The organism is Bacillus salipaludis (assembly GCF_004358205.1).
In genome coordinates, this window is record NZ_SMYO01000005.1 from 173,015 (window position 1) to 230,685 (window position 57,671).

The following is a 57,671-nucleotide window of genomic DNA, read 5'->3' on the forward strand; positions in this document are numbered from 1 at the left end:
AAATAATAAAAATCAATAAAATGATGCGCAGAAACCAAACCATTGGTAATGCCTCCCAGAGAGAGTTTTCTTTCTATACGATAGCGTGGCAAAAAAGTTTCATTCGTTTTTGAGTTTGATATAATTCTCTAAGGGAGTGATCAAAAAGATGCAGCTTGAAAAATTGTTTGAAATGCAGAAAGCATTAGATTCTCATATTCAAGAAAAACATGGTTTGATGGCGGAAGATTTAGTAAATAGAAAGATTCTTGCATTGCTTGTTGAAATTGGGGAATTGGCAAATGAGACCCGCTGCTTTAAGTTCTGGAGCGTAAAACCTTCTTCTACAAAGGAGGTTATTTTAGAGGAATTTGTTGATGGTATTCATTTTATATTATCTCTTGGGATTGAATGCGACTTTCATGACCGTGAATTAGTAATGAGACGCACAGAAGCCTCGATGAACCTAACAGAACAATTTCTTGCGATTTACGAATTAGTTGGTAATTTTCAAAAGAATAGAGGTTTTAATGAGTATCAAGCATTATGGGAAGGGTACTTGCAATTGGCTTCACTTTTGGGATTATCTTCTGAGGAAATCGAACAGGCATATTTTGCAAAAAACGAAGTAAATTATCAAAGACAAGAAAATAATTATTAGAAGGAAAATTTGTTAATTTGTTAATCGATTTTGTATAATGAAAGTTGGTACATAAGAGGATGTTTTAGAAGTGTTAAGCTAGACATTCTCAAACAATCCAATCAAAAGGGGGCAGAAAAATGGCTAAACTAGATGAAACTTTAACAATGTTAAAAGATTTAACTGATGCCAAAGGGATTCCCGGTAATGAACGCGAAGTTCGCGAAGTCATGAAAAAATACATAGCTCCATATGCTGATGAAGTTATAACAGACGGACTTGGCAGTTTGATTGCCAAAAAGGTCGGTAAAGAAGGCGGTCCGAAGATTATGGTGGCCGGTCATCTTGATGAAGTCGGCTTTATGATTACCCAAATCGATGATAAAGGCTTTCTTCGCTTCCAAACTGTCGGCGGTTGGTGGGGGCAGGTCATGCTCGCTCAGCGCGTGACGATTGTTACGAAAAAAGGTGAAGTAACCGGTGTAATCGGTTCAAAGCCGCCGCATATTTTATCTGCTGAAGCGCGGAAAAAACCAGTTGAAATTAAAGATATGTTCATTGATATTGGTGCCTCAAGCCGTGAAGAGGCAATGGGCTGGGGCGTTTGTCCGGGGGATATGGTCGTTCCATATTTTGAATTTACGGTAATGAACAATGAAAAAATGCTGTTGGCTAAAGCTTGGGACAATCGAATCGGCTGCGCGATTGCAATTGATGTTCTAAAACAATTGCAGGGTGTGGACCATCCGAATGAGGTTTATGGTGTGGGCACCATTCAAGAAGAAGTTGGTTTACGTGGAGCGCGGACATCAGCTGCAAAAATTGAGCCGGATATCGGTTTTGGTGTTGATGTAGGAATTGCCGGCGATACTCCTGGAATTTCTGAGCAGGAAGCCATGAGCAAGATGGGGAAAGGACCGCAAATCATTTTATATGATGCATCGCTTGTTTCTCATAAGGGCTTACGTGATTTTATCACAGATGTTGCAGATGAATTAAATATTCCGTACCAGTATGATGCGATTCCAGGCGGTGGAACGGATGCAGGTTCGATTCATTTGACGCATAAGGGTGTTCCGACTTTAGCGATTACTATCGCTACGCGTTATATACACTCTCACGCGGCCATGCTTCATCGTGATGATTTTGAAAATGCGGTTAAATTAATTGTGGAAGTCATTAAGCGATTAGACCGCGAAACGGTTGATAAGATTACATTTGAATAAAGATATTTTCCCCCGGGGGCAGCGCCTCGGGGGATTTATTTTATAGTCTCTATTAAAATTAGTTGTTGATTTCCGCTCCAGGCACAAGGGGTTCGTGGGCGGTTGGGGGAGCCTCCTCGTCGCTTCGCTCCTGCGGGGTCTCCCCTGTCCCGTACTCCCACAGGACACTGAATTGCTTCCTTGAATCCGCCCAAGCACGAAGAAAATGCGTTAGCATTTTCGAGGAGTCTTCGTGCCTTCCGCTCCAATCAACGCTGTTCAAAAATCAACATTGTCCTTTAACACAGCCATTTTATAAAAAAACTGCCGATCTCAAAATCGGCAGCTAACTTCATCCATTATTGTTTTAAACCATTTTCAAGTGAAGACAGCATCTCTTTTTTCTCATCCTCGGAGGAATTTTTCCAAATTACTTCAAATAATACCCCAAGACCTGGGAGCATTTTTTCTTCGCCATTTTGGATGGCATCCACAATTGTATCCTCTAACTCAGCCTGTGAGTTCCCAGATACATTATGAATAATAGCATTTCTTAAGTTTAGGTTCATCCATACACACTCCTTTTTAGCCTTCGATTCTTTATTATCATTTCTAATTTTGGTTTAATTATGTATAATGAGGAAATTAAAAAGCATGTAAAAGGAGATTTACTGTTGAAACACATTCAATCTGTCCAAAATCCACTGGTGAAACAATGGAAAAAGCTGCAAACCAAAAAAGAACGTGATAAAACAGGATTGTTCATCGTAGAAGGATTTCACTTAGTAGAAGAGGCCCTAAAACAAAGAGAACAGGTTCTAGAAATTATTATTTCAGACAAAGCGGAGCTGCCGCCGCGCTGGGATACCGGATCAGTATCCATCACACTAGTAACAGAAGAAATTTCGAATACATTATCCGACACAGAAGCCCCGCAGGGAATTTATGCAATTTGCCGTCAAGAAGGCAGCGAAACTGCACTAAATAATGCGAAAACATTTCTATTCATTGATGCAGTTCAAGACCCGGGAAACTTGGGAACGATGATCCGTACAGCAGATGCTGCTGGAATTGAGGCTGTTATCGTCGGACACGGCAGCGTGGATATTTTTAACGCAAAAGTCCTAAGGTCCGCACAGGGCAGCCATTTTCATCTCCCAATTGTAAGGGGAGACCTAAATGAATGGATCCAAATACTGAAGGGAAAAAACATCCCGGTTTATGGTACTGCACTTGAAAATGCTTCTGTTTATACAGAAACTAAAACATCTGAATCCTTTGCTCTTGTCGTCGGTAATGAGGGAGCTGGCGTCAGTAAAGAGATCCTGTCCAATACAACCGCCAATCTCTATATCCCGATTTACGGCAAGAGCGAATCCTTAAATGTAGCCGTCGCAACTGGCATCCTTCTTTATTATTTGAAAAAATAGGCTTGATTAGGGTTTGAAACCGCAAGAAAATTATTATATAATAATGAACAATATTGATATTCTCAAAAACAATGACGGAGAAAAGTATCTTGTACAGAACCTTTTAGGGAGAAAGTGCCGTGACTGAAAGCACTTTTACGCGTTCACACAAGAGAAGTTCACCTCCAGAGTTGGCATCGGGACCATTTTCGAGCGAAAATGTAAAGATGCATCGGCGAAAAGCCGTTATCCGAATGAAGCGAACGCTAATGTTTTATACATACAGTGTTTACAAGGGTGGTACCGCGAACAAAACCTCGTCCCTTTTTGGGATGGGGTTTTTTTATTTTGTTGAATTCGACAGAATCCGACAGGTGCCTGTCGCCACCCGAAATTTGTCGAAATTAAAAGGAGGAAATTCTGATGCAAGAACGTTTAAAGGAGTTGCAGGAGGAAGCAATCGGAAAGATTGAGCAGTCTTCTAGTTTGAAGGAATTGAATGATATTCGTGTTGCGTATTTAGGGAAGAAGGGGCCGATTACGGAGGTGCTTCGCGGGATGGGTAAGCTTTCAGCGGAAGAGCGTCCGATTATGGGGGCACTTGCGAATGAGGTGCGTGAAGCCATTTCTGTAAAGCTTGAGGCAAAGCAAAAGGATTTAGAGGAAGCAGCGGTAATGGAGAAATTGGCATCGGAAACGATTGATGTTACGCTGCCTGGTCGTCCGGTCAAAGTGGGGAACCATCATCCATTAACAAGAATTATCGAAGAAATTGAAGATTTATTTATCGGTATGGGCTACCAGGTGGCAGAGGGTCCGGAGGTTGAGCAGGATTACTATAACTTTGAAGCGTTAAACCTGCCAAAAGGACATCCGGCTCGCGATATGCAGGACTCTTTTTATATCACAGAAGAAATCCTGCTTCGTACGCATACATCACCGGTTCAAGCAAGGACAATGGAAAAGAATGAAGGTAAAGGTCCGATTAAAATTATCTGTCCGGGTAAAGTGTACCGACGCGATAATGATGATGCGACACACTCCCATCAATTTATGCAGATTGAAGGACTTGTGGTTGGCGAAAACATCCGTATGAGTGATCTGAAAGGGACATTAGAGGTTTTTGCAAAGAAAATGTTTGGTGAAGACCGCGAAATCCGCCTTCGTCCTAGTTTTTTCCCATTTACAGAGCCATCTGTTGAAATGGATATTTCCTGTAAAATTTGTGGTGGTCATGGCTGCAGCGTATGTAAGCGAACAGGCTGGATTGAAATTTTAGGTGCCGGGATGGTTCATCCAAACGTATTGGAAATGGCCGGATATGATTCGAAAAAATACACAGGCTTCGCATTTGGAATGGGTCCAGAGCGGATTGCCATGTTAAAATACGGGATTGATGATATTCGTCATTTCTACACAAATGACGTTCGTTTCTTAAAGCAATTTTCAACGCATGAATAATAACAGGCCATCGGTCACTTAAGTAAATCAATAAGGAGGAGTAACGACATGTTCGTTTCATATAAATGGCTCCAGGATTATGTAGATTTATCCGGAGTAACGGCAGAAGAATTAGCTGAAAAAATTACAAAGAGCGGGATTGAAGTTGAGGGCGTTGAGGTTCTTAACGAAGGAATTAAGGGTGTCGTAGTTGGGTATGTTCAAGAACGTGAACAGCATCCAAATGCAGATAAACTTAGCAAATGTCTTGTTGATATTGGTGAAGAAGCACCCGTTCAAATTATTTGCGGCGCACCAAATGTCGCCCAAGGACAAAAGGTTGCAGTGGCCACGGTTGGTGCAGTGCTTCCAGGCAATTTTAAAATTAAAAAAGCAAAGCTTCGCGGCGAAGAATCAAATGGGATGATTTGCTCGTTAACGGAGCTTGGCATGGAAGGAAAAATTGTACCAAAAGAATATTCTGAGGGAATCTTTGTTTTTCCTGATGATGCTGAAGTCGGGACTGATGCGCTGGCATTATTAAACAGAGATGACCAAGTTCTTGAGCTTGGGTTGACACCTAATCGATCCGACTGCTTAAGCATGCTTGGTGTTGCCTATGAAGTGGCAGCAATCCTCGGGCGCGATGTAAAGCTTCCGGAAACAGTTCTTCAATCAACTAGTGAAAAAGCATCTGATTATGTAAAAGTGGTTGTTGAAGCAAAAGAGGATAATCCGCTATATGTTGCGAAAATGATTAAAAATGTAAAAATAGGCCCATCCCCATTGTGGATGCAAACACGCTTAATGTCAGCAGGAATTCGTCCACACAATAACGTCGTCGATATTACAAACTATATTTTATTAGAATACGGTCAGCCGCTTCATGCGTTTGACTACGACCGCTTAGGTTCTAAAGAAATCCTTGTCCGCCGAGCGAAAGATGGGGAAAAGATTGTAACACTTGATGATGCAGAACGCACCTTGACCTCTGACCATCTTGTCATCACAAATGGTTCAGAACCTGTAGCCATTGCCGGAGTAATGGGTGGTGCTAACTCTGAAGTAATTTCAGACACCACTACGGTTCTATTAGAAGCGGCTTATTTTAGTGGGGCAGCTGTCAGAAAAGCTTCAAAAGACCATGGATTACGAAGCGAAGCAAGTGCGCGTTTTGAAAAAGGGGTTGACCCGAATCGTGTTCGTGCTGCAGGAGACCGGGCAGCTTACCTAATGGTGAAATATGCCGGAGGTGAAGTGTTAGAAGGTACTGCAGAAGTGGATACCCTTACAGTTGAGCCTGCTATTGTATCAATTACACTTGAAAAAATTAACCGTGTCCTTGGAACAAATCTAACTGCAGCCGATGTTAAAGATATTTTTGACCGTCTGCAATTCGGTGTGACGATTGAAAATGATTTCGTTACGGTTTCGGCTCCGACCCGCCGTGGTGATATTAAAATTGAAGAAGACTTAATTGAAGAAGTAGCGCGTCTATATGGCTATGACAATATTCCAAAAACATTACCAATCGGTTCTTCCACTCCTGGAAAACTATCTGATTATCAGAAAAAACGCCGTATTGTCCGCCAATATTTAGAAGGTGTGGGACTTTATCAAGCGGTTACGTATTCCTTAACTAGTGAAGAAAAAGCGGCGCAATTCGCTCTTAATCAAGGTGAGTTCATCCGCTTGGCGATGCCGATGAGTGAAGAACGGAGCATTCTCCGCTTAAGTATTATGCCACAGCTGTTAGAGGTATTAAAATACAATAGTGCCCGTCAAAACGACAGCTTGGGGGTTTATGAAACGGGTGCTGTTTTCTTAGCTAATGGGACTGAAGTCCTTCCAACAGAGGAAGAACATGTAGCGGCTGCGATTACCGGCTTATGGCATAGCCATTCATGGCAAGGTGAGAAAAAGCCTGTTGATTTCTTTGTTTTAAAAGGGATTTTAGAAGGAATGTTTGCGAAACTAGGACTGCTTGATCAGGTGAATTTTGTCCAAGCGAGAGTAGATAGCATGCATCCGGGCCGTACAGCGGAAGTACAGCTGAATGACCAAAAAGTGGGCTTTATCGGGCAGGTACATCCAAAGGTGCAAAAAGAGCTTGACTTAAAAGACACTTATGTGTTCGAGCTTTCGTTGAAAGATATTCTTGGTGAGGAAACCGCTGCACTTCAATATGAAGCAATTCCTCGTTTCCCATCGATTACAAGAGATATAGCCCTTGTAGCCAATAAAGAAACAGTTTCCAACACCTTGAAGGAAATTATTTTAACAACAGGTGCTCCTTTAATTAAAGAAGCCCATGTGTTTGATTTATACGAAGGGGAGCATATGGAAGAAGGCAAAAAATCCATTGCGTTCTCATTAAAATATGCTGATCCAGAGCGGACTTTAACAGACGAAGAAGTCACAAAGGTTCATAATAAAGTGCTTGATGCATTAAAAGAAAAATCTGGGGCAGTATTACGAGGCTAGATAAAAGAGGGGCTGAATATCAATTCAGCCCCTCTTTTTCTTTACAAGATTCATCGCTTTTTCAGTGTTGGCAAAATGCAGTTTCACATACGCAGGCAAAACATCCTGCCCTTTTTTCAAAATCAGCTTGGCTGCCGCTTCATCTACCTGTGACCCTGCACCCTTAGGAATCGTAAAGCCTGCTGCAGCACTGAGTTTATCGATATACTGAACGAAGGCATAGCGCGCAAGGATGGAGGCAGCAGCAACTGCTAAATGGATCCCTTCTGCTTTCGTACTAAAATAAACATTCTCACGGGCAATCGCTTTCTGTCCCTTAAGATGTTGAAAATAAGTACTCTCCTGCACAAATTGGTCAATCAAAATGGCCTCCGGTTTTGCAGGAGAGATTTTTTCTAACACATGCAAAATCGCTTGATTATGTAGGATCGCCTTCATTTTCCCCTGTGACATTCCCGATTGCTGCAGCCTATTATACTTTTCATTTTTTAAAGTTAGCAGGCTGTAAGGAACAACATCCTTAATTACTTTAGCAATTGCAATAATTTTTTCATCATTTAAATCTTTTGAATCTCTGACACCCAATTCTTTTAATAGAGGGATATCCTCTTTTTTAACAAAAGCAGCGACGACTGTAATCGGGCCGAAAAAGTCCCCGGTACCGACTTCATCCGAACCAATGGCGGACATAAGTCCTATTCCCGTTGGCACATTGCCCTTAGCTGAACCAGTTTTCGCCGCAGTATTGCTTTTTCGAATAGGCGCAGAAGCTTTGGGAGTAGAATTCCCCCATTTGCTTGCCTCTCCTTCACAATTATTGCCTTGAAAAAGCACTTTGCCTGACTTATAGGCCGTAATCATACAAGCTGGGGTTTTGGCAGCAAAAATACTGCCAGGAGGCGTTTTATCGGTCAGAAAGGAATTATAATAGTTTTTCATTTTTGTGATTTCAGTTAGATCGCAATTTAAAACAACATTCCCCAAAATTTGCACCACATTTCTATAAAATTAGATTTGATTATGTGAAATTCCCAAGAGTTTTCCACATTTCTGTATGGTTTAACTTTTCCACGTATACCCGTTCGTGGTATGATAGAGAGTAGGATTCCTTTGAATGGAGGCATTTACGTTGTCAAACTCACAAAAATCAAGAACAACCGTTGATATTTACGGACAGCAATATGTCATTGTCGGAGATGAAAGTTCAAGCCATATCAGGCTTGTCGCCTCATTAGTTGACGATAAAATGCGGGAAATCAGCTCCAGGAATCCGTCGCTCGATGTAAGTAAATTAGCCGTACTAACAGCGGTAAATGCCGTTAATGATTATATTAAAATCAAAGATCAATTGGAGCGGCTGAAAGCTGAATTAATTAAGGAAAAGGACTGAAAAGTCAATGCTGGATTTAGCCATTATTATTTTATTAATTATCGGATTTTTTACAGGTCTTAGAAGGGGATTTATCCTTCAGCTTGTACATTTAACAGGTTTTATTATTGCATATATTGTGGCAAATTTATACTATGATGATTTGGCTTCAAGGTTAACATTGTGGATTCCTTATCCCAAATTAGGGGAAGACACTACCTTAAAGCTGTTAACGGGCAGCAGCAATATGGAAGTAGCCTTTTATCGGGCGATTGCCTTTGCCATCATCTTTTTTGCTGTAAAGGTACTGTGTCAAATCATTGGTTCCATGCTTGATTTTATTGCCCATTTGCCGGTCCTTAGATTTTTAAATGTTTGGGCAGGGGGATTCCTTGGATTTGCCGAAGTCTATTTACTTATTTTTATTTTATTATATATTGCAGCGCTTATTCCATTGGAAGTTTTACAGAATCCATTAGATCATTCTGTATTGGCCGGGATGATAGTAAAGCATACCCCAATCCTTTCGCAGCAAATTAAGAGTCTATGGATTGAATATTCAACTGCTTTAACTTCTCTGTAGCAGAGAAGTTTTTCTATTGATAAGGAAATGCTATTCTTTAAGGTGGGTGGAATTCATGGAAGTAAATAAAAAAGAAGTCATTCGTTTATTAGAAATCATTGCGGTCTATATGGAACTGAAAGGGGAAAATCCGTTTAAGGTTTCCGCTTTTCGAAAAGCCGCCAATGCTTTGGAGGCAGACGAACGCAGTTTATCAGAGATTGAAAACTTTACGGCGATTTCCGGTATTGGGAAAGGAACGGCCGCTGTCATTGATGAATACATAAAAGACGGTACATCCACTGTATTGGATGAGCTAAAAGAGGAAGTTCCAGCTGGATTAATTCCGTTATTGCAAATCCCTGGACTCGGAGGCAAGAAAATTTCAAAGCTATATCAGGAGCTGGGAATTGAGGATGTCAATGATTTAGAGGAAGCCTGTAAATCTGGCAAAGTGCAGGGGCTTGCTGGCTTTGGCAAGAAAACAGAAGAGAAAATTTTAGCGGCTATCGCGGGCTTAGGCAATCGGCCGGAGAGGCTGCCACTGGCCTATATGCTTCCAATTGCGGAGCAGATTGAGGCAATCTTGGCAAACACCCCGGATATTGAGCGCTTTTCAAGGGCAGGAAGTATCCGCAGAATGAGGGAAACGATTAAAGATTTGGATTTTATTATTGGGACGAACCATCCTGAAAGTGTAAAAGACTCCTTGCTGAAACTTCCAAAAATTAAAGAAGTCATTGGAGCTGGAGACACAAAGGTTTCCGTTGTATTTGGACTAGATTATGATGTTTCAGCTGATTTCCGACTGGTAAAACCGGAGGAATTTATTACGACCTTACATCACTTTACCGGTTCAAAGGACCACAATGTCCGCATGCGCCAGCTGGCTAAGGAACGCGGTGAGAAAATTAGTGAATATGGTGTTGAAAATCTTGAAACAGGTAAAATTTTGACTTTTTCCTCCGAGAAAGAATTTTTCAAACATTTCGATCTCCCGTTTATCCCGCCGGAAATCAGGGAAGATGGCAAAGAAGTCGGAGAATTCACAGCAAATGAGGAACTAATCGAGCTGAAGGATATAAAAGGGGATCTCCATATGCACTCAACATGGAGTGATGGGGCCCATACGATCGAAGAAATGGTCGAAGCCTGCCGTGCCAGAGGCTATAAATATATGGCAATTACCGATCATTCCCAGTATCTCAAGGTGGCCAATGGTCTTACTAGAGAGCGGCTTTTAAAACAAAGGGAAGAAATAAAAAAATTAAATGAAAAATATGATGATATTCTCATTCTATCTGGGGTGGAAATGGATATTCTTCCGGATGGAACATTAGACTATGAAGATGATTTACTCGCTGAGATGGATTTTGTGATTGCCTCAATCCATTCCGCTTTTTCCCAACCACGGGAGAAAATTATGGAACGGCTTAAAACAGCTTTAAATAATTCCAATGTCGATTTAATTGCCCATCCAACCGGCCGAAAAATCGGACGCCGTGCCGGCTACGATGTCGATTTGGACCTGCTCATTGAGCTCGCAAAAGAAACCAATACGGCCTTAGAATTAAATGCAAACCCAAACAGGCTTGATTTAGCGGCAGAATATTTAAGAAAAGCACAGGCAGCGGGTGTAAAGATTCTGATTAATACGGATGCACATAGAATGGATACATTAGCCCATATGGAAATTGGCGTTTCAGCTGCCAAAAAGGGTTGGATTAAAAAATCCACGGTGATAAATGCACTGGAAACGAATGATTTACTGGAATTTTTGCATAATCGATCATAAGAAATAAGGAGGTCTCTTTCCATGCAAGAAAGAACCTTAAAGGTATTAGAATTCATTAAAGTGAAGGAACAGTTGCTTGACCATGCTGCTTCCTCACTTGGTAGAGATAAAATAAAAAACCTTGTTCCCTCAACAGATTTTTCCGAAGTCGTGAAACTCCAAGCAGAAACGGATGAAGCGACAGCTGTACTAAGGTTAAAAGGAAATGTGCCTCTCTCAGGGGTTCACGATATACGGGCACATATTAAACGTTCGGTCATTGGCGGTGTCTTGAGCACGCATGAGTTGGTTCAAACTGCCAGCACGATCTATACAAGCCGGCAAATGAAACGTTTTATTGAGGAGATTGCGGATGAAAAATTGGATCTACCTATTTTAGCAGACCAAGCCGGACAAATTATTCCGCTGACAAACCTTGAACATTCAATTAAATATGCCATTGATGAAAGTGGAGAAGTGTTAGATGGGGCCAGTGAGCTATTGCGTTCGTTGCGGTCCCAAATGCGCTCCAATGAGGCAAGGATCCGCGAAAAGCTTGAAAGCATGATTCGTTCTTCAAGTGCGCAAAAAATGCTGTCTGATGCGATTGTGACGATTCGTAATGACCGATACGTTATCCCGGTAAAACAGGAATATCGCGGACACTACGGCGGAATCATCCATGACCAAAGTTCCTCCGGACAAACATTATTTATTGAACCACAGGCAATTGTTCAATTGAATAATCAGCTCCAGGATATTCGGGTAAAAGAGCAGCTTGAAATTGAACGGATATTAACGGAGTTATCAGCAAATGTGGCTGAGCATGAGTCCGAACTAAAGGTAATTGTTGAAGTTCTTGGTGATTTGGATTTTATTTTTGCAAAAGCACGATATGGCCGGCAAATTAAAGCGTCAATGCCAATCATGAATAATGAAGGAAGAATTCGTTTATTTAAGGCAAGACATCCATTAATCCCGATTGAGGAAGTGGTCGCTAACGATATTTTCCTTGGAACAGACTATTCAACGATTGTGATTACTGGACCAAACACGGGCGGGAAAACAGTGACATTAAAAACATTAGGTTTATGTTCGTTAATGGCTCAAGCTGGGTTGCAGGTGCCAGCATTAGATGGTTCGGAGCTCGCTGTTTTTCATGCCGTGTATGCTGACATTGGCGATGAACAGTCAATTGAACAAAGCTTAAGTACCTTTTCCTCCCATATGGTCAATATTGTCGATATCTTAAACAAAGTGGATTATAAAAGTCTGGTTTTATTTGATGAACTTGGCGCCGGTACTGACCCGCAAGAGGGTGCGGCATTAGCCATCTCAATTTTAGATGAGGTGCATAAAAGGGGAGCGCGGGTGATTGCCACGACCCATTACCCTGAATTAAAGGCCTATGGCTATAACAGGGAAGGGGTCTTAAATGCGAGTGTCGAATTTGATGTAGAAACACTTAGCCCAACGTACAAGCTGCTATTAGGGGTACCAGGGCGAAGCAATGCTTTTGAGATTTCCAAGCGACTAGGATTGAACGACCGGGTAATCGAGGCTGCCCGCTCCCATGTCAGTGAGGATACCAATCAAATCGATAAAATGATTGCTTCCTTAGAGGAAAGTAAGCGCCAGGCTGAAAGAGAACAGGAAGAAGCCCGTGATTACTTAAAGCAGGCAGAAAAGCTTCATAAGGACCTGCAAAAACAAATGATAGAGTTCTACGAGAATAAGGACAGCTTGCTCGAAAAAGCGGCCGAAAAGGCTAAGGATATTGTTGATGAGGCAAAAGGAGAGGCTGAAAAAATTATTCGTGACCTTCGGAAAATGCGCATGGATAAGCATGCCGAGATTAAGGAACATGAGTTAATTGATGCGAAAAGACGCCTTGAAGAAGCAGCACCTGAAATCAAGAAATCAGCAAATTCAACAGCGAAGAAAACGAAAAAACATACATTTGCATCTGGTGATGAAGTAAAGGTTTTAACTTTTGATCAAAAAGGCTTTTTAATCGAAAAAACTTCATCAGGTGAATGGCAGGTTCAAATTGGGATTCTCAAAATGAAGGTGAAAGAAAAAGACTTGGAATATTTGAGCACCCCAAAACAAGTAGATACAAAACCTATGGCCATTGTAAGAGGAAGAGATTCTCAAGTAAAACTTGAACTGGATCTTCGCGGGGAAAGATATGAGGATGCCTTGTTAAAGGTGGAAAAATATATCGATGATGCATTATTATCAGGGTATCCACGTGTTTCGATTATCCATGGAAAGGGTACGGGGGTTTTAAGGCAAGGGGTTCAAGAATATTTACGAAATCACCGCTCCGTTAAAAAAATTCGCTTCGGAGAAGCCGGTGAAGGCGGATCAGGTGTAACCGTGGTTGAATTCAAGTAGATTTCAACTGGTGAATTTAAATCATGTTCGGGGAGAAGCGTAATGAACCAGTTTTGGGAGAACGACTATATTCAAATTGCAGCCAATTATAGTGTTGTTATTTTATGTATGATTGTCTTTTTAGCGATTTTTGAAGTGGTAACGAAATATCGAAATTGGGAAGAAATTAAAAATGGAAATATGTCGGTGGCAATGGCGACAGGGGGGAAAATATTTGGAATCGCCAATATTTTCCGCTATTCCATTGAGCAGAATGAATCGCTGCTCATGATGATTGGCTCAGGAGTTTTTGGGTTTGTGCTTCTTTTAGCCGGTTATTTTATCTATGAATTTCTAACGCCGAAATTTAAGATTGATGAAGAGATTCAAAGTGATAATCGGGCAGTTGGTTTTATTTCGATGGTCATATCAATCGGATTATCTTATGTAATTGGTGCAGGAATATCGTAAGGGGAGAACTTTAGTGGAGACATTAGCAAAGGTACTGATGGGATTGTGCGGGCTGTTTTTGCTGATCGGATTAATTTATATGATCTTTTTTTAAATACAAACCGCTGAAAATATTCAGCGGTAATTTTTTTGCTTTGTTACTGGCTCAAACTTCGTACCGCTTTTCATTGTCTAAAAAATTCACCTATATTATAATGAAAGTAGTTAGAATTTTTTAATAATTTTAAAAAAGGAGGAGTTCAATGTCCGACCTCAAACCATGGTTAAAACACTATCCGGAGGAAATTCCCGCCACATTGGAGTATTCTACAGAGCCTGTTCAGCAATATTTAATCAATGCAGCCAAAAATTATCCAGATAAGATTGCGATTCATTTTATGGGGAAGGAAATGACTTATAAAAAGCTTTATGAAGAGTCACTCGTGTTTGCCGGGTATCTTCAGGACCTCGGGATTTCAAAAGGTGACAGGGTCGCAATTATGCTTCCAAATACACCACAGTCAATTGTTGCCTACTACGCTATTCTTATGGCGGGCGGTATTGTCGTTCAGACCAATCCTTTGTATACGGAAAGGGAACTTGAGTATCAGATGAAGGATTCAGGGGCAGTCGCCATCATTACCCTCGATATCCTCTATCCGCGTGTATCCAGTGTACAATCGCGAACCGATCTCAAGCATATTTTTGTAACCGCCATCAAAGATTATCTGCCATTTCCAAAAAAATTAGTTTATCCGTATATCCAGAAAAAACAATATGGAATTGTCGTCAATGTAAAGCATGAAGGAAGTACCCATCTTTTGAAAGAGATTATAAAGGGTCAGCCGAAGGAATTAAAGGAGTTTGATTTCAATTTTGAGGAAGATTTAGCCTTACTCCAATATACAGGAGGAACAACGGGTTTTCCGAAAGGGGTTATGCTAACGCATAAAAATTTAGTCTCAAATACTTCAATGTGTCAGGCATGGCTTTATAAATGTAAACCGGGTGAAGAATCAGTCCTTGGAATCCTGCCTTTTTTTCATGTGTATGGCATGACAGCTGTTTTGATATTATCTGTTATGCAGGCGCAAAAAATGATTTTATTACCCAAATTTGATGTCGTTACTACATTAAAAACAATTGATAAAATGCGCCCGACCCTTTTTCCAGGTGCACCAACCATTTATATAGGTCTATTGAATCATCCTGATTTGAAAAAATACAATCTTTCTTCCATTAAGGCCTGTATTAGCGGGTCTGCTCCATTACCAGTTGAAGTTCAGCAGAAGTTTGAAGACGTAACCGGAGGCAAATTGGTAGAAGGTTATGGTTTAACAGAGTCCTCACCTGTTACCCATTCGAATTTCCTTTGGGACCGTCCAAAAGTGAAAGGAAGTATTGGGGTTCCGTATCCAGATACGGACGCCGCGATTTTTTCAATGGAAGGTGAAAGACTTCCTGTGGGAGAAATCGGTGAAATTGCCGTAAAAGGACCACAAGTAATGAAAGGCTATTGGAACCGGCCCGAGGATACAGAACAAACCTTACGAGATGGTTGGCTGTTAACGGGAGATCTTGGCTATATGGATGACCAAGGATATTTTTATGTGGTCGACCGTAAAAAAGACATGATTATTGCAGGCGGGTTCAATATTTATCCTAGAGAGATAGAGGAAGTTTTATATGAACATCCGGATGTACAAGAGGCTGTAGCCGCAGGAATTCCTGATCCATATCGCGGGGAAACGGTTAAAGCTTATGTTGTACTAAAAGATGGTTCAACTGTCACAGAGGATGAATTGAATCAATTTACTAGAAAATATCTAGCTGCCTATAAGGTACCAAGAATTTATGAATTTAGAAAGGAGCTCCCAAAAACAGCTGTTGGAAAAATTTTAAGAAGAACATTGGTTGAGGAAGAAAAGAAAAAACTAGATGAGGAACGACCTAAGCATGCATAACATGGAAAGGCCGTGAAATTCAGGTCTTTTATTTTTTGACAGAATCAGCTTGTCTTCTTTTGTTGTTTAAAGTTTTCGGAAAAATTGGTATAGTATTTCTTGACAGATGTTTGAATAAAATCTATTATTAATTTATGAATGATGGTTCATTCATTTTCTATCCCAGATAAAAAATGAATGAACTTTTTCTTCAAAGGGGGGATATGACAACGATGAAAAAAAATAAACCAAAGTATATGCAGATTATTGATGCAGCAGTAATTGCCATAGCAGAGAATGGCTACCACCAAGCTCAGGTTTCGAAAATTGCCAAGCAGGCAGGAGTGGCTGATGGTACCATTTATCTTTATTTTAAAAACAAAGAAGACATCCTAATCTCACTCTTTGAAGAAAAAATGGGGAACTTTGTTGAAAAAATTGAGGAAATGATAGCAGGAAAACACTCGGCGGCAGAGAAATTATTAATAATGATAAAAGCTCATTTTCAAATGCTCTCTGATGATCATCACTTGGCAATTGTTACCCAGCTCGAATTACGCCAATCCAATAAAGAATTGCGCTTAAAAATAAACGACGTTCTAAAAGGATACTTAAAGCTGATAGAGAGAATCGTGTTGGAAGGCAAGGAAACAGGGGAATTTTCAATTGACCTGGATGTGCGCCTTGCAAGGCAGATGATTTTTGGCACAATTGATGAAACCGTGACATCGTGGGTAATGAATGAGGAAAAGTTTGATTTATACGCACTTGCACCCTCGGTCCATCATCTTTTAATTAATGGATTTGGGAGCCGGGAGTGTTAATCAAATGGGGGGAGAAAATTGAAATTTTTAAAATGGTCTAAAGAAGACCAAATCGCAACCATCACGATTGAACGTCCTCCGGCGAATGCCCTTTCATCAGGTTTACTCAAGGAACTTTCGTCTGTGTTGGATGAAATTGAATCGAATCTTGATGTAAAAGTGATTGTACTACATGGAGAGGGGCGCTTTTTCTCAGCGGGGGCTGATATTAAGGAATTCACGACCATTTCTTCGTCAGAAGGTTTTTCGCAGCTTGGTAAATATGGACAAGATGTTTTCGAACGTATGGAGAAGTTTCCAAAGCCGATTATTGCCGCCATTCACGGGGCTGCTCTTGGCGGGGGCTTGGAGCTGGCAATGGCCTGCCATATCAGGCTTGTCAGCGAAACGGCGAAGCTTGGCTTACCGGAACTTCAGCTTGGGTTAATTCCAGGTTTTGCTGGAACGCAGCGACTGCCAAAATATGTCGGAGTTGCCCGTGCTGCAGAAATGCTTTTTACTTCTGAGCCAATTACTGGTGTACAGGCTGTTCAACATGGGCTTGCTAACCATGCTTATCCAGAAGGGGAAGTATTAGAAAACGCTTATAAATTGGCTAGGAAAATTTCTAAAAAAAGCCATGGCTCTTTAAAGTCAGCTATACTATTATTAAATTATGCAAAAACAGAAGAGTTCTATGAAGGTGTAAAAAAGGAAGCCGAGTTATTTGGTGAAGTATTTATGTCAAATGACGGCCAAGAAGGAATCCAAGCCTTTATTGAAAAAAGGGAACCACATTTTAAAGGTGAATAAACTTCGCTAGCGTGGTTGAACGCGCATCGAAGCCTTTATAAAATTTTTTTCGAAAAAGTTTTCTTAATCTTTCAAACTGAGCGAATGCTCGAAATTTAGGAGGGAAACCATGAACATTTATGTGTTAATGAAAAGAACCTTTGATACTGAAGAAAAGATTTCGATTTCCGGAGGAAAAATCAATGAGGACGGTGCAGAATTTATCATCAATCCTTATGATGAATATGCGATTGAAGAAGCCATTCAAGTACGAGATGCAAACGGCGGCGAAGTAACCGTCATTTCCGTTGGCACTGAGGAAGCTGAAAAGCAATTACGTACAGCATTAGCGATGGGTGCTGACAAAGCGGCTTTAATTAACATTGAAGATGATATCGAACACGGTGATCAATTCACAACTGCAAAGATTCTTGCTGAATACTTAAAGGACAAAGATGCCGATTTAATCCTTGGCGGTAATGTGGCAATTGACGGCGGCTCTGGTCAAGTGGGTCCACGCGTTGCAGAACTATTAAATATTCCATATGTAACAACCATCACAAAGCTTGAAATTGACGGAAGCAATGTAACCGTTACCCGTGATGTTGAAGGAGATTCTGAGGTGATTGAAACGAGCCTTCCATTGCTTGTTACAGCACAGCAAGGCTTAAACGAACCTCGTTACCCTTCATTACCGGGAATCATGAAAGCGAAAAAGAAACCGCTTGAAGAACTTGAATTAGATGATCTTGATCTTGAGGAAGATGACGTTGAAGCAAAAACAAAAACAATTGAAATTTATTTACCGCCTAAAAAAGAAGCTGGAAAAGTTTTAAGTGGAGAGCTTGCTGACCAAGTAAAAGAACTTGTTCAACTTCTTCATACGGAAGCAAAAGTAGTTTAATCGGTTTACAATAAGAGACTTGTCAATTGGCTTAGGAAGTTGGGGAAGGAAAAAGACAGGGTTGAACGATTAGCCAAAATTGTTGCAGGAGGTAAAGGGAATGTCTAGAAAAGTATTGGTATTAGGGGAAGTCCGTGACGGATCATTACGTAATGTTTCATTCGAAGCAATTGCTGCTGCGAAAACAGTGGCAGAAGGCGGAGAAGTGGTTGGAGTTTTGGTCGGCGAAGCTGTAAGCGCTTTAGGTTTAGAACTCATTAAATACGGTGCGGATCGTGTCGTTGTTGTCGAAGATGAGAAATTAAAGCAATATACATCAGATGGTTATTCTCAAGCTCTTTTAGCTGCAATTGAGCAAGAAAAGCCGGAAGGTCTTGTTTTAGGCCATACTGCACTTGGAAAGGATTTATCTCCAAGGATTGCCGGCAAGCTTGGCTCCGGCCTCGTTTCTGATGCTACTGCAGTTGAAGCTGCAGGTGGTAACATTGTCTTTACAAGACCAATCTATTCAGGTAAAGCATTTGAAAAGAAAATCGTAACAGATGGCTTAATTTTTGCATCTGTTCGTCCAAACAATATTGCTCCATTAGAAAGAGACGACAGCAGAACAGGCGAGGTTTCCAGCCTTTCTGTTGATATTAAAGACCTTCGTGCGATTATTAAAGAGGTAGTTCGCAAAGCAAGCGAAGGAGTTGACCTAAGTGAGGCGAAGGTAGTTATTTCCGGCGGACGCGGTGTGAAAAGTGCCGAAGGCTTTGAACCGTTAAAGGAATTAGCGCAAGTTCTTGGCGGGGCAGTTGGAGCTTCCCGTGGTGCATGTGATGCTGATTACTGTGATTACTCCCTGCAAATCGGGCAGACTGGTAAGGTAGTAACTCCTGATTTATATATTGCCTGCGGTATTTCCGGAGCGATTCAACACCTTGCGGGAATGTCTAACTCTAAAGTAATTGTTGCCATCAACAAAGATCCGGAAGCCAACATCTTTAAAGTAGCTGACTATGGTATTGTCGGCGACCTATTTGAAGTCGTACCAATGTTAACGGAAGAGTTTAAAAAACTTAAAGTTCACTCATAATAAGAAAAGCGAAGGCGAGGGTGCTCACGCTTGAAAATTGAAGCGAGCGGAATGATCCGCTCGCTCTTATTACGATTTTGTAAAGAATACTTATGGATTTAATGGGAAAAATATCTACGAAACATATTATTAGCTTGATTTACCAAACGATGGTATACTTTCGGTAGTAATTCAGTAATTTATAGGAGGTCAATATAAATGGCTATTTCACATGTAACTGATCAAAACTTTTCTGCTGAAACAGGTTCAGGTCTTGTTCTTGCAGATTTCTGGGCACCATGGTGCGGACCTTGTAAAATGATCGCTCCTGTTCTTGATGAACTTGATTCAGAAATGGGCGAAAAAGTAAAAATCGTTAAACTTGATGTTGACGAAAACCAAGAAACTGCCGCTAAATACGGCGTTATGAGCATTCCAACTTTGCTTGTTTTCAAAGATGGCGAAGTTGTCGATAAAGTTGTCGGCTTCCAACCAAAAGACGCATTAGCAGGCGTGTTACAAAAACACGTTTAAAAATAGCCCAAAAAACCTTAGCTGGAACTTTCCGGCTAAGGTTTTTATTTTTCCTATAAAACACAGCTTTTCTTTAAACGTAATTTAATTTAAACTTTAGCTATGTTAGAGAATAATGTTGATTATTAAACCTTAGTTGATTGGAGCGGAAGGTGAGGAGGCTCCCCAGACCGCCCACGAACCGCAAGCACCTGGAGCGGTAATCAACTTTTAAACAGATATAAAGAATGGGGTGGGGTGGCCGGAATGAACGAAACAATAAAACAAAAATTAACATTACTGCCTGATCAGCCTGGCTGCTACTTAATGAAAGACCGCCAAGGAACAATTATTTATGTAGGTAAAGCAAAAGTCTTAAAAAATCGTGTCCGCTCCTATTTTACCGGCTCACACGATGGCAAAACATTGAGACTGGTAAATGAAATTGAGGACTTCGAATACATTGTAACTTCCTCTAATATTGAAGCACTGCTTCTTGAATTAAATTTAATTAAAAAGTACGATCCTAAATACAATATCATGCTAAAGGATGACAAAAGCTATCCGTTTATAAAACTGACAGCAGAAAGGCATCCAAAGCTAATCATTACAAGAAAAGTTAAAAAAGATAAAGGCAAATATTTTGGTCCCTATCCGAATGTTGGAGCAGCAAATGAAACAAAAAAGCTGCTTGACCGCCTCTATCCATTACGGAAATGCTCGACCCTGCCGGACCGCGTCTGCCTTTATTATCATTTAGGACAATGCCTCGCACCATGTGTGAATGAAGTGGCGGAAGAACAATACAAGCAAATGACCGATGAAATTACCCGCTTTTTAAATGGCGGCTATAAGGAAATCAAAAAAGATCTTACCGAAAAAATGACCGCAGCGGCGGAAGAATTGGATTTTGAGCGTGCAAAAGAATTCCGCGATAAAATTATCCATATTGAAACGATTATGGAAAAACAAAAAATCACGATGACTGATTTTACTGACCGTGATGTGTTTGGCTATGCTGTTGATAAGGGCTGGATGTGTGTCCAAGTCTTCTTTGTCAGGCAAGGGAAACTCATTGAGCGGGATGTATCCATGTTCCCGATTTACAATGAACCAGAGGAGGAAATCCTCACCTACCTAGGTCAATTTTATCAGAAGTCCAATCATTTTAAGCCAAAGGAGATTTTAATCCAGGATGAAATTGATCTCGACATGGCTGAACAACTTCTTGAAGTAAAGGTGTTGAAGCCTCAGCGCGGGCAGAAAAAAGATCTCGTTAAAATGGCGATTAAAAATGCGAAGATTGCCTTGAATGAGAAATTTTCATTGATTGAGAAAGATGAAGAGAGAACGATTAAGGCTGTAGAGACCCTTGGAAATCTTCTTGGAATTTATACGCCGCATCGGATTGAAGCCTTCGACAATTCAAATATTCAAGGGACGGACCCGGTGTCGGCAATGGTCGTATTTACCGATGGAAAGGCAAACAAACGGGAATACCGCAAATATAAAATTAAATCCGTTCAGGGACCTGATGATTATGAGTCAATGCGCGAGGTTACGAGACGAAGATATGCAAGGGCTTTAAAGGAAGAACTACCACTTCCGGATTTAATCATCATTGACGGTGGGAAGGGACATGTCGAGGCGGTTAGAGATGTATTAGAAAATGAACTTGGTCTCGATATTCCAATCTCCGGCCTAGTGAAGGATGAAAAACACCGTACATCTCAATTGTTGTACGGGAATCCCCTTGAAATAGTCCCGCTTGCAAGGAACAGTCAGGAGTTTTATTTGCTGCAAAGAATTCAAGACGAGGTTCACCGATTCGCGATTACCTTTCATCGCCAGATCCGTGGCAAAACAGTTTTTCAATCGCTGCTCGATGATATCCCCGGTATTGGAGAGAAGCGGAAAAAAATGTTATTAAAGCATTTTGGTTCCGTGAAAAAAATGAAAGAGGCCAATCTTGAGGAACTTATTGAAGCTGGCCTGCCGGTAAATGTTGCTGAAGAATTAATGAAAAAACTTCAAAGTTGACCGTTGTCAGAAGAATAGTCCTATGCTATAATGAGTGAAAATTTAATAACACTTTATCAACGTAAAGTGTAGGTAGAGGTGCGAGCTTCAAGAGTAGTGGTTCTGAGAAGGATGAGCTTCAAGGAAGAATCATGAAAGGGAATGTTCGCCGAAGTGAAGAGAGTCTCATTTCTTTCTTTGCTGGTCCTGTGTTGAATAAATACTGGATTGTCAAGACTACTAGTAGGTCTTGGAGAGCTATCTTACATTGTAAACGCAAGAAAACTTTTTTTGTGTTCCCAAAGCAATGAGATACTCTTCTCATTGCTTTTTTTGTTTTTCAGAACTACATAGCCTTACAGGAAGAAGGGGAAAAAATGGGTTTAATTGTACAGAAATTTGGGGGAACGTCCGTTGGCAGTGTTGAAAGAATCATGAATGTGGCGGAACGAGTGAAAGATGAAACGATATTAGGAAACCAAGTGGTGGTGGTTGTTTCCGCGATGGGAAAATCAACAGACCAGCTTGTAAAATTAGCTAAAGAAATTTCTCCACAGCCAAGTAAACGGGAGATGGATATGCTGCTTACAACGGGGGAGCAGGTCTCGATTGCCTTATTATCGATGGCATTAAATCAAAAAGGACTTGAGGCTGTTTCCTTTACAGGCTGGCAGGCGGGAATTGTTACGGAACCTGTTCACGGAAATGCCCGAATTACCGATGTTAGAACGGAGGCAATTGAAAGCCAATTGTCACATCGAAAGGTTGTCATCGTTGCCGGTTTCCAAGGCATTACCGAAAGCGGCGAGATTACCACACTAGGACGCGGGGGCTCTGATACTACGGCAGTCGCATTGGCAGCTGCACTAAAAGCGGATCGATGTGATATTTACACAGATGTAACCGGGGTATATACGACTGATCCCAGGTATATTAAAGGAGCAAGAAAGTTGAAGTCTATTTCTTATGATGAAATGCTTGAACTTGCCAATTTAGGTGCCGGTGTACTCCACCCAAGGGCTGTCGAGTTTGCGAAGAATTATCAGGTACGGCTTGAAGTTCGTTCAAGTATGGAGAAAATTGAAGGAACAATCATTGAGGAGGAAGCAACAATGGAACAAAATCTAGTAGTCCGCGGTGTCGCATTTGAGGATCAAATTACGAAAGTAACGGTATTAGGTCTGGCGAATTCATTAACAAGCCTGTCTACCATCTTTACAACACTTGCACAGCATCATATTAATGTTGATATTATTATTCAAAGTACAACAGAGGCAGGAGCTGCAAATCTTTCTTTCTCAATCAAGACTGAAGATTTAATGGAAACTTTAAAAGTTCTTGAGGATCATAAAGAATTGCTAGGCTACGAGCAAATTGATGCAGAAAACCAATTATCCAAGGTGTCTATCGTCGGTTCAGGAATGATTTCCAATCCGGGGGTTGCTGCCAGAATGTTTGAAGTATTGGCTTCCAATCAAATTCAAGTAAAAATGGTCAGCACCTCAGAAATTAAGGTGTCAGCAGTGATCGAAGAAGAAAATATGCTAAAAGCCGTCCAAGCACTTCACAACGCCTTCGAACTATCCTCCGTAACAGAATAACAATGTCCGTCTGAGGCGGATAAAACAAGCAATTTGTCCACGAACGGTGACAGGCACTATGTGAATTCTTCACATAGTGCCTGTCACTTTTTAGTCTAGGGTATCTTTTTTGTCCCATTTTACAGTGAAGAGTACTTTGTTGGATTTTTTTATAGGGTGTTCGAAGGTTTCAGCGATGACCTTTTTTTGAAGTTCGATTTGCTGGGCAAGGAAACCGGCCTCGAGCTGGAAGTAATATTCAGCCTTTGATTTCACTCGGGAAACAATTAGTGGACTAATGAGTTCAAATTCCATTTCATCCTTATTCTCATTTTTAATCGTTAAGTGTCCCCATGAAGCCCTCTCGAAAAACTCAATCAGTTCATCATAATGATTTAAAGGGTACATTCTAGCTAATCGCTTTCCTGCCCAATATAGTATTTCAGGAGTGTCTTTTCCTAAAATTTCGGGTAAAAGAATTTCTCTGATTAGCTCATATCCAAAAATCGACACCGTTCTCGTCTCATCTGATTGCGTGTTTAAATTAACTGCCGTACTATCGTTCAATAGTATCCCCTCTTTCTACCATTCTATTATATACAATATTGGTTAAATTTCATTACTGAATTTTAGATTATAAAACGGTTAAGGAATCCAATTTCAAGGATTGTTATTTCGCTATACTTTTTTTGCGTACCATCATAACTATATTACCTTTTTACTTTAATTTCTATCCTTTACATAATGATAAATAAAATGTAGTTATAATGGAAACGCTTCCAAAATCAACCTCAAAAATGTAAGCGCTTAGCATTCTTTTTTACTACTAAAATCGCAAAAAAATTGTATTTTTAAAAAATAATTCTGTATACGGTTTCTTGACGCTCTATGTCGACAGGAGTAAAATGGACATGTCACAATTTTGTCATAGTGATGCTAGGTTGAATTTTCTTTTTAAATGGTTTATAAAAAGGAAGGAAACTTAACATCATTCTTATTATTTAAGGGGGGTAAATTATGGCGGGAAATCGAGAGTTTATTTCACGAAGAGTACACTCGCTGCTAGGGGTCATTCCAATTGGTTTGTTCCTTATCGTGCATCTAGTAGTCAACCATGCCGCTACGGGCGGAGCAGAATCCTTTCAAAGAGCAATAAATTTTATGGAGGATCTTCCATTCCTTATCGTTCTAGAATGGGTATTAATTTATTTGCCATTATTATTTCATGCAGTCTATGGCCTTTATATTGCCTTTACATCAAAAAGCAATGTCGGCAGAATGGGGTACTTCAGAAACTGGATGTACATTCTGCAGCGTATAACAGGGGTGATTGCCCTGATCTTTATTGCATGGCATGTATGGGAAACACGGATCGCCAAGGCATTTGGGGCTGAACTTAATTTCCAAATGATGGCGGATATCTTATCTTCACCATTCATGTTTGGTTTCTACTTAGTGGGAGTTCTTTCAGTTATTTTCCACTTCTCAAATGGTTTATGGTCATTTATGGTAAGCTGGGGAATTACCATTTCACCACGCTCACAAGTCATTTCTACATATGTGACTTTAATCATTTTTGTGCTGCTTTCCATTATTGGAATTCAAGCGCTTCTAGCATTTGTGTGATCAACAAATTAACGAACGGAAAATATTGGATTTAGGATTAGGGAGTGAGTCACGATGAGTAAAGGTAAGGTGATCGTAGTCGGTGGTGGTTTAGCTGGCTTGATGGCAACCGTTAAGGTGGCAGAATCGGGGACACCGGTAGAGTTATTTTCTCTAGTTCCGGTGAAACGTTCTCACTCTGTTTGTGCCCAAGGCGGTATTAATGGAGCAGTAAATACTAAAGGGGAAGGCGACTCTCCTTGGATTCACTTTGACGATACAGTTTATGGCGGAGACTTTTTAGCAAATCAGCCTCCGGTTAAGGCAATGTGTGAAGCTGCGCCTGGTATTATTCACTTATTTGACCGGATGGGAGTTATGTTTAACCGTACCCCTGAAGGATTACTTGATTTCCGCCGCTTCGGTGGAACACAGCATCACCGTACAGCATTTGCCGGTGCAACTACTGGTCAGCAGCTACTTTATGCGTTGGATGAACAAGTTCGCCGCCATGAGGTAGAGGGCTTGGTTACAAAGTACGAAGGATGGGAATTCCTTGGTGCGGTATTGGATGACGAAGGCGTTTGCCGCGGTATTGCTGCTCAAAATTTAAAAACAATGGAGATTAAATCTTTCGTGGCTGATGCCGTAATTATGGCAACTGGCGGCCCTGGGATTATCTTTGGTAAATCAACAAACTCTGTTATTAACACTGGTTCTGCTGCGTCAATTTTATATCAGCAAGGCGTTTCCTATGCAAATGGTGAAATGATTCAAATTCATCCAACTGCAATTCCTGGTGATGATAAACTTCGTCTCATGAGTGAATCAGCTCGTGGAGAAGGCGGTCGTATTTGGACCTATAAAGACGGTAAACCTTGGTATTTCTTAGAAGAAAGATATCCTGCATATGGAAACCTTGTACCACGTGATATTGCAACACGTGAAATTTTCAATGTCTGTGTGGATATGAAACTAGGAGTTAATGGGGAAAACATGGTCTTCCTTGATTTATCACACAAGGATCCGCATGAATTAGATGTAAAATTAGGCGGAATTATTGAGATTTATGAAAAATTTGTCGGAGACGATCCGCACAAAGTTCCAATGAAAATTTTCCCTGCCGTTCACTATTCAATGGGCGGTATGTGGGTTGACTATGACCAAATGACGAACATTCCTGGCTTATTTGCAGCAGGTGAGTGTGATTATTCACAGCACGGTGCAAACCGTTTAGGAGCGAATTCATTACTATCTGCTATTTACGGTGGTTCTGTTGCAGGACCTAACGCTGTTCGCTATATTGGGGGACTTGAAAAGAGTTCTGATGCTATTTCTTCTTCTGTATTTGATCGTAAAGTTAAAGAGGAAGAGCAAAAATGGAATGCGATTATGTCAATGGACGGAAATGAAAATGCCTATGTTCTTCATAAAGAGCTTGGCGAATGGATGACTGATAACGTTACAGTTGTTCGTTACAATGATCGATTGTTAAAAACAGATGAAAAAATTCAAGAGCTTTTAGAGCGATACAAGAAAATTAACATCAATGATACAGCTAAATGGAGCAACCAAGGTGCTGCGTTTACACGTCAATTACAGAACATGCTTCAATTGGCTCGTGTTATTACACTTGGGGCTTATAACCGTAATGAGAGCCGTGGTGCTCACTACAAGCCGGATTTCCCTAAACGTAATGATGAGGAATTCTTAAAAACGACAATGGCGAATTTTGTTGACGCTACTTCAGCTCCGGCATTCCATTATGAAGATGTTGATATCTCGCTGCTTGCTCCACGTGAACGTGACTATACTAAAAAGCATTAATTGAAAGGGGAGTAGGAAAAAATGGCTGAAACAAAAACAGTAAAATTTATAATAACCCGTCAGGATACTCCAGACTCTGCTCCTTTTGAGGAGGAGTTTGAACTTCCATACCGTCCGAATATGAACGTTATTTCGGCGTTAATGGAAATTCGCAGAAATCCTGTCACTGCAAAAGGACAGGATACATCCCCAATTACTTGGGAAATGAACTGTCTTGAAGAAGTATGCGGAGCATGTTCAATGGTTATCAATGGCAAGCCGCGCCAAGCTTGTTCGGCGCTTGTTGATAAATTAGAGCAGCCAATCCGTTTGGCACCAATGAGTACTTTCCCGATTGTACGTGACCTTCAAATTGACCGAAGCAGAATGTTTGATTCCTTAAAGAAAGTAAAGGCTTGGATTCCAATCGATGGTACGTACGATTTAGGTCCTGGACCACGTATGCCTGAGAAAAAACGTCAATGGGCATATGAACTTTCAAAATGTATGACATGTGGTGTATGTCTAGAGGCGTGCCCAAATGTGAATAGCAAAACAAACTTTATGGGTCCTGCTGCCTTTAACCAAGTTCGGTTGTTCAATGCTCACCCAACTGGTACGATGAATAAATCTGAGCGTTTAAATGCATTTATGGAAGATGGCGGAATGCAAGGCTGTGGTAATTCACAAAACTGCGTGCAATCTTGTCCGAAAGGGATTCCAATCACAACATCAATCGCAGCTGTTAACCGTGACGCTACCATGCAATCATTCAGAAACTTCTTTGGAAGCGACAACGATTAATCCAGTTTTAAAAACCTTCTTTTCTTAACGGAAAGGAAGGTTTTTTTATTTCCGTTCCAAATACGAGTTTTTATCCTAGTCCATTTGTTATAATGTAGGAAATTTGAAAAAGGATGGTACGGTAAGGGTGAAGTCAAAGATTCCACTTCTGTTTGTTTTAGTCGGTCTTATTTTAATAGGGATTGGAGTTTGGCAGTTTATTGATGTGAAAATGCAAACAAAGGCGTCACTTAAAGAGGCAAAAGAAATCGTCTCAGAACAGCAGCCAATCGATTCAAATCAAAAGCCTAATGAAAAAAATAAACCTAAAGCCAGAAAAAAAAGTAAAGCTCCGAAAATTGGCGATACCATTGGCTTGCTCTCTATTCCTAAAATCAGTGCGGAATTACCGATTGTTGAAGGAACAGACCCCGATGATCTGGCAAAAGGGGTGGGTCATTATAAAGGTTCCAATATGCCTGGTAATCACGGGCAGATTGTTTTATCGGGACATCGAGATACCGTTTTTCACCATCTGGGAGAATTAAAAAAAGGCGATACCTTAAAAGTAAACGATTCAAAGGGCAATTTTGAATATGAAATCACCCATATGAAAATCGTTAAAGCAGATGACACTAGCATTATTACTTTGCAAAATAAACATGAGGAATTGATTTTGACCACGTGTTATCCTTTCAGTTATGTAGGAAATGCTCCAAAACGATATATCATTTATGCCAAGCCTAAATCATAAAAAGTTCCGGATCATAACTCGGAACTTTTTATTTTTTAACTTTTAGGCTGTGTTAAACTTGTCTGGTGAATTTCCGCACCAGGCACTTCGCTTTCCGCGGGCGTGCAGGGGAGCCTCCTCGTCGCTTCGCTCCTGCGGGGTCTCCCCTGCCCCGTACTCCCGCAGGACACTGAATTGCTTCCTTGAATCCGCCCACGCACGAAGAAAATGCGTTAGCATTTTCGAGGAGTCTTCGTGCCTTCCGCTCCAATCAACAGGGATAAAAATCGACAATGTCCTTTAACACAGCAAACTTTTAAATTATAATAGGATTAAAGAGTACTGAATGACTATTCATTTTTTTGAAAAGGAGTTGACAAATAAGATGGTGAGAGCAAATTATATAGATGATTTTGATAAGTGGCAGCATGAATTCGAATATTTTCTCCCAATCAGGGTTAGGTTTTCCGAAACGGATATGTTTGGACATTTAAATAATACAGTTCCATTCGTTTATTTTGAGGAAGCCCGGACTGAATATTTGAAATCCATTGGTTTTATGGATGAGTGGGTAAAGCCTGAAAGTGAAACATTTCCGGTTGTTGCCGATCTGCAATGTGATTTTTTACAGCAAATTTTTTTCGGGGAGAATTTAAAGGTATATGTAAAAGCCGCTTCAGTCGGAAATTCCTCTGTTGATCTTCATTATATGGGCAAAAAAGAAGACGATTCTGTTGGGTTTGTAGGAAGAGGAACGCTTGTTCAAATCTCAAAAAAGGCAGGAAAAGGCGTTCCCTGGACAGAGGAAATGAGAAATCTGCTTGTACGGCATATCGATGTTCAAATATAACGAAACAAAATCATTTTTCAGATAGTATTTATAGTCACTACATTTGTAGAGTTCACATAAGATATGGTGACTAAATATATACCCACCCCACGGTTCATAACTGGCGAAGGCAAGGAGGGTCACAATACTTGAAGGAGAATGATTATACTCACAAGCCATTACTCACCAAACGCGAAAGAGAAGTATTCGAACTGTTAGTACAAGACAAAACAACGAAGGAAATCGCTGGTGAATTATTTATAAGCGAAAAAACGGTTAGGAATCATATTTCCAATGCCATGCAAAAGCTTGGTGTTAAGGGGCGTTCACAAGCCGTTGTAGAGCTCCTTCGAATGGGAGAGCTAGAACTTTAATCATGACCGGCATCCTTTTGGGACGCCGGTTCATATTTTTATAAAGATATTTTCTTATTGCATGCGGTTGTAAAACACCGTAATAGCTTTTTGGTAAAAAAACAACGGTTTATGTTCCTGCTTGAAATTTAAGCGAAAAAAGTAGAAAATATATACAAGCTTAACTCATCTTTAGAGAAAACAACTCGTTAAGCGGCGCTTTAAGTTGAGGGGAAAGCATATTATAGGAGTGTATAATACATGAAACTCGAAAATTCACAAAAAGTGAACGGGGAAATAGTGGCGAATATTGAAAAAGATTTACGGTACATATCCGGGATTATTAAACAAAAAGGAAGAGAAATGTTAAGTAATTATAAAATTACTCCTCCCCAGTTTGTTGCCCTGCAGTGGCTTTTTGAAGATGGAGATATGACAATTGGGGAATTATCTAATAAAATGTTTCTTGCCTGTAGTACCACCACAGATTTAGTCGATCGTATGGAGAAAAATCAACTCCTTGTCCGGGTAAAAGATCCGAATGATCGTCGAGTAGTGAGAATTCACCTGCTCGAGGAAGGCGAACGAATTATCAATGAGGTAATCAAGAAACGTCAAGTATATTTAGAGGAAATCTTAAAAAACTTTACCACAGACGAGATTCTTCTGGTCCAAAACAATTTAAGTAAACTGCATCAGGAAATGCGTTAAGAATGAGGCGATAAGCTTGAAACAACCAATAGGTGTAATTGATTCCGGCGTTGGGGGGTTGACGGTTGCAAAGGAAATGATGCGGCAGCTGCCAAATGAAAAAATCATTTATTTGGGAGATACGGCACGTTGTCCTTATGGACCAAGACCAACAAAGGAAGTTAGAAAATTCACTTGGGAATTAACAACCTTTTTATTAGAAAAGCAGATTAAAATGCTGGTCATCGCTTGCAATACGGCAACAGCTGTTGCTCTGGATGAAATTCGTAGGGAATTAAAAATTCCAGTGCTCGGTGTCATTTATCCAGGAGCACGGGCCGCGATAAAGCGAACAAAAAACTATCGGGTTGGCATTATAGGCACCCAGGTTACCGTAGAAAGTGGCGCATATGAAAAGGCATTAAAATCGTTAAACAGCAGGCTGTTTGTAAAAGCCCATGCCTGTCCTAAATTTGTTCCGCTGGTGGAAAGTGGCGAATATGACGGGCCGATTGCGGAAAGAATTGTTACGGAATCCTTGCAGCCGATGTTACATTTAAATTTAGATACATTAATTTTAGGATGCACGCATTATCCTCTGCTTGGTCCGCTTATTAAAAAAGTAATGGGTCCGGAGGTTAACGTGATTAGTTCCGGTGATGAAACTGCGAGAGAAATCAGCGCCATCCTCCAATACAACGGCCAGCTCGAAGAATCTGAGGACGAGCCGGAGCACGAGTTTATTACAACTGGATCAAGAGGCATCTTTTCCAAAATCGCCTCCGAATGGCTGGACATGCCGGTGGACAATGTACAAAAAATTAAATTATAAGTTAGAGCTCCTAGTTTCTAGGAGCTCTTTTTGGTACTTTTGAAGAATCGAGTGAGGGGTCCTGTGCTTTAGTGAGGAAAAAAAGCTTTTCGGTAAAAAGGAAAGGCGCTGCATTACCCTTTAGGAGGAAAAAATCGCAAAAGAGGTAAAAGGAAAGGCGTTGCATTACCCTTTAGGAGGAAAAAATCGCAAAAGAGGTAAAAGGAAAGGCGTTGCATTACCCTTTAGGAGGAAAAAATCGCAAAAGAGGTAAAAGGAAAGGCGTTGCATTACCCTTCAGGAGGAAAAAATCGCAAAAGAGGTAAAAGGAAAGGCGTTGCATTACCCTTTAGGAGGAAAAAATCGCAAAAGAGGTAAAAGGAAAGGTGCTGCATTACCCTTTGGGAGGAAAAAAGCACCCAAGAGGTAAAAGGAACCCCTATCCATTGCCCTAAATAAGAAAAATAAACCTTTCATAGTAAAAGGAGATCCCAACACAACTACCCCCAAACAAAGATTTTTTAGAGAATGTCCAAATTTTTTTTTCAAGACGGTCTAAATTTCCGGAAGGCTCGTATACATGGTAGTACAAACTGTCTTGGGAGGGAATTTTATGTCTAAAAATAAAAATAAAGCAGTCATCCTTGTTTCGGCTATGTTTGCTTCGAGCGTTCTATTATCCGGCTGTGGCTTATTTAATACAGAAACGGAAAAGAAAATCGACCCGCCGAAATCCGTCTCCATGGACACTGGAAAAACGGTAAGCAAAGAAACAGTGGCTAAAACAGAAAATGCAAAAAATACCATCAAAACAGAACTATACCTCATCGATAAAAATGGTTATGTAGTGCCGCAGACAATAGCACTGCCGAAAAAATCCTCTACCGCCACACAAGCTCTCGAATACTTAGTCGATAACGGACCAGTTGAAGATATGCTGCCAAACGGATTTAGAGCAGTCATTCCGGCAGAAACTTCATTGTCTGTTAACATTAAGGATGGCGTAGCCCATGTTGATTTTTCAAAAGAATTTAAAAACTATCAGCCTGAAGATGAGTTGAAAATTCTTCAATCCATTACCTGGACATTAACCCAATTTGACTCCGTTAAGTCTGTACAGTTATCCATGACCGGGCATCCATTAACCGAAATGCCGGTAAACGGTACACCAATCAGTGATCACTTAACGAGATCCATCGGAATCAATATTGATACAACGGATGTTGTTGACATTACCAATACAAAACCGGTAACTGTATACTATATTGGCGGTGAAAAAGAAGGCTCATACTACTATGTACCCGTAACACGCCGGGTTAGCAATAATGTAACCGATAATATTACTGCTGCTGTAAATGAATTAATTGAAGGGCCAAGTCAGAAGTCAAACCTTCTTTCAGAGTTTATGTCTGACGCAAAACTTCTTGAAGCGCCAAAAGTGGAAAATGGACAGGTGACATTGAACTTTAATGAGAATATTTATGGAAGCTTCGAAGAAAAGGAGATTTCGCAGGCCGTGTTAAACACTCTTGTATTATCATTAACAGAACAGCCGGGAATTGAAAAAGTTGCAATCGAAGTGAAAGGGAAAGCAGGGCTCAAAAATGAACAGGGTAAAAAAATATCTGAGCCTGTAACTCGTCCGGAAAAAGTAAATACAGGTAGTTTTTAAAAAAAGTTTTTTGTTATACTATATAATGACCATGAAAGAGGTTGGCTTCCCGCCGCCTCTTATTTATTTGTCTGGCTCTTAGCGTCCCTTAAAAAGACGCTTATGCTTTTCTATTTGCCAGATAGGCCTGCTTAAACCGACGAGGCGAGCTTGATCATGAAGGAGGAAGGTTAGTGCGTGTTGATGGACGTGAACCATTGCAGTTAAGACCCATACATATTGAAACAAACTATTTAAAGCATCCGGAAGGCTCGGTGCTCATTTCTGTTGGGGACACAAAAGTAATTTGCACCGCTACAATTGAAGACCGGGTGCCGCACTTTATGAGGGGAGAAGGCAAAGGCTGGATTACAGCGGAATATTCGATGCTCCCAAGAGCGACGGCATCAAGGAATATCCGGGAATCTTCTAAAGGGAAAGTGTCCGGGCGCACAATGGAAATTCAGCGGCTGATTGGCCGTGCCTTAAGGGCTATTGTAGATTTAAAGTCTTTAGGGGAAAAAACAGTTTGGATTGATTGTGATGTCATTCAGGCTGACGGTGGAACCCGTACGGCTTCCATTACCGGAGCATTTGTCGCGATGACGCTTGCTTTAAATGAATTAGCTGAAAAAAGAGCGATAAAATTCCCCATTACTGATTTCCTGGCAGCGACCAGCGTTGGAATTTTAGAAGAGAACACTACCATCCTAGATTTAAATTATCCGGAGGACTCCGGTGCTTTGGTTGATATGAATGTAGTCATGACCGGAAGCGGTGAATTTGTTGAACTGCAGGGAACAGGTGAGGAAGCTACATTCTCCTATAACCAGCTTCAAGAATTACTTCATGCGGCACAAGCCGGATTGAGTGAGCTTTTTGAACATCAAAAAATTGCTCTTGGTGCAGATATAACGGAAAAAATTGAAGAAAGAAGAAAAAATAAATGAGAGAAGTTATTATTGCAACTAAAAACCCCGGAAAAGCGAGAGAATTTGAGAGTATTTTTGCAAAAAGGGGAATCGAAGTCAAAACACTATTAGATTTTCCTGAGATCCCTGAAGTAGAGGAAACAGGAACTACTTTTGAGGCCAATGCAATCCTTAAAGCAGAAGCGATCTCGAAAGCCTTGAATAAAATGGTCATTGGAGACGACTCCGGTTTGATTGTGGATGCATTGGAAGGTAGACCTGGTATCTATTCAGCCCGATATGCCGGAGAACATAAAAATGATCAGGACAATATTGATAAGGTTCTTTCTGAGCTAAAGGATGTCCCTGAGGAAGAGCGGACGGCAAGATTTTATTGTGCACTGGCGGTGGCTGTGCCGAATCAAGAAACGATGACGGTTTCGGGAACTTGTGAAGGCCGGATTTTAACAGAAAGAAAAGGGACGCATGGCTTTGGTTACGATCCGATTTTTTATGTTCCGAATTTGGGACTTGCAATGGCTGAGCTTCCTTCAGAGGAAAAAAATAAAATCAGCCACCGCGCAAACGCCTTAAAGAAACTTGATACGGTGCTGGATTCAATTTTAGAAAGAACAAATCAATTATGAGCAAGATTTTGATTGTCAGCGATAGTCACGGAATGACAAAAGAGCTTGAAATTCTGCGGGACAGACATATGAAAGATGTCGATTTAATGATTCATTGCGGAGATTCGCAGTTAATGCCGGATGACCAAGCGATTTCAGGGTTTGTCACCGTATTAGGGAATTGTGATTTCGGTGGTTATCCTTTAGAAGTGATCGAAGTGGTAACTGGCCGGAAAATTTTCGTTACTCACGGGCATAAGTATTCGGTTAAGTCATCTTTGATGAATTTAAAGTATAAGGCGCAAGAAGTAAACGCCGATATTGTTTGTTTCGGGCATTCCCATATATTAGGGGCGGAGGTCATCGGTGGAACGCTGTTTTTGAACCCCGGAAGCCTTCGTCTGCCCCGGGAGCGCTTTGAAAAAACGTACGTTATTCTAGACCTAGCAGATGAAAAAATAAAGATGACCGTTTTTGAATTAAACGGTCGTGAATTAGTCGATTTAGGTTATGAATTTACCTTGCCGAAAAAATAATGGGGAGTGTATCTCCCCATTTCTTGTTTTTAAAAAACAGCAAATTTTTTATTGACTTTTATTTTTTAGGACTATATAATAAAACTTGTCTTTGATAAATGACTACGTCCCAGTAGCTCAGCCGGATAGAGCATACGCCTTCTAAGCGTACGGTCGGGAGTTCGAATCTCTCCTGGGACGCCATCTACATACCAAAATGAACTTTACTCACCCAGAAAAGGTGAGTTTTTTTGTTTTTTACCGAATTCGTGCTACACTAATTTTCATCAACCATAAGGGCGGAATTTTATGAAAAAGCGGGAACGAGTTAAAAGAAAAGAGAATGTAATCTTCTTTCCCGGGCTTGAACAGCGATTAACGGAAAAGGGTTTAGAAAGCCTGCAATTAAAAAAGTTTGAAGAAGCCATCGAGCTTTTAGAAGGGGCGAAGGAACTTGACTCGGAAAATGGCGATGTGCTAATGGGATTAGTCTTAGCCTATTTTGAAGCAGGTGCTTACCGCAAAGCAAAAAAACTTGCAAACGAACTGTTACTAAAAGGAATTGGCGATTATTATCAGATGGTCGATTTATATTTGACCATTCTGATCCAGCTGCACGAATATCAAGAAATCGTTTCAACAATTGAAGTCTTATTGGATGAAAAAGAAATCCCACCCGAAAAACAGGATCATTTTCTAACCATCCTGCAATTTAGCAAAAGGATGGCGGAACAGAATCAAGCAGATGTGGAAAATGATAATTCGGATGTAACTGGTCCAATGAACAAGAGCCTGAACCTTTTTTCCTTACAAAATACAACGGAACAAATGCTGCTCCTATCCAAACTGGCGGAGAGGAACATTAGACCGTATATAGAGGAAATTACAGCCTATCTAATCGCAGAAACAGGACAGTCCTTTTTTAAAACAACCCTGCTTACTCTACTAAAAGAGCAGGAATATGATAAGGAAATCGAGGTTCAAAAGTTTCATCAAATCATAAAGATTATTCCGATAAAATTGCCTGAAGTTCATGCCCAGCCCAGGATGGAAAAAATCATAGAACATTTAAAAGATTATCTAGAAAATAGTAACCCGGTTTTATTGGCAGATATAATAGGTATGGTAGAACGAATCTTTTTTATCAGCTATCCTTTCGAGCTAGAGCCGAAGAATGCTAAAGCATGGGCAGCAGCCTTCCATGTTCTAGCAGAGGAATATATGGGAAACGATGCAGAAATTATTGATAGAGCGGAAGAATACGGTGTTCCTAGTGAAGAAATCAATCTAGCAATCGTTAAAATACGAGAAATAGAAGAAATTTCTTACCCCAATTTTTAGGCAGTGTGTTGAAAGAAACCAATCCTATGATATAATGTAGGGGTCGCATTCTGAAGAAATTCGATATTTTACAACAAAAAGTGGATAATGACTTGATAGAACAAGACATATTCATACAATTCGTTACGAATGAAATGAGAATAGATGTTGGAGGGAAAAAACGGTATGACAGCTAAGTGGGAAAAATTAGAAGGAAACCGCGGTGTTCTTACAGTTGAAGTAAGTGCTGAGGAAGTAAGCAAAGGATTAGACGAAGCATTCCAAAAAGTTGTAAAACAAGTAAATGTTCCAGGATTCCGTAAAGGGAAAATGCCTCGTGGCATGTTTGAAAAGCGCTTTGGTGTTGAATCATTATATCAAGATGCTTTAGATATCATTCTTCCTGAAGCATATGGAAATGCAATCGATGAAACAGGTATCGAGCCAGTTGATCGTCCTGATATTGATATCGAGCAAATGGAAAAAGGCAAAGAGCTTATCTTCAAAGCTACTGTTACAGTTAAGCCTGAAGTAAAATTAGGCGAGTACAAAGGTCTAGAAGTAGAAGAGCTTGAAACAAATGTTACAGATGAAGACGTACAAAAAGAATTAGAAACACTTCAAAATCGTCAAGCTGAACTTGTTGTAAAAGAAGAAGGTAAAGCTGAAAACGGTGATACTGTGATCATCGACTTTGAAGGTTTCGTTGACGGTGAAGCATTTGAAGGCGGAAAAGCTGAAAACCACTCACTTGAGTTAGGTTCTGGCTCTTTCATCCCTGGCTTTGAAGAGCAGCTTGTTGGAGTTGCTGCCGGCGAATCAAAAGACGTAGAAGTATCTTTCCCTGAAGAATATCATGCTGCAGAGCTTGCAGGTAAACCAGCAGTTTTCAAAGTAACTGTTCATGAAATTAAAGGAAAAGAACTTCCAACACTTGATGATGAGTTTGCAAAAGATGTAGATGATGAAGTTGAAACATTGGATGCATTAAAAGAAAAAATTAAAACTCGTTTAGAAGACAGCAAAAAGCATGAAGCTGAGCATAACCTACGTGATACTGTAGTGGAAAAAGCGGCTGAAAATGCTGAAGTAGAAATCCCAGCTGTTATGATCGATAGCGAAGTAAACCGTATGCTTCAAGAGTTCGAACAACGCTTGCAAATGCAAGGTATGAACCTTGAGCTTTACTTCCAATTCTCAGGTCAAGATGAAAATGCCTTGCGTGAGCAAATGAAAGAAGAAGCAGCTAAGCGTGTACGTATAAACTTAACGCTTGAAGCAATTGCGAAGGCAGAAAATCTTGAAGCAACTGATGAAGACGTTAATGCTGAACTTGAAAAAATGGCTGGCATGTACAATATGACAGTTGACAATATCAAAGCAGCACTTGGCGGAGTTGAAGGAATCAAAGCAGATCTTCAGCTTAAAAAAGCAGTTGACTTTCTTGTTGAAAACAAAAAATAATTAATTTTTAGCAAGGCACGATTCCATCGTGCCTTGTTTTATACATTTTATCGATTACATATTATAATAGGGGTAGGGAAACCTTTTTATTAAACCTCATGAAAAGCCTTATACATTTTTGCAGATGGGCAGGAAAAATGGAATTACATATCGAATTAAATTAAACCAAATGGATTTAAGGTTGATTTTTCAAAATTATGGTTATGCTTAATGGGTACATAAGTTTCTGTTATGATGGCGAATCCCAGTAAATTTAACAGTAGCAAACATAAGGCTTTTTATTTCCAGTCCATCGGCAACATGTGTTACAATGCAATACATACCACTAAAAATAGAAGAAAAAAGATTCGGATTTATTTGGGATTCGCAGCTTTAAAGTTGTGTGACAACAAGTATCAAGGGGTGAAAAGATTGTTTAAATTTAATGATGAAAAAGGGCAATTAAAATGTTCTTTCTGTGGTAAAACACAGGATCAAGTTCGAAAGCTGGTTGCGGGTCCAGGAGTTTATATATGTGATGAGTGTATCGAGCTTTGCACAGAGATTGTTGAGGAAGAACTTGGAACAGAAGAAGAAGTAGAATTTAAAGATGTTCCAAAGCCAAAAGAAATCTGTGAAATTCTTGATGAATATGTCATCGGCCAGGATCAGGCTAAGAAATCATTATCGGTAGCCGTTTATAATCACTATAAGCGGATTAATTCCAATAGTAAGATTGATGATGTTGAGCTTGCAAAGAGTAATATTTGTATGATTGGACCAACTGGTAGTGGGAAAACGTTATTAGCACAAACATTAGCGCGCATTCTTAACGTACCATTTGCGATTGCCGATGCAACTTCATTAACCGAGGCTGGTTATGTTGGTGAAGATGTTGAAAATATTTTGCTTAAATTAATCCAAGCTGCTGATTATGATGTTGAAAAGGCAGAAAAGGGCATCATTTATATTGATGAAATTGATAAAATTGCCCGTAAATCGGAAAATCCATCGATTACAAGAGATGTTTCCGGTGAAGGCGTTCAACAGGCATTATTAAAAATTCTTGAAGGTACGGTTGCAAGTGTTCCTCCACAAGGCGGCAGAAAACATCCGCATCAAGAATTTATCCAAATTGATACAACTAATATTCTATTTATTTGCGGTGGTGCATTTGATGGCATCGAACCAATCATTAAACGCCGTTTAGGGCAAAAAGTCATTGGATTCGGCTCAGATGTTAAGACCCAAGAAATTGGACAAAAAGAGCTTCTTTCAAAAGTATTGCCTGAGGACTTGCTTCGCTTTGGCTTAATTCCGGAATTTATCGGACGTTTACCTGTTATTGCAAGCCTTGAGCAATTAGATGAGGGTGCTTTAATTGAAATCTTAACGAAGCCGAAGAATGCTTTGGTGAAGCAATACCAAAAAATGCTTGAAATTGATGATGTAAATCTTGAATTCGAAGAAGGCGCTCTAGTGGAAATCGCGAAAAAAGCGATTGAACGAAAAACAGGTGCCCGCGGATTACGTTCTATTATTGAAGGAATCATGCTTGATGTGATGTTTGATCTTCCATCAAGAGATGATATCACGAAGTGTATCATCACGCAGGAAACGGTTTTAGATAACAGTGAACCGAAGCTGATTCTAGAAGACGGAACGGTTGCCAACGAAAAATCTGCATAATGAAAACGAGTTAAAGTACCTAATTATAGCACTTTAGCTAAACAATCAAAGAACCTGGCGGTGTGCCAGGTTCTTTTTTTCTTACCAAACCGCACAATTTGTGGTTTATTACACCCAATCGCAGGAAATACTGAAAATATCTATCAGAATTAATCTGCAGGAGGGGATAGTATGAGTTGGACGGGGATTGCCTTATTTATACAGCTCTTTTTTGGAATCATCATTGGGCTTTATTTTTGGAATTTGCTTAGAAATCAGCGAACACAAAAAGTATCCATCGATAGAGAATCAAGAAAGGAAATGGAGCAGCTTCGCAAAATGAGATCCATTTCTTTAACCGAACCATTATCAGAAAAAGTACGTCCTACTAGCTTTAAAGATATTGTTGGGCAGGAGGATGGAATTAAATCATTAAAGGCGGCATTATGCGGTCCCAATCCACAGCATGTCATCATTTACGGACCGCCTGGTGTAGGGAAAACAGCTGCAGCCCGCCTAGTTCTTGAAGAAGCGAAAAAAAATAGCAAATCACCATTCAAACCGGCATCTGTTTTTATTGAACTTGATGCGACAACCGCCCGTTTTGATGAACGGGGAATTGCCGACCCATTAATTGGCTCTGTACATGACCCGATCTATCAAGGAGCTGGGGCAATGGGACAAGCTGGAATTCCACAGCCAAAGCAAGGCGCCGTAACAAATGCACATGGCGGCGTATTATTTATTGATGAAATTGGTGAATTGCATCCTATCCAAATGAATAAATTGTTAAAGGTGTTAGAGGATCGGAAGGTTTTCCTAGAAAGTGCCTATTATCATGAGGAAAATAATCAAATCCCAACACACATCCATGATATTTTTAAAAATGGACTCCCTGCCGATTTCCGGTTAATTGGGGCAACAACAAGAACACCGAATGAAATTCCCCCGGCGATTCGTTCGCGCTGTATGGAAGTGTTTTTCCGTGAATTAAGCGAGGAAGAAATTAGTTTAGTTGCAAGAAAAGCAGCAGATAAAGTGAACCTATCCATAAGTGAAAACGGTGTTGAAACACTTTCAAACTATGCAAGAAATGGGCGGGAAGCAGTTAATTTAGTGCAAATTGCAGCCGGACTCGCCATCCAAGAGGAACGAGACTTTTTAAAAGACGAAGATATTGAATGGGTGATTCATTCCAGTCAAATGTCACCGCGCATGGAAAGAAAAATTAATGATGATTCCCAAGTTGGTCTTGTGAATGGGCTTGCTGTTTACGGCCCGAATTCCGGGGCGCTTCTAGAAATTGAAGTAACGGTAATACCGGCAAAGGAAAAGGGTTCGATTAATATTACCGGTATTGTGGAAGAGGAAAGTATTGGCGGTCAAGGCAAATCGATTCGCCGCAAAAGTATGGCTCGCGGTTCGATTGAAAATGTGATTACCGTATTACGTTCGATGGGAGTTCCTGCTGATGACTTCGATATCCATGTGAATTTCCCAGGCGGAGTTCCAATTGACGGACCATCAGCGGGAATTGCGATGGCAACCGGAATTTATTCGGCCATTTATAAAATTCCGATCGATAACAAGGTAGCCATGACTGGGGAAATTAGCATTCATGGAAACGTCAAACCAATTGGCGGTGTTTATCCAAAGGTGAAGGCAGCGAAAAAGGCCGGTGCAGAAACGGTTATTATCCCGGAAGAAAACATGCAGTCGATTTTAAATGAAATTGAGGGCATTAATATAGTTCCAGTCACTCATTTACACGAAGTATTTGAGATTGCCTTGGTCAATGAGTTAGCCCGGAACAAAGTCATTCCGGCATCCATTGAACTTTCAAAGAAAGAATCTATTTAAAAAAAAACTTCGGTTTGTAAACAAAAACAAACCGAAGTTTTTTATTGGCATGGAAGAAAACGAAATGATTGGGGAAAATAGAATCATATCTAACACGCTTTTCTTTTATAGTCTAGCTCCAGCGCCTAGCCCCTCGAGGTTGCTTCGGACCTGACGATGAAGTCAAAGAACGACTTCACCGAAGGACCTAAAGCCTTGTCGGGGCTGACCAAGGCGCTTCCGCTTTTCTTATAAATAGACACTTTTTTGCAAATAGGATAGAATTGTACAAAGATGAATTCTAATTCACTAATGGAAATATTGATTTTTGGAGGTGCAGTATTTTGGCGAAAAACAATGAAATAATCGTCCCCCTCCTGCCGCTTCGGGGGCTGCTTGTTTATCCGACAATGGTCCTTCATTTAGATGTAGGACGGGAAAGATCGGTTCAAGCCCTAGAAAAAGCGATGGTAGATGACCACTTAATTTTTTTAACAACCCAAAAAGATGTGTCAATAGATGAGCCTTTGGAAGAGGACATATATAAAATTGGGACTTTGACAAAAGTAAAGCAAATGCTGAAGCTCCCAAATGGGACCATCCGTGTGCTGGTGGAAGGACTTAGCAGGGCTGAAATCGTAACCTTTCATGACGAAGAAGATTATTATTCTGTCGTCATTCAAACATACGATGACCCGGATACAAAAGATGTGGAAGATCAAGCCCTGATGAGAACGATGCTTGATTATTTCGAGCAATACATAAAACTATCGAAAAAAATCTCTGCTGAAACTTTTGCATCAGTTACCGATATTGAAGAACCCGGAAGGATGGCAGATATCATTGCCTCCCATTTACCGATTAAACTTAAGGATAAGCAGACGATTCTTGAAACGATTGACGTAAAAGAACGAATGGGCCTCGTCATTGATACCATCCATAATGAAAAAGAAGTCCTTAATCTTGAAAAGAAAATCGGCCAGCGAGTAAAGCGCTCAATGGAAAGAACGCAAAAGGAATATTATTTGCGTGAACAGATGAAGGCGATTCAAAAAGAATTAGGTGATAAGGAAGGTAAAACCGGGGAGGTCGCTGATCTTACTGAAAAGATTGAAAAGGCTGGAATGCCGGACCATGTAAAACAAACAGCATTGAAAGAATTGGATCGTTACGAAAAAGTTCCATCAAGCTCTGCTGAAAGTGCTGTGATCCGCAATTATATTGAATGGTTAATTTCGATTCCATGGTCAAAGAAAACGGACGATGATATTGATATCAATCGTGCGGAGCGAATCTTAAATGAAGATCACTATGGTCTTGAAAAGGTGAAAGAGCGGGTACTTGAATATTTAGCTGTTCAAAAGCTGACCAATTCGTTAAAAGGGCCCATTCTTTGTTTAGCTGGGCCTCCAGGGGTAGGGAAAACAAGTCTGGCAAAATCGATTGCGACCTCGCTTAATCGTAATTTTGTCCGGATTTCTCTTGGCGGTGTCCGAGATGAATCGGAAATCCGCGGCCACAGAAGAACCTATGTCGGGGCTATGCCGGGAAGAATTATTCAAGGAATGAAAAAGGCGGGCACGATTAACCCAGTCTTTTTACTGGATGAGATCGATAAGATGTCCAGTGATTTCCGCGGTGATCCTTCTGCAGCCATGCTGGAGGTGCTTGACCCGGAGCAAAACCATAATTTCAGCGACCATTATATTGAAGAGACGTATGATTTATCAAAGGTCATGTTTATTGCCACGGCCAATAATTTGTCTACTATTCCGGGGCCGTTGTTAGACAGAATGGAAATTATTACAATTGCAGGTTATACCGAAATTGAAAAAGTTCATATTACAAGAGATCACTTGTTACCAAAACAAATTAAAGAAAATGGACTTTCCAAGGGAATTCTTCAGGTTCGTGATGATGCAATTTTAAAGGTTGTCCGTTATTATACACGTGAAGCAGGGGTTCGGAGTCTTGAACGGCAAATGGCGACCCTTTGCCGGAAAACGGCTAAAATCGTTGTTTCCGGTGAGAAAAAACGAGTCATTATTACCGAAAAAAACATCGAGGAATTTTTAGGCAAGCCAAGATTCCGTTATGGTCAGGCAGAAGCAAAGGATCAGGTGGGGGTTGCAACCGGATTAGCGTACACAACCGTTGGCGGGGATACGCTGCAAATTGAAGTTTCACTGGCGCCGGGTAAAGGCAAGCTAGTTTTAACAGGTAAACTCGGTGATGTCATGAAGGAGTCGGCCCAGGCGGCATTCAGTTATGTTCGTTCGAAGTCGAAGGAACTTGGCATCGAGGAAGATTTCCATGAAAAATATGATATCCATATTCATGTTCCGGAAGGTGCCGTTCCGAAAGACGGGCCATCTGCAGGGATCACCATTGCCACGGCGCTTGTCTCAGCATTATCCGGAAGACCAATCCGTCGTGAAGTCGGAATGACGGGAGAAATCACGTTAAGAGGTCGCGTTCTTCCAATTGGCGGATTGAAAGAAAAAACCTTAAGTGCTCACAGAGCCGGATTAACAAAGGTCATTCTCCCGAAGGATAATGAAAAGGATATTGAGGATATCCCAGAAAGTATTCGAAATGAAATTGAGTTTGTGCTTGTATCGCATGTAGATGAGGTATTAAAACATGCTCTGCTTGAAGGAGTCGTAAAATGAAAGTAATAAGTGCAGATATTGTCATCAGCGCTGTAAAGCCAGAGCAATATCCTGAAACAGATATACCGGAATTCGCCTTAGCGGGGCGTTCCAATGTAGGAAAATCATCTTTTATTAATCGAATGTTAGGTCGAAAAGCTTTAGCAAGGATTTCTTCCAAGCCGGGAAAAACACAAACCTTAAACTTTTTTATCATAAATGAAGTGCTCCATTTTGTTGATGTTCCTGGTTATGGCTATGCTAAGGTTTCAAAAACGGAGCGTGCTGCCTGGGGGAAAATGATTGAAACATACTTAACTTCGCGGGAACAGCTAAAAGCCGTTGTCTTAATTGTTGACTTAAGACATCCGCCGACACAGGACGATATCATGATGTATGATTTTTTAAAGCATTACGAAATCCCCTGTATCATTATCGCCACGAAGGCGGATAAAATCCCAAAAGGGAAATGGCAAAAGCATTTAAAGGTAACCCGTGAAACCTTGGATCTAGACCCGAATGACCATATTGTTCTTTTTTCATCAGAAACTGGTTTAGGGAAAGATCAGGTCTGGTCGCTGCTGCAAAGCTATATGAAATAAGAAAAGCGAAAACGCCTCGTTCAGCCCCGAAGCAACCTAGAGGGGCTTGGGGCGCTGCAGCTAGACAAAATAAACGCCCGGGATCGATCCCGGGCGTTTATTTTTTGCGTTTCAGTATAAAATAAATACCAACAATAATTAAGAGGACGGGCCAATATTTCCAAACAACGGACAAACCGTTTTGCAGAAAGCCAAAATATCCATCAATTTTATCATAAAACAGCAGCAAAACAGCTAAAATTAGAAATAAGAAGGCTTGAAATAAACCTGTATTCACTTTTTGAAAACGAAGAAAAAACCCTAATGAAATAATCAGCATTAGCATTCCAATCGTGTTCTGAGGCCAAAAAGATACCTGTCCGACAAGATGAAAATGCAACCCAAAACCAAACATAATCACCCCGGGAAGAATTCCCTCATGGTCCTTAGCGGCATAGCCTTGACCAAGGAAAGCTGCGCCAACAATAAGAAGCAAGGTTGGCCACGTATAAAATTGTTTAAAAAGAGTGATATGTGATTGCTGTAGTAAAAAATAAGCTCCAAAGCCGAGCAGAATAATTCCAGGAAAAATTCGTTGATTTTTCATCTAAACCACCACTTCCAGAAAGGTTCACTTGAATATCGTTCGTTTTTTTGATACTGTACATAAGGAAGGAATTTGTCGAAATAGAATCCTTATCAATTCATAATCATATCATATAGTTTCATTTTCTGTTCACATTTTTCGGGTAAATAAACAAATTATCCATGGTATAATCATACTAGTTAAATTTGCAATCTTACGGGGGGTGTCTTAATCAATGCATATATTAGTGATCGGTGTAAACTATAAAACTGCCCCTGTAGAAATCCGTGAGCGGTTGACATTTAATCAATCCGATCTTGTGGATGCCATGAAAAAATTAAACGCAAAGAAAAGCATCCTGGAAAACATTATTCTTTCTACATGTAATCGTACGGAAATTTATGCGGTTGTCGATCAATTACATACAGGCCGCTATTATATAAAGGAATTTCTGTCAGAATGGTTTGGACTTGACCAAGCGGAGTTTTCTCCGTATTTATTTGTGTATGAAGAAGATGGTGCAGTGGAGCATCTGTTCAATGTAACATGCGGATTAAATTCCATGGTTTTAGGGGAGACGCAGATTCTTGGACAGGTACGAACAAGCTTTATGCTTGCACAAGAAGAAAATATTACCGGCACTGTGTTCAACCACCTATTTAAACAAGCGGTAACGGTGGCAAAACGGGGGCATTCTGAAACGGATATCGGGGCAAATGCCGTATCTGTCAGCTATGCTGCGGTTGAATTGGCGAAGAAAATCTTCGGTTCATTATCTGGTAAGCACGTTTTAATTTTTGGTGCGGGAAAAATGGGCGAATTAGCTGCTCAAAACTTACATGGCAATGGGGTTAAAAAAGTAACGGTAATCAACCGTACATTTGAAAAAGCACAAGAGCTTGCCACACGCTTTGGCGGTGAGGCAAGAGGACATGAAGAGCTTCAAAAAGCGCTTGTAGAAGCAGATATTTTAATCAGCTCAACAGGAGCAAAGGATTTTGTCATCACAAAGCCAATGATGGCAAAGGTTGTAAAAGCGCGGAAGGGCAAGCCCTTATTTATGGTCGATATTGCCGTGCCGCGTGATCTAGATCCGCAAATTGCTGAGCTTGAAAATGTCTTCCTTTACGATATTGATGACCTAGAAGGCATTGTGGAAGCGAACCTGCAAGAGCGCAAGAGAGCTGCTGAGAAGATCATGCTGATGATTGAAAAGGAAATCGTTGAATTCAAGCAATGGCTTGGCACGCTTGGTGTCGTACCGGTCATTTCAGCACTTAGAGAAAAAGCCCTTGCGATTCAGGCCGAAACAATGGTTAGCTTGGAACGAAAGCTTCCAAACTTATCAGACCGAGACATAAAAGTATTAAATAAGCATACAAAGAGCATTATTAATCAGCTTCTAAAAGATCCAATTTTATCAGCGAAAGAATTGTCTGCAAGACCAGATGCGGAACAGGCGATGGCGTTATTTAAACAAATATTTAATATTGAAGAGCTTGCAAAGGAACAACAATTGAAAGCAGCTGAATCAAAACCTTTACCCGTTTCTAAAGTGCAGGCTGCCTTTGAAGTCTAAGGGGCCGTTCGATGTTTAGTGTCTTAATGACAAGGCTGCACGAACTTACCGTTGTTCTATATGCCTTCAGTGTGTTGTTATATTTTTTCGACTTCATTCACCATAACCGGAAGGCAAATCGTATTGCCTTCTGGTTACTTGCGTTTGTATGGATTTTGCAAACCGTCTTTTTGTTTTTCTATATGGTTAAAACAGGAAGGTTCCCTGTACTCACCATTTTTGAGGGGCTTTATTTTTATGCCTGGGTATTAGTCACACTATCACTTGGGATCAATCGTTTCTTGCGGATTGATTTTATCGTCTTTTTTACCAATATCCTTGGCTTTATTGTCATGGCGATTCATACCTTTGCCCCGATGCAATACCATTCGCATGTGATGGCAAATCGGCTGGTTTCCGAATTGCTGCTGATTCATATCACGATGGCCATACTTTCTTACGGAGCTTTTTCATTATCCTTCGTTTTCTCCCTGTTATATTTGCTTCAATATGATTTATTGAAACGAAAGAAATGGGGCAAGCGATTATTAAGGCTTGCAGATTTGGAAAAACTGGAGAGACTGTCATACATAACTGCGATTATTGGTGTGCCAATGCTTTTGCTAGGCTTAATTTTAGGGCTGCAGTGGGCGTTTCTCAAGCTTCCCGGGATGGATTGGTATGATATGAAGATCATCGGGTCGTTTTTATTGCTAACAGCCTATAGCATCTTTTTATATTTACGGACTGTAAAAAACATCCATGGGAAAAATTTAGCCTTATGGAATGTCGCATCCTTTTTAATCGTATTAATTAACTTTTTCTTATTTGGTCGATTATCATCATTTCATTTGTGGTACTCGTAAACTAGGAGGCAATCATGAGAAAAATTATCGTAGGTTCCAGACGAAGCAAATTAGCATTAACTCAAACCAATTGGGTCATTAATCAGCTAAAAAAACTTGGTGCACCCTTTGAATTTGAAGTAAAAGAAATCGTGACCAAGGGTGATAAAATCCAGGACGTAACCCTTTCAAAGGTTGGCGGAAAAGGGTTATTTGTTAAAGAAATTGAGCAAGCCATGCTAAACAAAGAGATTGATATGGCCGTCCACAGTATGAAAGATATGCCTGCTGTGCTGCCGGAGGGACTTACGATTGGCTGCATTCCTTTCCGTGAGGACCACCGTGATGCGCTTATTTCCAGAGACCATATTAAGTTAAATGATTTAAAACCGGGTGCGATTATTGGGACTAGCAGTTTAAGACGCAGTGCCCAGCTATTAGTTCAGCGCCCTGATTTAGAAATTAAATGGATTCGCGGCAATGTCGATACAAGATTAAGCAAGCTGAAGGAAGAAGAATATGATGCAATCATTCTAGCGGCAGCTGGTCTATCCCGTCTTGGTTGGGCAAGTGAGACGGTTACGGAATTTTTAGATGCGGATCTATGTATCCCGGCTGTTGGTCAGGGTGCCTTATCGATTGAATGCCGTGAAGATGACCATGAGCTTCTCGAATTATTTGAGAAATTCACCTGCAAAAAAACAGAGCTTGCTGTCCGCGCTGAGCGTGCTTTCTTGCAAAAAATGGAGGGCGGCTGCCAGGTGCCGATTGCCGGCTTTGCAACGGTTGAAGATAACGATGAAATTGCCCTGAAGGTTTTAGTCGCATCCCCTGAAGGAAGAGAAGTATATAAAGAAGAGCTTCGCGGGAATAATCCGGAAGATTTAGGGGTTCAAGCAGCTGACCTTTTAATTCAAAAAGGGGCAAAAGACTTGATTGACCGGGTGAAGCGGGAGCTTGAGGGGAAATGATTAAGCCTTCCCCTTTGCTTGAAAAAAAGGTCCTTGTTCCAAGGGGTGAAAATCAAGCAAAATCCTTTTCGCAGCTCGTCGAAACCTATGGAGGGATCCCCGTTGAAATTCCTCTGATTGCCTTTCGGCCGATTGAAAGCAATCAACGCCTTCAAGCCTGCTTGAAGGCTCTTGATACATATGACTGGATTATTTTTACGAGCAATGTGACGGTGGAAACATTCTTCTCGTTTTTACCTGGACAGCAAAGACTGCCGAAAATCGCCGTGATTGGCAAAAAAACCGCAGAGGGATTGGCAGCGAAGGGACTGCAGGCTGAATTTGTACCCTCCGCATTTGTTGCTGAGACATTTGTGGAAGAATTTTTACCGATTGTTCGTCCTAGTTTGAGGGTTCTAATTCCTAAAGGAAATTTGGCCAGAGATTATATTGCTGCTTCATTACGTATTGCGGGTGCAATAGTGGATGAAGTGGTCATTTACGAAACATTTATGCCTGAAGAGAACCGAATGAAGTTAGCGAGTATGCTTACTGAAAAACAAATGGATATTTTATTGTTTACCAGTCCTTCAACCGTGGACAATTTTATGGGTGTCATTAATGACTTAGAATTGAGAGGTAAATTAACGGGCTGCATAATCGGCTGTATAGGCCCTATAACCAAGCAAAAATTACTTTCGTATGGATTGCCGGTTCATGTCTCTCCGGAGGAATATACGGTTAAGGAAATGATAAAAAGTACGATTGCTTATATTGAGAGGGAGGAATTATAAATGGATTTACAATTTTCACGTCACCGCCGCCTGCGTTCAAGTGCGAGCATGCGTGCACTTGTGAGAGAGAATCACTTAAAGGCAGAAGACTTCATTTATCCACTGTTTATTTATGAAGGGGAAAACATTCGCAAAGAGGTTTCTTCGATGCCGGGAGTATTCCAAGTTTCAATGGACAATCTTCAAGCGGAAATGGAAGATATCGTTGCACATGGTATTAAAGCGGTTCTATTATTTGGAATTCCAGCTGAAAAAGATGAGTGCGGTACACAAGCATTCCATGATCATGGGATTGTTCAAGAAGCAACTCGTTTTATTAAAGAAAAATACCCTGATGTACTTGTTGTTGCAGATACATGCTTGTGCGAATACACCAGTCACGGTCACTGTGGTGTGGTCGAAGGGGAAAAAATTCTGAATGACCAGTCGCTGGACTTACTGGTAAAAACAGCGGTAGCCCAAGCGAAGGCCGGAGCGGACATTATTGCTCCTTCCAATATGATGGATGGGTTTGTGGCGGCTATCCGTGTCGGACTAGATGAAGCAGGATTCACAGAAATCCCAATCATGTCCTATGCCGTTAAATACGCATCTGCATTTTACGGACCTTTCCGTGAGGCAGCAGAAGGTGCGCCACAATTTGGTGATCGTAAAACGTATCAAATGGATCCGGCGAACCGTATGGAAGCGTTTAGAGAAGCAGAATCGGATGTTGCTGAAGGTGCCGATTTCTTAATTGTAAAACCAGGTATGCCATACCTTGATATCGTTCGTGATATTAAAAATAACTTCAATCTTCCAGTGGTTGTTTACAACGTCAGCGGTGAGTATTCGATGATTAAAGCTGCAGCATTAAACGGCTGGATCGACGAGAAAAAGACTGTTCTTGAAATGTTATACGGCATGAAGCGTGCAGGAGCTGACCTAATTATCACTTATGCAGCAAAAGACGCAATTCGCTGGTTAAAAGAAGAAGAATAATCACGGGAAATGAGGGATTGCAATGCGTTCGTATACCAAATCAATTGAAGCCTTTAAAGAAGCCCAAACGCTCATGCCTGGCGGTGTAAACAGCCCTGTGCGCGCTTTTAAATCGGTCAATATGGATCCGATTTTTATGGAGCGAGGCAAAGGGTCAAAAGTTTATGATATTGATGGAAATGAGTACATTGATTATGTGTTATCATGGGGACCGCTTATTCTTGGCCACTCAAACGACCAAGTGGTTGAGTCTTTGAAAAAACAAGCAGAAATGGGTACAAGCTTTGGCGCACCGACAGTTTTGGAAAACCAATTAGCCCAGCTTGTAAAAGAACGTGTTCCTTCGATTGAAATCATCCGTATGGTTAACTCAGGAACGGAAGCAACGATGAGTGCTTTACGCTTAGCTCGCGGATATACCGGCCGGGACAAGATTCTAAAATTTGAAGGCTGTTACCACGGGCATGGCGATTCATTGCTGATTAAAGCCGGTTCCGGTGTGGCGACTCTTGGTTTGCCTGACAGCCCAGGGGTGCCTGAGGGTATTGCGAAAAATACGGTAACGGTTCAGTACAATGACCTTGAAGGCGTGCGCTATGCATTTGAGCAATTTGGCGAGGATATTGCTTGTGTGATTGTTGAACCAGTTGCAGGTAATATGGGTCTTGTGCCGCCACAGCCAGGATTTTTAGAAGGTCTTCGTGAAATCACTACGCAATACGGAGCATTGTTGATTTTTGATGAGGTTATGACAGGTTTCCGGGTGGGCTATAATTGTGCACAAGGTTACTTTAACATTACTCCTGACTTAACGACTCTTGGTAAAGTAATCGGCGGCGGACTTCCTGTTGGTGCATACGGTGGTAAAGCGGAGATCATGGAGAGAATCGCACCAAGCGGTTCGATTTATCAGGCTGGAACATTGTCTGGAAATCCGCTAGCCATGACTGCCGGTTATGAAACATTAAGCCAGTTAACGCCGGAGCACTATGAAGAGTTTATCCGTAAAGGTGACCTGCTTGAAAAAGGCTTTAAAGCCGCTGCGGAAAAATACGATATTCCAATTACGTTTAACCGCGCAGGTTCCATGATTGGTTTCTTCTTTACGAATGAAGATGTTATCAATTATGAAACAGCGAAAACATCGAATCTCGAGTTCTTTGCGGAATATTTCCGTCAAATGGCGGATCAAGGGATCTTCGTACCGCCTTCCCAATTTGAAGGACTATTCCTATCCACCGAGCATTCGGATGAAGATATTGAAAAAACCATCCAAGCTGCAGAAAATGCTTTTTCAAAGCTTAGAAAATAATCTTTTGTCTAGGACACTCACCTTTTGGTGGGTGTTTTCTTATTATAGGGGCTGATTTCGTAAACTTTGGTGCTAATGAGCAAGAATGGTTGATTTCCACTCCAGGTTGCTCGCTTTCCGCGGGGCGGGCGGTGAGCCTCCTCGTCGCTTTGCTCCTGTGGGGTCTCACCTGTCCCGCTGCTCCCGCAGGAGTCTCGCACCTTCCGCTCTAATCAACCTCTTTCTAAACATATTTCCTTATCAAAACCTATTAAAAAAACAACAATCCTATAAAAACAGCTATTAAGAAAGACGAATAGAAAAAGACATTGACGAAGTTTTGCGTACTATAATCGCTTTTTTATCATATTTATTTATCATCCCTCATAGAGTGTAAGTGACATAGTGATTTTACGTGAAGGAAACGAAAGGAGGAGTCGCTTTGTCTCAGGAGAATCAATCGAGCCTACGTTTTTCCTTGGAGGAATCTTTGTGGTTTAGAAAGGGACAGGAAGTCGAAGAACTTGTATCGATTTCCCTAGACCCGGATATTACCATCCAGGAAAATGATCAATACGTAATCATTCGTGGTTCGTTGGAATTAACCGGCGAATATAAGAGTTTCCAAGAAAGTGATGCAAATGAACAATTTCAAGCTGCTAGTCAGAAATATGTTGAAAGGGTAGATGAACAGGACGAAGGCGTCTGCCAATTTGCGCACCGCTTTCCAGTGGACATTACTATCCCGAATAATCGGATTCAAAGCATCTACGATATTGACGTCCTGGTCGAATCCTTTGATTATTCCCTTCCGGAGCGCAGTTGTCTAAAACTATCAGCTGAGCTGACGATTAGCGGCTTATATGGCAATGAAGAACAGCTCGAGCCGCAAATTGAAGAAGAACAGCCTGAGTTGGAAGTTCTCCATCGTGCTCAAGATGAAAACGAAGAGGAATTATACCAGCAGCCAGTACAGGCAAATCCATATGCGGAATCCTTCCTATTCGAAGCAGAAGCAAGAAAGCCTCGTGAAGAGGAAGAGAAACCAGAAGCATTTCCGCAGTTCCCGAATTTTTCCTACCAAGCACAGGACTATGAGCCTGTAGAGCAATACCAGCCTTCCTGGAGCTTCCAAGAATCACGCAGCGAAGGGAACCATCCATTTGAAGTGGTCGAAGAAATTACGGAAGTTCAAACGGAAAATGTTCATTACGAAGAGGATGTAAACATGATCGAAGAAAGTTCTTCATCCTCTGAACAGGCTCCAAAGCAAGCAAAGAAGAAAAAGCCTGCCAAAAAGAAAAGCATGACGTTAACCGAATTTTTTGCACGAAAGGAGGATGGTGCAGAACAAGCAAAACTAAAGGTTTGTATTGTTCAAAAAGGAGAAACAATCGAAAACCTTGCGGATCGTTATGATGTGACCGTACAAAATCTTCTTCGTGTTAACAACCTTGAACTAAGTCAGGATGTATACGAAGGGCAGGTATTATATATACCGGTTGGATTTGCAAAAAAATATTAGAAATATCTAACAGATGAGCGGGTTTTAAACCCGCTCACCTTGTTGTAAAATCCGAAAAACAAAGAGAGTTGAGTAATATGAATGACTCCAATTGGCTTGAACGGCTTTCTCCCATTCTTGAAAATTATCAGATTAAGCCTTATTTTGTAGAGGATTTCGGCAGTGTCCTGAAGGTCTATTCCAACAAAGGAACCTTTGCCCTCAAAAAAATCACTCCTACAACAGGAACGGATTTTATCCGCCATGTCCATCTTTTATACCAAAAAGGCTATAACCGCATCGTTCCTATTTATCCAACCATGGATGGCCGGTATGCAGTCCTCCATAATAATGAGCTGTATTATTTGATGCCGTGGATGTCAAACGAGCTTAAGGAAGACCGTGTTCACCGAAATCAGCAATTATTCCGTGAACTGGCCAGGCTTCATACACTATCGGCAAAAGAAATCGATGTGAGCAAGGAAGAACGAACCGAGCATTACGAAAAGACCATTCAGCAGTTGGAAAAACATCAGGAATTTCTAGAAGGCTTCATTGAAGAATGCGAAAATAAGACCTATATGTCGCCGTTTGAATTATTGTATTGCCTGTATTACAACGAAATTAGTATGGCACTGCGTTTTTCAAAGGAGCGATTTGAAGATTGGTATGAAGAAACGAAAGACTCAGAGAAAGCCAGGATGGTCATAATCCATGGAAAATTATCATCAGAGCATTTTCTATATGATGACAGAGGATACGGCCATTTTATTAATTTTGAAAATGCCCGGTATGGGTCACCCATCCATGACATGCTGCCATACCTATCAAGATCCTTAGAAACCATGCCAAAACGGAATAATGATGCTATTGAATTGGTCCAGCATTATTTTAAATATTTTCCTTTTAAACAGGATGAAAAATTACTTTTTTACAGCTATTTAGCTTATCCGGTCCCAATGATCCAGGGTGTGGAAGGTTATTATCGCAGGCAGGATGCAAAAAATGAATTAAAGTTTGTCCGGCAGCTGCAGCGCCGTTATTGGCATTTGAAAAACTCGGAATATGTAGTGACAAGTATGTTCGAAATGGATAAACAGCAGCAGCTAGCAAAAGAAGGAGCCCAGCAGCAATAATCTTGCTACCAAGGCTCCTTTAAATAATTTCAAACATAAGTGAAAGGCCGACAACGATAAAAAATGATAATAACAAAACATCAAAGACTGTCGGTAAAAACAGTGTACGGATAAATTGAAAAATAATAAACGGAACAATAAATTGCGCGGCGATTCTGCGGCAGGCTCGAAACCAGGGATGGTGGGCAAATTTGTTGAATTTTCTCCTTCGCACCGAAAGAGTCCTCCCTTTTTAACTGACTTTCTTTATGTATATTCTTGACCCCGTTCAAATTCCCCAAAAAAATACTAAAATCTGTCTAATACCTTAAAAAGGTCTACTTAGTATAAAATTTAAAAAAATAGGCAATCATTATTGACGTCAACACCCTATTTTGGGTAGTATAACAATATAATTTAATTAGCTAAGCACTGACAGGGAAGAGTACATTGCAATCTGCTTTTAGAGAGGGAAATCATTTGCTGAAAGATTTTCTAAGTAGAACATTGGAAGGTCGCCCTTGAGCTTCTTCTGCGAAAGGATCTATATCCCATTAGTAGAAGACGGATGAAATCCGTTATCCGATGAAGAGCCAATCGTAGTTTGATTGGAAAAAAGGTGGTACCGCGAAGCAACTCCATTCGTCCTTTTATGACGAATGGAGTTTTTTTATTTTTCGGTACAGTTTTTGTAAGAAACAAAGGAGGCAAATTTAGATGGAAACAAAAGAAATTACAATGCCGACCAAATACGATCCGCAATCGATTGAACAAGGTCGTTATGATTGGTGGCTGAAAGGCAAATTTTTTGAGGCGAAAGATGATAAAGAGAAACAACCATATACGATTGTCATTCCTCCGCCAAACGTAACAGGAAAACTTCATTTAGGTCATGCGTGGGATACAACCCTTCAAGATATCCTTACCCGGATGAAACGGATGCAAGGCTACGATGTTCTTTGGCTTCCTGGAATGGATCACGCCGGTATCGCTACACAAGCAAAGGTTGAAGCGAAACTCCGTGAAGAAGGCAAAAGCCGTTATGATTTAGGCCGTGAAGCATTTGTCGAGGAAACTTGGAAGTGGAAGGAAGAATATGCTTCTCATATCCGTCAGCAGTGGTCGAAGTTAGGACTAGGGCTGGATTATAGCCGCGAGCGTTTTACTCTTGATGAAGGTTTATCCGCTGCGGTTCGTGAAGTTTTCGTTACGCTTTATAAAAAAGGCTTAATTTATCGCGGTGAATACATTATCAACTGGGACCCGTCCACAAAAACGGCTCTTTCCGATATTGAAGTTATTTATAAGGATGTTCAAGGCGCGTTTTATCATATGAGATATCCACTAGCCGATGGATCCGGACATATTGAAATTGCAACAACTCGTCCAGAAACCATGCTCGGGGATACAGCAGTTGCTGTTCATCCCGAAGATGACCGTTACAAGCATTTAATTGGTAAAACTGTTATCCTGCCAATCACCGGACGCGAAATCCCAATCGTCGGTGATGACTATGTGGATATGGAATTCGGTTCAGGGGCTGTAAAAATTACACCTGCACATGATCCAAACGACTTTGAGATTGGCAACCGTCATAATTTAGAAAGAATTCTCGTTATGAACGAAGATGGCTCGATGAATGCCAATGCAGGCAAGTATCAAGGCCAAGACCGTTTTGAATGCCGTAAGCAAATTGTTAAGGATCTTCAAGAACTGGGCGTTCTTTTCAAAATTGAAGACCATCTTCATTCGGTTGGACATTCCGAGCGGAGCGGTGCGGTTGTTGAGCCATATCTGTCCACTCAATGGTTTGTAAAAATGCAGCCACTTGCGGATGAGGCAATTGCCCTTCAGAGCAAGGAAAACAAAGTAAACTTTGTTCCAGACCGTTTTGAAAAAACGTATATGAACTGGATGGAAAACATTCGTGACTGGTGTATCTCCAGACAGCTATGGTGGGGTCACCGTATTCCTGCTTGGTATCACAAGGAAACAGGTGAGGTTTACGTAGACCATGAGCCGCCGGCAGATATCGAGAATTGGGAACAGGACACTGATGTATTAGATACATGGTTCAGTTCAGCATTATGGCCGTTCTCAACTATGGGCTGGCCTGACAAAGAAGCAGCTGATTTCAAACGTTACTTCCCTACTGATGTACTAGTAACTGGCTATGATATTATCTTCTTCTGGGTATCAAGAATGATCTTCCAAAGCATTGAATTCACAGGCGAACGTCCTTTCAAAGATGTTTTAATTCACGGACTTGTTCGTGATGCACAAGGACGCAAGATGAGTAAGTCTTTAGGAAACGGTGTAGACCCAATGGATGTCATCGATCAATACGGCGCTGACTCACTCCGTTACTTCTTATCCACTGGCAGCTCACCTGGCCAGGACTTACGTTACAGCACTGAAAAGGTTGAAGCAACATGGAACTTTGCCAATAAAATTTGGAATGCCTCCCGCTTTGCCTTAATGAACATGGACGGTCTTAAGTTTGAGGAAATCGATTTTAGCGGAGAAAAATCAGTTGCTGACAAGTGGATTTTAACAAGATTAAATGAAACGATTGAAACAGTAACAAGACTTTCTGCCCGCTATGAATTTGGTGAAGTCGGCCGTGCCCTTTACAATTTCATTTGGGATGACTTCTGTGATTGGTATATTGAGATGGCAAAGCTGCCTCTATATGGAGAAGATGAAGCGGCGAAGAAAACAACACGTTCTATTCTTGCATATGTTCTGGATAACACAATGCGTTTACTTCATCCGTTTATGCCATTTATCACGGAAGAAATTTGGCAAAACCTTCCTCACAGTGGCGAATCGATTACAACTGCTCAGTGGCCTGAGGTAAACCCTTCGTTTACAGACGAAGAAGCAGCACAAGAAATGAAAATGTTAGTAGAAATGATTCGTTCTGTACGGAATATCCGTGCAGAGGTTAATACCCCAATGAGCAAAAAGATTAAAATGCTTGTAAAAGCAAAAGACGAATCTGTTCTTAAAGCGCTTGATAAAAATCGTGCTTATATTGAACGTTTCTGTAATCCTGAAGAGCTTCAAATGGGTATTGCGATTGAAACACCGGATAAAGCGATGACTGCTGTTGTTACTGGTTTAGAAATCATTCTCCCGCTTGAAGGCTTAATCAATCTTGAGGAAGAAATTGCACGTCTACAAAAAGAATTCGATAAGTTCACAAAAGAAGTAGAACGAGTTCAAAAGAAATTAAGCAATGAAGGCTTTATCAAAAAGGCTCCTGAAAATGTCATTGCCGAAGAAAAGGCAAAAGAACAGGATTATCTTGAAAAGAGAGCAGTTGTCGAAGCGAGATTAAATGAACTAAAAGGATTATAATAAATAAGACGAATCCGTCATTGGATTCGTCTTTTACATAAAGGCTCTGTTAAACTTGGTTGTTGATTTCCGCTCCAGGCACTTCGCTTTCCGCGGGCGGTTCGGGGAGCCTCCTCGTCGCTTCGCTCCTGCGGGGTCTCCCCTGTCCCGTACTCCCACAGGAGTCTTCGTGCCTTCCGCTCCAATCAACGCTGTTCAAAATCAACATTGTCTTTTAACACAACCTACATAAAAAAAACGGGGTGTCAAAAATGTTTGCAACCTATCAAGAAGCCCTTGACTGGATCCATGCAAGGCTAAGACTTGGGATCAAACCTGGTTTAAAAAGAATGGAATGGATGATGGAAAGACTTGGGCATCCAGAAAATAAAATAAAAGCGATTCATATTGGCGGAACGAATGGTAAAGGCTCAACAGTCACCTTTTTGCGTTCTATGCTCCAAGAACAGGGATACAAAGTCGGAACATTTACATCTCCTTATATTGAGCAGTTTAATGAACGGATTAGCATTAATGGAATACCAATCGATGATGATGAATTATTGCAGCTTGCCAATATTATTCGCC

52 protein-coding genes, 1 tRNA gene, 1 riboswitch and 2 other annotated features (2 of these 56 running past the window's edge) are annotated in these 57,671 nt (G+C 40.8%); of the genes, 47 read left to right on the forward strand and 6 right to left on the reverse strand.

Annotation, left to right across the window (positions count from 1 at the left end; all coding sequences use genetic code 11):
- Nucleotides 1-43, reverse strand: partial view of a sigma-w pathway protein ysdB gene (locus E2K98_RS11470; RefSeq protein ID WP_133334371.1) — the 5' end (the start) only. Its footprint begins 317 nt before the window's first position; only the first 43 of its 360 coding nucleotides appear in the window; its start codon is at nucleotides 41-43; the stop codon falls past the left edge of the window.
- A 105-nt stretch (nucleotides 44-148) separates the two neighbouring features.
- Here E2K98_RS11470 and E2K98_RS11475 point away from each other — a divergent pair, with 105 nt between their 5' ends.
- Both E2K98_RS11475 and E2K98_RS11480 read left to right on the forward strand, forming a co-directional pair.
- Nucleotides 149-640 (forward strand): dUTP diphosphatase, encoded by a 492-nt coding sequence (locus E2K98_RS11475; protein WP_133334372.1) that lies wholly within the window; start codon nucleotides 149-151, stop codon nucleotides 638-640.
- A gap of 119 nt (nucleotides 641-759) precedes the next feature.
- The gene (locus E2K98_RS11480; protein WP_133334373.1) at nucleotides 760-1,845 is read left to right on the forward strand and encodes a M42 family metallopeptidase; all 1,086 of its coding nucleotides are present in this window, start codon (nucleotides 760-762) and stop codon (nucleotides 1,843-1,845) included.
- Between the two features lie 338 nt (nucleotides 1,846-2,183).
- Here E2K98_RS11480 and sspI read toward each other — a convergent pair whose 3' ends face one another.
- The gene (gene sspI, locus E2K98_RS11485; protein WP_133334374.1) at nucleotides 2,184-2,393 is read right to left on the reverse strand and encodes a small acid-soluble spore protein SspI; all 210 of its coding nucleotides are present in this window, start codon (nucleotides 2,391-2,393) and stop codon (nucleotides 2,184-2,186) included.
- A gap of 105 nt (nucleotides 2,394-2,498) precedes the next feature.
- Between sspI and E2K98_RS11490 the strand changes: the two genes are divergently transcribed.
- From E2K98_RS11490 to pheT, 3 genes are all read left to right on the forward strand, one after another.
- The gene (locus E2K98_RS11490; protein ID WP_133334375.1) at nucleotides 2,499-3,254 is read left to right on the forward strand and encodes a TrmH family RNA methyltransferase; all 756 of its coding nucleotides are present in this window, start codon (nucleotides 2,499-2,501) and stop codon (nucleotides 3,252-3,254) included.
- A gap of 62 nt (nucleotides 3,255-3,316) precedes the next feature.
- Nucleotides 3,317-3,561 (forward strand) — a binding site (T-box leader).
- 95 nt (nucleotides 3,562-3,656) lie between these two features.
- A complete protein-coding gene (pheS, locus tag E2K98_RS11495) occupies nucleotides 3,657-4,694 on the forward strand; it encodes a phenylalanine--tRNA ligase subunit alpha (RefSeq protein ID WP_133334376.1) in 1,038 nt (345 codons plus the stop codon).
- 48 nt (nucleotides 4,695-4,742) lie between these two features.
- Nucleotides 4,743-7,157 (forward strand): phenylalanine--tRNA ligase subunit beta, encoded by a 2,415-nt coding sequence (gene pheT / locus E2K98_RS11500; protein ID WP_133334377.1) that lies wholly within the window; start codon nucleotides 4,743-4,745, stop codon nucleotides 7,155-7,157.
- A gap of 24 nt (nucleotides 7,158-7,181) precedes the next feature.
- Here the strand turns inward: pheT and rnhC are convergent, their stop codons facing one another.
- Nucleotides 7,182-8,141 (reverse strand): ribonuclease HIII, encoded by a 960-nt coding sequence (gene rnhC, locus E2K98_RS11505; RefSeq protein WP_133334378.1) that lies wholly within the window; start codon nucleotides 8,139-8,141, stop codon nucleotides 7,182-7,184.
- Between the two features lie 145 nt (nucleotides 8,142-8,286).
- On the opposite strand from rnhC, the gene zapA reads away from it, so the two are divergent.
- From zapA to E2K98_RS11570, 13 genes are all read left to right on the forward strand, one after another.
- Complete coding sequence (zapA, locus tag E2K98_RS11510; RefSeq protein ID WP_133334379.1) at nucleotides 8,287-8,547, forward strand: cell division protein ZapA; 261 nt, start codon at nucleotides 8,287-8,289, stop codon at nucleotides 8,545-8,547.
- 7 nt (nucleotides 8,548-8,554) lie between these two features.
- Nucleotides 8,555-9,109 (forward strand): CvpA family protein, encoded by a 555-nt coding sequence (locus E2K98_RS11515; RefSeq protein ID WP_133334380.1) that lies wholly within the window; start codon nucleotides 8,555-8,557, stop codon nucleotides 9,107-9,109.
- A gap of 55 nt (nucleotides 9,110-9,164) precedes the next feature.
- A complete protein-coding gene (gene polX, locus E2K98_RS11520) occupies nucleotides 9,165-10,883 on the forward strand; it encodes a DNA polymerase/3'-5' exonuclease PolX (RefSeq protein WP_133334381.1) in 1,719 nt (572 codons plus the stop codon).
- Between the two features lie 21 nt (nucleotides 10,884-10,904).
- Complete coding sequence (locus tag E2K98_RS11525; protein ID WP_133334382.1) at nucleotides 10,905-13,262, forward strand: endonuclease MutS2; 2,358 nt, start codon at nucleotides 10,905-10,907, stop codon at nucleotides 13,260-13,262.
- Nucleotides 13,263-13,304: 42 nt separating this feature from the next.
- Entirely contained in the window at nucleotides 13,305-13,712 is a 408-nt protein-coding gene (locus tag E2K98_RS11530) for a DUF350 domain-containing protein (protein WP_133334383.1), read from the forward strand.
- Nucleotides 13,713-13,954: 242 nt separating this feature from the next.
- Entirely contained in the window at nucleotides 13,955-15,655 is a 1,701-nt protein-coding gene (locus E2K98_RS11535; RefSeq protein WP_133334384.1) for an AMP-binding protein, read from the forward strand.
- Nucleotides 15,656-15,867: 212 nt separating this feature from the next.
- Nucleotides 15,868-16,458 carry a TetR/AcrR family transcriptional regulator gene (locus E2K98_RS11540; protein WP_026572251.1) on the forward strand — a complete coding sequence of 197 codons (591 nt, stop codon included), beginning with the start codon at nucleotides 15,868-15,870 and terminating at the stop codon, nucleotides 16,456-16,458.
- Between the two features lie 18 nt (nucleotides 16,459-16,476).
- On the forward strand, nucleotides 16,477-17,250 hold the full coding sequence (locus tag E2K98_RS11545) for an enoyl-CoA hydratase (protein ID WP_133334385.1): 774 nt from the start codon (nucleotides 16,477-16,479) through the stop codon (nucleotides 17,248-17,250).
- Between the two features lie 109 nt (nucleotides 17,251-17,359).
- Nucleotides 17,360-18,133, forward strand: coding sequence for an electron transfer flavoprotein subunit beta/FixA family protein (locus E2K98_RS11550; RefSeq protein ID WP_133334386.1), 774 nt, complete (start codon nucleotides 17,360-17,362; stop codon nucleotides 18,131-18,133).
- A 100-nt stretch (nucleotides 18,134-18,233) separates the two neighbouring features.
- A complete protein-coding gene (locus E2K98_RS11555) occupies nucleotides 18,234-19,211 on the forward strand; it encodes an electron transfer flavoprotein subunit alpha/FixB family protein (protein WP_133334387.1) in 978 nt (325 codons plus the stop codon).
- A gap of 198 nt (nucleotides 19,212-19,409) precedes the next feature.
- Nucleotides 19,410-19,724: a thioredoxin gene (gene trxA / locus E2K98_RS11560; RefSeq protein WP_133334388.1), complete on the forward strand. Its 315-nt coding sequence runs from the start codon at nucleotides 19,410-19,412 to the stop codon at nucleotides 19,722-19,724.
- 246 nt (nucleotides 19,725-19,970) lie between these two features.
- Entirely contained in the window at nucleotides 19,971-21,743 is a 1,773-nt protein-coding gene (gene uvrC / locus E2K98_RS11565; protein WP_133334389.1) for an excinuclease ABC subunit UvrC, read from the forward strand.
- A gap of 65 nt (nucleotides 21,744-21,808) precedes the next feature.
- Nucleotides 21,809-21,991, forward strand: a riboswitch (Lysine riboswitch).
- A 108-nt stretch (nucleotides 21,992-22,099) separates the two neighbouring features.
- Complete coding sequence (locus E2K98_RS11570) at nucleotides 22,100-23,323, forward strand: aspartate kinase (protein ID WP_133334390.1); 1,224 nt, start codon at nucleotides 22,100-22,102, stop codon at nucleotides 23,321-23,323.
- 90 nt (nucleotides 23,324-23,413) lie between these two features.
- On the opposite strand, the gene E2K98_RS11575 is transcribed toward E2K98_RS11570, so the two are convergent.
- Nucleotides 23,414-23,869, reverse strand: coding sequence for a YslB family protein (locus tag E2K98_RS11575; protein WP_133334391.1), 456 nt, complete (start codon nucleotides 23,867-23,869; stop codon nucleotides 23,414-23,416).
- A 450-nt stretch (nucleotides 23,870-24,319) separates the two neighbouring features.
- On the opposite strand from E2K98_RS11575, the gene E2K98_RS11580 reads away from it, so the two are divergent.
- From E2K98_RS11580 to yihA, 19 genes are all read left to right on the forward strand, one after another.
- Nucleotides 24,320-24,928 (forward strand): succinate dehydrogenase cytochrome b558 subunit, encoded by a 609-nt coding sequence (locus tag E2K98_RS11580; protein WP_133334392.1) that lies wholly within the window; start codon nucleotides 24,320-24,322, stop codon nucleotides 24,926-24,928.
- A 54-nt stretch (nucleotides 24,929-24,982) separates the two neighbouring features.
- Nucleotides 24,983-26,734, forward strand: coding sequence for a succinate dehydrogenase flavoprotein subunit (sdhA, locus tag E2K98_RS11585; RefSeq protein ID WP_133334393.1), 1,752 nt, complete (start codon nucleotides 24,983-24,985; stop codon nucleotides 26,732-26,734).
- Between the two features lie 21 nt (nucleotides 26,735-26,755).
- Nucleotides 26,756-27,517: a succinate dehydrogenase iron-sulfur subunit gene (sdhB, locus tag E2K98_RS11590; protein WP_133334394.1), complete on the forward strand. Its 762-nt coding sequence runs from the start codon at nucleotides 26,756-26,758 to the stop codon at nucleotides 27,515-27,517.
- 127 nt (nucleotides 27,518-27,644) lie between these two features.
- Nucleotides 27,645-28,250, forward strand: coding sequence for a class D sortase (locus tag E2K98_RS11595; RefSeq protein ID WP_208025358.1), 606 nt, complete (start codon nucleotides 27,645-27,647; stop codon nucleotides 28,248-28,250).
- A gap of 364 nt (nucleotides 28,251-28,614) precedes the next feature.
- On the forward strand, nucleotides 28,615-29,079 hold the full coding sequence (locus tag E2K98_RS11600; protein WP_133334395.1) for an acyl-CoA thioesterase: 465 nt from the start codon (nucleotides 28,615-28,617) through the stop codon (nucleotides 29,077-29,079).
- Nucleotides 29,080-29,207: 128 nt separating this feature from the next.
- Nucleotides 29,208-29,432 carry a spore germination transcription factor GerE gene (gerE, locus tag E2K98_RS11605; RefSeq protein WP_026572264.1) on the forward strand — a complete coding sequence of 75 codons (225 nt, stop codon included), beginning with the start codon at nucleotides 29,208-29,210 and terminating at the stop codon, nucleotides 29,430-29,432.
- Nucleotides 29,433-29,672: 240 nt separating this feature from the next.
- The gene (locus E2K98_RS11610) at nucleotides 29,673-30,122 is read left to right on the forward strand and encodes a MarR family winged helix-turn-helix transcriptional regulator (RefSeq protein ID WP_026572265.1); all 450 of its coding nucleotides are present in this window, start codon (nucleotides 29,673-29,675) and stop codon (nucleotides 30,120-30,122) included.
- 16 nt (nucleotides 30,123-30,138) lie between these two features.
- Complete coding sequence (gene racE, locus E2K98_RS11615; RefSeq protein ID WP_133334396.1) at nucleotides 30,139-30,933, forward strand: glutamate racemase; 795 nt, start codon at nucleotides 30,139-30,141, stop codon at nucleotides 30,931-30,933.
- A 592-nt stretch (nucleotides 30,934-31,525) separates the two neighbouring features.
- Nucleotides 31,526-32,584 carry a GerMN domain-containing protein gene (locus E2K98_RS11620; RefSeq protein WP_026572267.1) on the forward strand — a complete coding sequence of 353 codons (1,059 nt, stop codon included), beginning with the start codon at nucleotides 31,526-31,528 and terminating at the stop codon, nucleotides 32,582-32,584.
- 173 nt (nucleotides 32,585-32,757) lie between these two features.
- The gene (gene rph / locus E2K98_RS11625; RefSeq protein ID WP_133334397.1) at nucleotides 32,758-33,513 is read left to right on the forward strand and encodes a ribonuclease PH; all 756 of its coding nucleotides are present in this window, start codon (nucleotides 32,758-32,760) and stop codon (nucleotides 33,511-33,513) included.
- A complete protein-coding gene (locus E2K98_RS11630) occupies nucleotides 33,510-34,121 on the forward strand; it encodes an XTP/dITP diphosphatase (protein ID WP_133334398.1) in 612 nt (203 codons plus the stop codon). The genes rph and E2K98_RS11630 overlap by 4 nt, the downstream gene beginning before the upstream one ends.
- Nucleotides 34,118-34,636: a metallophosphoesterase family protein gene (locus E2K98_RS11635; RefSeq protein WP_133334399.1), complete on the forward strand. Its 519-nt coding sequence runs from the start codon at nucleotides 34,118-34,120 to the stop codon at nucleotides 34,634-34,636. Before E2K98_RS11630 ends, E2K98_RS11635 begins: the two co-directional genes overlap by 4 nt.
- 106 nt (nucleotides 34,637-34,742) lie before the next feature.
- A tRNA-Arg gene (locus E2K98_RS11640) sits at nucleotides 34,743-34,819 on the forward strand.
- A gap of 105 nt (nucleotides 34,820-34,924) precedes the next feature.
- Nucleotides 34,925-35,956, forward strand: a complete 1,032-nt coding sequence (locus E2K98_RS11645; protein ID WP_133334400.1) for a tetratricopeptide repeat protein — start codon at nucleotides 34,925-34,927, stop codon at nucleotides 35,954-35,956.
- Nucleotides 35,957-36,121: 165 nt separating this feature from the next.
- On the forward strand, nucleotides 36,122-37,399 hold the full coding sequence (gene tig, locus E2K98_RS11650) for a trigger factor (RefSeq protein WP_133334401.1): 1,278 nt from the start codon (nucleotides 36,122-36,124) through the stop codon (nucleotides 37,397-37,399).
- Between the two features lie 411 nt (nucleotides 37,400-37,810).
- Nucleotides 37,811-39,067, forward strand: coding sequence for an ATP-dependent protease ATP-binding subunit ClpX (gene clpX, locus E2K98_RS11655; RefSeq protein WP_026572273.1), 1,257 nt, complete (start codon nucleotides 37,811-37,813; stop codon nucleotides 39,065-39,067).
- Nucleotides 39,068-39,238: 171 nt separating this feature from the next.
- On the forward strand, nucleotides 39,239-40,906 hold the full coding sequence (gene lonB, locus E2K98_RS11660; protein ID WP_133334402.1) for an ATP-dependent protease LonB: 1,668 nt from the start codon (nucleotides 39,239-39,241) through the stop codon (nucleotides 40,904-40,906).
- 323 nt (nucleotides 40,907-41,229) lie between these two features.
- Nucleotides 41,230-43,557, forward strand: coding sequence for an endopeptidase La (lon, locus tag E2K98_RS11665; protein ID WP_133334403.1), 2,328 nt, complete (start codon nucleotides 41,230-41,232; stop codon nucleotides 43,555-43,557).
- A complete protein-coding gene (gene yihA, locus E2K98_RS11670) occupies nucleotides 43,554-44,138 on the forward strand; it encodes a ribosome biogenesis GTP-binding protein YihA/YsxC (RefSeq protein WP_133334404.1) in 585 nt (194 codons plus the stop codon). The genes lon and yihA overlap by 4 nt, the downstream gene beginning before the upstream one ends.
- A 97-nt stretch (nucleotides 44,139-44,235) precedes the next feature.
- Here the strand turns inward: yihA and E2K98_RS11675 are convergent, their stop codons facing one another.
- The gene (locus E2K98_RS11675) at nucleotides 44,236-44,724 is read right to left on the reverse strand and encodes a LiaI-LiaF-like domain-containing protein (RefSeq protein ID WP_133334405.1); all 489 of its coding nucleotides are present in this window, start codon (nucleotides 44,722-44,724) and stop codon (nucleotides 44,236-44,238) included.
- Between the two features lie 214 nt (nucleotides 44,725-44,938).
- Between E2K98_RS11675 and hemA the strand changes: the two genes are divergently transcribed.
- The 8 genes from hemA to ysxE all read left to right on the forward strand — a co-directional run bounded on the left by hemA (nucleotide 44,939) and on the right by ysxE (nucleotide 53,762).
- On the forward strand, nucleotides 44,939-46,282 hold the full coding sequence (hemA, locus tag E2K98_RS11680; protein WP_133334406.1) for a glutamyl-tRNA reductase: 1,344 nt from the start codon (nucleotides 44,939-44,941) through the stop codon (nucleotides 46,280-46,282).
- 11 nt (nucleotides 46,283-46,293) lie between these two features.
- Entirely contained in the window at nucleotides 46,294-47,127 is an 834-nt protein-coding gene (ccsA, locus tag E2K98_RS11685; protein WP_026572279.1) for a cytochrome c biogenesis protein CcsA, read from the forward strand.
- A 14-nt stretch (nucleotides 47,128-47,141) separates the two neighbouring features.
- Nucleotides 47,142-48,077 carry a hydroxymethylbilane synthase gene (hemC, locus tag E2K98_RS11690; RefSeq protein WP_133334407.1) on the forward strand — a complete coding sequence of 312 codons (936 nt, stop codon included), beginning with the start codon at nucleotides 47,142-47,144 and terminating at the stop codon, nucleotides 48,075-48,077.
- Entirely contained in the window at nucleotides 48,074-48,850 is a 777-nt protein-coding gene (locus E2K98_RS11695) for a uroporphyrinogen-III synthase (protein ID WP_133334408.1), read from the forward strand. The genes hemC and E2K98_RS11695 overlap by 4 nt, the downstream gene beginning before the upstream one ends.
- Nucleotides 48,851-49,831, forward strand: coding sequence for a porphobilinogen synthase (gene hemB / locus E2K98_RS11700; RefSeq protein WP_133334409.1), 981 nt, complete (start codon nucleotides 48,851-48,853; stop codon nucleotides 49,829-49,831).
- A gap of 22 nt (nucleotides 49,832-49,853) precedes the next feature.
- Complete coding sequence (gene hemL, locus E2K98_RS11705; RefSeq protein WP_133334410.1) at nucleotides 49,854-51,143, forward strand: glutamate-1-semialdehyde 2,1-aminomutase; 1,290 nt, start codon at nucleotides 49,854-49,856, stop codon at nucleotides 51,141-51,143.
- A 421-nt stretch (nucleotides 51,144-51,564) separates the two neighbouring features.
- Nucleotides 51,565-52,647: a stage VI sporulation protein D gene (gene spoVID / locus E2K98_RS11710; RefSeq protein WP_133334411.1), complete on the forward strand. Its 1,083-nt coding sequence runs from the start codon at nucleotides 51,565-51,567 to the stop codon at nucleotides 52,645-52,647.
- Nucleotides 52,648-52,724: 77 nt separating this feature from the next.
- Nucleotides 52,725-53,762 carry a spore coat protein YsxE gene (ysxE, locus tag E2K98_RS11715; protein ID WP_133334412.1) on the forward strand — a complete coding sequence of 346 codons (1,038 nt, stop codon included), beginning with the start codon at nucleotides 52,725-52,727 and terminating at the stop codon, nucleotides 53,760-53,762.
- Nucleotides 53,763-53,781: 19 nt separating this feature from the next.
- On the opposite strand, the gene E2K98_RS11720 is transcribed toward ysxE, so the two are convergent.
- Complete coding sequence (locus E2K98_RS11720; RefSeq protein ID WP_133334413.1) at nucleotides 53,782-53,976, reverse strand: hypothetical protein; 195 nt, start codon at nucleotides 53,974-53,976, stop codon at nucleotides 53,782-53,784.
- A gap of 188 nt (nucleotides 53,977-54,164) precedes the next feature.
- Nucleotides 54,165-54,394, forward strand: a binding site (T-box leader).
- A 64-nt stretch (nucleotides 54,395-54,458) separates the two neighbouring features.
- Between E2K98_RS11720 and E2K98_RS11725 the strand changes: the two genes are divergently transcribed.
- Nucleotides 54,459-57,104, forward strand: a complete 2,646-nt coding sequence (locus E2K98_RS11725) for a valine--tRNA ligase (RefSeq protein WP_133334414.1) — start codon at nucleotides 54,459-54,461, stop codon at nucleotides 57,102-57,104.
- Between the two features lie 251 nt (nucleotides 57,105-57,355).
- Nucleotides 57,356-57,671 carry the 5' end (the start) of a bifunctional folylpolyglutamate synthase/dihydrofolate synthase gene (locus tag E2K98_RS11730; protein ID WP_133334415.1) on the forward strand. The gene runs 995 nt beyond the window's last position, so only the first 316 of its 1,311 coding nucleotides appear in the window; its start codon is at nucleotides 57,356-57,358; its stop codon lies off the right edge, out of view.

Bases quoted from the DNA above. Each gene is read 5' to 3' on its own strand.
- pheS (WP_133334376.1), top strand. From the start codon at position 3,657: ATGCAAGAACGTTTAAAGGAGTTGCAGGAGGAAGCAATCGGAAAGATT.
- lonB (WP_133334402.1), top strand. From the start codon at position 39,239: ATGAGTTGGACGGGGATTGCCTTATTTATACAGCTCTTTTTTGGAATC.
- tig (WP_133334401.1), top strand. From the start codon at position 36,122: ATGACAGCTAAGTGGGAAAAATTAGAAGGAAACCGCGGTGTTCTTACA.
- E2K98_RS11610 (WP_026572265.1), top strand. From the start codon at position 29,673: ATGAAACTCGAAAATTCACAAAAAGTGAACGGGGAAATAGTGGCGAAT.
- trxA (WP_133334388.1), top strand. From the start codon at position 19,410: ATGGCTATTTCACATGTAACTGATCAAAACTTTTCTGCTGAAACAGGT.
- E2K98_RS11630 (WP_133334398.1), top strand. From the start codon at position 33,510: ATGAGAGAAGTTATTATTGCAACTAAAAACCCCGGAAAAGCGAGAGAA.
- yihA (WP_133334404.1), top strand. From the start codon at position 43,554: ATGAAAGTAATAAGTGCAGATATTGTCATCAGCGCTGTAAAGCCAGAG.
- hemL (WP_133334410.1), top strand. From the start codon at position 49,854: ATGCGTTCGTATACCAAATCAATTGAAGCCTTTAAAGAAGCCCAAACG.
- E2K98_RS11620 (WP_026572267.1), top strand. From the start codon at position 31,526: ATGTCTAAAAATAAAAATAAAGCAGTCATCCTTGTTTCGGCTATGTTT.
- pheT (WP_133334377.1), top strand. From the start codon at position 4,743: ATGTTCGTTTCATATAAATGGCTCCAGGATTATGTAGATTTATCCGGA.
- hemA (WP_133334406.1), top strand. From the start codon at position 44,939: ATGCATATATTAGTGATCGGTGTAAACTATAAAACTGCCCCTGTAGAA.
- E2K98_RS11540 (WP_026572251.1), top strand. From the start codon at position 15,868: ATGAAAAAAAATAAACCAAAGTATATGCAGATTATTGATGCAGCAGTA.
- polX (WP_133334381.1), top strand. From the start codon at position 9,165: ATGGAAGTAAATAAAAAAGAAGTCATTCGTTTATTAGAAATCATTGCG.
- E2K98_RS11515 (WP_133334380.1), top strand. From the start codon at position 8,555: ATGCTGGATTTAGCCATTATTATTTTATTAATTATCGGATTTTTTACA.
- E2K98_RS11695 (WP_133334408.1), top strand. From the start codon at position 48,074: ATGATTAAGCCTTCCCCTTTGCTTGAAAAAAAGGTCCTTGTTCCAAGG.
- E2K98_RS11530 (WP_133334383.1), top strand. From the start codon at position 13,305: ATGAACCAGTTTTGGGAGAACGACTATATTCAAATTGCAGCCAATTAT.
- E2K98_RS11570 (WP_133334390.1), top strand. From the start codon at position 22,100: ATGGGTTTAATTGTACAGAAATTTGGGGGAACGTCCGTTGGCAGTGTT.
- uvrC (WP_133334389.1), top strand. From the start codon at position 19,971: ATGAACGAAACAATAAAACAAAAATTAACATTACTGCCTGATCAGCCT.
- sspI (WP_133334374.1), bottom strand. From the start codon at position 2,393: ATGAACCTAAACTTAAGAAATGCTATTATTCATAATGTATCTGGGAAC.
- E2K98_RS11580 (WP_133334392.1), top strand. From the start codon at position 24,320: ATGGCGGGAAATCGAGAGTTTATTTCACGAAGAGTACACTCGCTGCTA.
- E2K98_RS11645 (WP_133334400.1), top strand. From the start codon at position 34,925: ATGAAAAAGCGGGAACGAGTTAAAAGAAAAGAGAATGTAATCTTCTTT.
- E2K98_RS11555 (WP_133334387.1), top strand. From the start codon at position 18,234: ATGTCTAGAAAAGTATTGGTATTAGGGGAAGTCCGTGACGGATCATTA.
- ccsA (WP_026572279.1), top strand. From the start codon at position 46,294: ATGTTTAGTGTCTTAATGACAAGGCTGCACGAACTTACCGTTGTTCTA.
- E2K98_RS11550 (WP_133334386.1), top strand. From the start codon at position 17,360: ATGAACATTTATGTGTTAATGAAAAGAACCTTTGATACTGAAGAAAAG.
- E2K98_RS11635 (WP_133334399.1), top strand. From the start codon at position 34,118: ATGAGCAAGATTTTGATTGTCAGCGATAGTCACGGAATGACAAAAGAG.
- E2K98_RS11475 (WP_133334372.1), top strand. From the start codon at position 149: ATGCAGCTTGAAAAATTGTTTGAAATGCAGAAAGCATTAGATTCTCAT.
- E2K98_RS11535 (WP_133334384.1), top strand. From the start codon at position 13,955: ATGTCCGACCTCAAACCATGGTTAAAACACTATCCGGAGGAAATTCCC.
- hemB (WP_133334409.1), top strand. From the start codon at position 48,851: ATGGATTTACAATTTTCACGTCACCGCCGCCTGCGTTCAAGTGCGAGC.
- hemC (WP_133334407.1), top strand. From the start codon at position 47,142: ATGAGAAAAATTATCGTAGGTTCCAGACGAAGCAAATTAGCATTAACT.
- sdhB (WP_133334394.1), top strand. From the start codon at position 26,756: ATGGCTGAAACAAAAACAGTAAAATTTATAATAACCCGTCAGGATACT.
- E2K98_RS11525 (WP_133334382.1), top strand. From the start codon at position 10,905: ATGCAAGAAAGAACCTTAAAGGTATTAGAATTCATTAAAGTGAAGGAA.
- sdhA (WP_133334393.1), top strand. From the start codon at position 24,983: ATGAGTAAAGGTAAGGTGATCGTAGTCGGTGGTGGTTTAGCTGGCTTG.
- E2K98_RS11480 (WP_133334373.1), top strand. From the start codon at position 760: ATGGCTAAACTAGATGAAACTTTAACAATGTTAAAAGATTTAACTGAT.
- E2K98_RS11600 (WP_133334395.1), top strand. From the start codon at position 28,615: ATGGTGAGAGCAAATTATATAGATGATTTTGATAAGTGGCAGCATGAA.
- E2K98_RS11675 (WP_133334405.1), bottom strand. From the start codon at position 44,724: ATGAAAAATCAACGAATTTTTCCTGGAATTATTCTGCTCGGCTTTGGA.
- E2K98_RS11725 (WP_133334414.1), top strand. From the start codon at position 54,459: ATGGAAACAAAAGAAATTACAATGCCGACCAAATACGATCCGCAATCG.
- ysxE (WP_133334412.1), top strand. From the start codon at position 52,725: ATGAATGACTCCAATTGGCTTGAACGGCTTTCTCCCATTCTTGAAAAT.